This window comes from Nocardiopsis sp. NPDC055824 (genome assembly GCF_053616335.1).
Window position 1 is genome coordinate 1 of record NZ_JBSHDN010000026.1, and the last position, 48626, is coordinate 48626.

Sequence of the window (48626 nt, forward strand, 5' to 3'; positions counted from 1 at the left end):
GGCCCGACGGGCCCTTCGACGAGGAGCCCCCTCTCCCTCCCCGGGGCGGACGCCCCGCGCGCCCCGCTCCCCGGCCGCGCCGCCGCAAGCGGCGTCCCGTCCGCCTGCGCTGGATCGTCACGCTCCTGCTGCTCGTGGCGCTGGCCATCCCGCCGGGCACCTGGGGCTGGGTCTGGTACACGGCCCGCCAGGACGACCGCGTCGCCTCCGACGCCATCGTCGTCCTCGGGGCCAGCCAGTACAACGGCGTCCCCTCGCCCGTGTTCGAGGCCCGGCTGAGGCACGCCCAGGTCCTCTACCTGGAGGGCGTCGCCCCCGTCATCGTCACCGTCGGGGGCAAGCAGCCGGGCGACAACTTCACCGAGGCGGCCGCGGGCAAGAACTGGCTGGTCGAGGTCGGCATCCCCGCCGACCAGATCATCGCCGTGGAGGAGGGCAGGGACACCCTCCAGAGCATCGGCGCCGTCTCCCTGGTGTTCGAGGACCGTGCCTGGGAGACGGCGGTCCTGGTCTCCGACCCCTGGCACAGCCTGCGCTCCAAGCGGATGGCCGCCGACTTCGGGATCGAGGCGGGCACGTCGCCCTCGCGCTCCGGGCCGGCCGTCATCGAGCGGCGCACCCAGCTCTGGTACATCACCAGGGAAACCGCCTCGCTCTGGTACTACTGGATCTTCAACGACAGCAGCGACATCCGCGTCAACGCTGCCTGACCAGCGCGGAAGGCGTGTTTGGTCCCTGCTGGGAAGTAGGGTCGCACACGATGACGAACCACCCCCGAGGCGAGAGCGGAGCCGACGGCTACACGTCGGCGGACACCGAGCGCAAGGCGCGCGAGAACCGGAAGAACCGGGCCCGCGGTCCTTTCGAGCGCGACCGGGCCAGGGTGCTGCACAGCGCCGCCCTGCGGCGCCTGGCCGCCAAGACCCAGGTGGTCCAGCCGGGGGTGAGCGACTTCCCGCGCACCCGCCTCACCCACTCGCTGGAGTGCGCGCAGATCGGCCGCGAACTCGGCCAGGCACTGGGCTGCGACCCGGACCTGGTCGAGGCGGCCTGCCTCTCCCACGACCTCGGGCACCCCCCGTTCGGGCACAACGGCGAACGGGCCCTGGACGAGGCCGCCGCCGCCTGCGGCGGGTTCGAGGGCAACGCCCAGAGCCTGCGCCTGCTCATCCGGCTGGAGGGCAAGATCATCGACCCCGACGGGCTCAGCGCGGGGCTCAACCTCACCCGCGCCACCCTGGACGCCACCGTCAAGTACCCGTGGTTCCGGGGCGAGGGGCCCGACACCCACAAGTTCAACTGCTACCCCGACGACACGGAGACCTTCGCCTGGCTGCGCCGGGGGGCGCCCCCCGGCCGCACCTGCTTCGAGGCGCAGGTCATGGACTGGGCCGACGACGTGGCCTACTCCGTCCACGACGTCGAGGACGCCCTGCACGCCGGACTCGTCGACATGGCCGCCCTGCGCGGCACCGACGAGCGCGCCGAGGTCGTCCGGCTCGCCGCGGCCTACTACTGCGACGCCGACCCCGCCGAGCTGCACCACGTGTTCGCCGAACTCCTCGCGGCGCCCGTGTGGCCGAGCGAGTTCACCGGGGACCTCGCCTCCCTAGCCGCACTCAAGAACCTCACCAGCGAACTCATCGGCCGCTTCTGCCGGGCGGCCGAGCACGCCACCCGCGCCGCCCACGGCCAGGGGCGGCTCACGCGCTACGGCGCCGACCTGGTCGTGCCCCGCCGGGCCCTCCTGGAGTGCGCGCTGCTCAAGGCGGTCGCCGCCCACTTCGTGATGTCCCGCGTCGAGGCCATCGCCTACCAGGCGGAGGAGCGCCGCCTCATCACCGAGCTCGTCGGCGCACTCCGGAAGAGCGCCCCCGACGGCCTCGACCCGCAGTTCCGCGCGGCCTTCACCGAGGCGTCCGGCGACGCGGCCGCGCTGCGCGTGGTCGTCGACCAGGTCGCCTCGCTCACCGACACCTCCGCGACGGCGCTGCACGCCCGTCTGGTGGGCTGAAGGGAGAGGGGTCCCGGAGGGCCGGGGAGCCTCCGGGGCGGAAGGGCCTGCGGGCTCCCGACGGGGGCCTCGCCGACGATTCGGTCGGGCAGGGGGGTTGACGCCTCGTATGTTAACGCTAACAATGTTGTCCGCGTCACATTTCCCCTGAGATTCCCGGAGGTGTCGTTCAGGTGAACCCCCCCGGTGGCCGCACCCCCGTCATGGCGGACGTCGCCAGACTGGCCGGTGTCTCCCACCAGACGGTGTCCCGCGTCATCAACGGCCACCCCAACGTCCGCCAGGAGACCGTCCTGCGGGTGCAGAGGGCGATCGACGAACTCGGCTACCACCGCAACTCCACGGCGCGGGCCCTGGTCACCCGCCGCACCAACGTGCTCGGCGTCCTCGCCTTCGACACCACCCTCTTCGGCCCGGCGCAGACCCTGGCGGGGATCGAGCGGGCCGCGCGCGAGGCCGGCTACTTCCTGAGCATGGTCAGCCTCGACGACGTGTCGCCGGCCGGCGTCGTCGCCGCGGCCGACTTCCTGATCCAGCAGTCCGTCGAGGGCTGCATCGCCATCGCCCCGCAGAGGGGCCTGGTCGACGCCCTCGCCTCGCTGCCCGGGCCCCTGCCGCTGGTCGCCGTCGAGGGCGGCGAGGGCTCCGGCCTCCCGGTCGTCTGCGTCGACCAGGTCCAGGGGGCCGAGGAGGCCGTCCGCCACCTCCTGGCGCTCGGCCACCACACGGTCCACCACATCGAGGGGGACCCGCTCTGGCTGGAGTCCGAGGCCCGCGCGTTCGGATGGCGCCGGGCCCTGGAGGAGGCGGGCGCGCCGGTCCCGGAACCGCTCCAGGGCGACTGGAGCCCCCGGTCCGGCTACGACCTCGGCCGCGCCCTGGTGGGGCGCAGGGCCGCGGGGGAGCGGGTGACCGCGATCTTCGTGGGCAACGACCAGATGGCCATAGGGGTCCTGCGCGCCCTGCACGAGGCGGGACTGGGCGTGCCGGGCGACGTCAGCGTCGTCGGCTTCGACGACATCCCCGAGGCGGAGTACCTCACGCCGTCCCTGTCCACCGTGTACCAGGACTTCGCCCAGGTCGGCCGGGAGAGCCTGGCGCTGCTCCTCGGCGAGATCGGGGCGGGCCGCACCGGCTCGGCCGACCCCGCCGGGGCCGGGAGACGCGTGGTCCCGGCGGAACTGAGGCAGCGGGGCAGCAGCGGGCCGCCTCCCCCCTGACCGCCCGTCCCACGCGCCTCCTCCACGGAAGGAACCCCCTGTGCGCGAGAATGTTAACGCTAACAACAAGCCGTCCCCCGACGCGGTCGTCATCGGCGTCGACTTCGGGACCCTCTCCGGCCGGGCCGTCGTCGTCCGGGTGGCCGACGGGGCCGAACTCGGCTCCGCCGCCCACACCTACCGGCACGGCGTCATCACGGAGCACCTGCCCGCCTCCTCCGGGCCGCTGGCCCCCGAGACCGCGCTCCAGTGCCCCGAGGACTACCGCGAGGTCCTGCGCACGGCCGTGCCGGAGGCGCTGCGGGCCTCCGGCGCCGACCCCGGGCAGGTGGTCGGCATCGGCACCGACTTCACCTCCTGCACGGTCCTGCCCGTGACCGCGGACGGGATCCCGCTGTGCGAGCTCCCCGACCTCGCCGGGCGCCCGCACGCGTGGCCCAAGCTGTGGCGCCACCACGCCGCCCAGCCGGAGGCGGACGAGATCAACGCCCTCGCCGAGAAGCGGGGGGAGACGTGGCTGGCCCGCTACGGCGGCCGGATCTCCTCGGAGTGGCAGTTCGCCAAGGCGCTCCAGGTCCTGCGGGAGGACCCCGAGGCGTACGCGCGCGCCGACCGCTGGATCGAGGCCGCCGACTGGATCGTCTGGGAACTGTGCGGACGCGAGACCCGCAACGTCGCCACCGCCGGGTACAAGGGCATCCACCAGGACGGCGCCTGGCCCTCCGCGGAGTTCCTGGCCGCCCTCGACCCGCGCTTCGCCGGCTTCGTCCGGGACAAGCTCGCCCACCCCCTCTCCCAGCTGGGCGAGCGCGCGGGCGGCCTCACCGCCCGGGCCGCGGCCTGGACGGGCCTGCCCGAGGGGCTGCCCGTCGCGGTCGGCAACATCGACGCGCACGTCACCGCTGCCACGGCCCGGACGACCGGCAACGGCCGGATGCTCGCCATCATGGGCACCAGCACCTGCCACGTCATGAACTCCGACGTCCTCGCCGAGGTCCCCGGCATGTGCGGGCTGGCGCTCGGCGGCATCACCCCCGGCGCCTGGGGCTACGAGGCGGGCCAGAGCGGTGTCGGCGACATCTTCGCCTGGTTCGCCGACTCCCACGTGCCGCCCGCCTACCACGAGGAGGCCCGCGAACGCGGCCTCTCCGTCCACGACCTGCTCTCCGAGCGGGCCTCGGGGGCGCCTGTCGGGGGCCACGGCCTCGTCGCCCTGGACTGGCACAGCGGCAACCGCTCGGTCCTGGTCGACCACGACCTGTCCGGCGTGCTCGTCGGGATGACCCTGGCCACCAGGCCGGAGGAGGTCTACCGGGCCCTGGTCGAGGCCACGGCCTTCGGCACGCGCACGATCATCGGGGCCTTCGAGGCCGCCGGGGTCCCGGTCGAGGACTTCACGGTGGGCGGCGGCATGGTCCGCAACCCGTTCGTGCTCCAGGTCTACGCCGACGTGCTCGACCGCCCGATCAGGCTGGTCGCCTCCGAGTACAGCTGCGCCGTGGGGTCCGCCATCCACGCGGCCGTCGCGGCCGGCGCCCACCCCGACATCCACGCGGCGTCGGCCGCCATGGGCCGGGTCCGGGAGAAGACCGTCGACCCCGATCCCGCCAGGGCGGCGGCCTACGACGACCTCTTCGAGGTCTACACCGAGCTCCACGACCACTTCGGCCGGGGCGGCAGCCAGAGCCTGCGCCGCCTCCGGGCCATCCGCAACGCCACCCTGGCCACCGCGGGGAACGGCACCGAGGAGGGAACACGATGACCGCCGAGACGGCCCGCACCGTCCCCGACGAGCACCGGGCGGAGGTGGAGCGCCTGCGCGAGCACCTGTGCGCGCTGCACGCCGAACTGCCCCGCTGGAAACTGGTCACCTGGACCAGCGGCAACGTCTCCGCCCGCGTCCCCGGCGCCGACCTCATGGTGATCAAGCCCAGCGGGGTCTCCTACGACGACCTGGCCCCCGCCGACATGGTCGTCTGCGACCTGGACGGCCGGGTGGTCGAGGGGGGCCGGTCCCCGTCCAGCGACACCGCCTCCCACGCCCACGTCTACCGCGCGCGCCCCGACGTCGGCGGGGTCGCGCACACCCACAGCGCGTACGCGACGGCCTGGGCCGCACGGGGGGAGCCCATCCCGTGCGTCATCACGGCGATGGCCGACGAGTTCGGCGGCGACATCCCCGTGGGACCGTTCGCCCTCATCGGCGGCGACGAGATCGGCAGGGCGGTGGTCGCCACCCTCCGGGGCCACCGCTCCCCGGCCGTCCTCATGCGCGGCCACGGCGTGTTCACGGTCGGCGCCTCCGCCCGCGCCGCGGTCAAGGCCGCGGTGATGTGCGAGGACGTCGCGCGCACCGTCCACATCGCCCGCCAGGGCGGCCCCCTCGAACGCCTGCCCCAGGAGCACATCGACGCGCTCCACGACCGGTACCAGAACGTCTACGGCCAGTAAGGAACGATCGTGCCCCTTCCCACGCCCCCGGCCGCCGCCCACGCGCCCGTCGGGACCCGTGCGCCCCGTATCGGCCTCCTCGGCATCATGCAGCCCCTCTACGACGACATGATCCCCGGCATCACCGAGCACCAGGCCGCCTACGCGGGCCGGGTCGCCGAGAAGCTCTCCGGCGTCGCCGAGTGGACCGTGGCCCCTCCGGTGCGCGGACGCGCGGACGCGGAGCGCGCGATGCGCGCGTTCGAGGACGCGGACCTCGACGGGGTCCTCGTGGTCATGCTCACCTACGGGCCCTCCCTCCGCGTCACCCGCATGTTCGGCGGGGCCCGGCTGCCGATCGCCCTGGCCAACATCCAGCCCGATCCCGCGGTCTCCCCGTCCTGGGACATGGACGACATGACCTACAACCAGGGCATCCACGGCGCCCAGGACACCGCCAACGCGATGGTGCGCGCGGGGCTCCCCTTCGAGGTCGTCACCGGCGAGTGGCAGAGCCCCGAGTTCGCCGGGAGGATCGACCGCTGGGCCAGGGCGGCCCGCGCGGTCACGGCGCTGCGGGGCCTCCGGGTCGGCGTGTTCGGCTATCCCATGAACGGCATGGGCGACGCCCGGGTGGACGAGAGCTCGCTGCTGCGCAAGCTCGGGCCGGAGGTCGAGGTCATCGCGCCGGGCTCCCTCCACCGGACGATGGCCGAGATTCCGGGGGAGGAGGTCGCGGACCTCATGGCCTGGGAGGACGGGGCCTTCGAGGTGGACGGGCGCCTCTCGAAGGAGGAGCGCGAGGACCACGCCCGCATGCAGCTGGGCATCGAGAGGCTGCTGGAGGAGCGGGGCGCCGGCGCCTACTCCACCCACTTCGACGCCATCGGCGAGGACGGCCGCTTCGCGCGGCTGCCGATGGCCGCGGCCTCCACCCTGATGGCCAAGGGGTACGGGTTCGCCGGCGAGGGCGACGTGCTGGCCGCCTCGATCGTCTACGCCGGGCACCAGCTCGCGGGGGACGGCCACTTCACCGAGATGTACGCCATGGACTTCCCCAGCGACTCCGTCCTCATGAGCCACATGGGCGAGGGGAACTGGCGGATCGCGCGCGAGGACGAGCCCGTCCGACTGATCAAGCGCCCCCTGGGGATCGGCGGCCTCGACGACCCGCCCACCATCGTCTTCCGCTACCGGCCGGGCCCCGCGACCCTCGCCTCCCTGGTCTTCCTCGGAGGCGAGGACTTCCGCCTGGTGGTCGCGGAGGGCGAGGTGATCGACGCGCCCGGGCTGCCGTCGCTGGAGATGCCCTACGGACAGTTCCGCCCGGAGACGGGCGTGCGGTCGTGCATGGACGCCTGGCTCAGGTCCGGCGGCACCCACCACATGGTCATGAACACCGGCGCGAGGGCCGAGGACTGGAAGGTCCTCTGCTCGCTCGCCGGCATCGAGTACGTCCGGGTCTGACCCGGAACCCGCGGCGCCGAGGCGCCCGCTTCCCGGGGAGGGCCCGCCGGGCCCTCCCCACCCCCCGGCGCAAGGAGAACACCATGCGCGTCCGACCCCCCGAATCCCCCGAACCCCCCGTTCCCCCCGAACACCCGGCCCCGCGCGGCCCCGGCCGCCGGGCCTTCGCCGCCGGAGCCCTCGCCGCCGCGGGCCTGGCCGCCGCCGGGTGCGGCCCCTCCCCGGCCCTGCTCTCCGGCAGGACCCGCCTGCGCCAGTGGAACCTGTTCGCGGGCGGGGACGGCATGCGGATGATCGAGATGCACGACGCCTACGTACGCGAGCATCCCGACGTCGACTTCCGGGCCACCACCTTCACGTGGGGCTCCCCCTTCTACACCAAGGTCGCGATGGGCGCCGCGGGCGGGCGCGGCGCGGACATCGCCACCGTGCACGTGTCCCGGCTGGAGAGCCTGGCGCCCGGGCGGCTCCTCGACCCGATCGACCCCGTGATGCTCGCGGAGGCGGGGATCGACGACACGGTGGTGCTCCCGCGGATCTGGGAGAAGTGCTTCTTCGACGGGGAGCTGTACGCGATCCCCATCGACACCCACGTGCTCATCCAGTTCGTCAACCTCGACGTGTGCCGCAGGGCGGGCGTGCTCGACGCCGACGACCGGCTCGTCGAGGTCTCCGGGCTGGACGGCTACCTCGACCTGCTCCGCGAGATCCAGGGCGCGACCGGGGAGTACGGCCTGTCCGTCGACACCTGGGCCCCCTGGCCCAACTTCTGGGCGCTCTACCGCCAGCAGGACGGCGACCTCGTCATCGGCGAGGACGACTTCGAGCTGGACGACGACAAGGCGCTGGCCGCCATGGAGGTCATGTACCGGCTCTCCGAGGAGGGGCTGTCGCCGAGGCACTCCATGCTCGCCGACACGGCGGCCAACCTCGCCAACGGCCAGGCCGGGCTGATGATCCACGGCAACTGGGAGATCCCCACCCTGGAGGCCGCGGGCACGGAGTTCACCGCGACCCAGTTCCCGGCGGTGTTCGGCAACAACCGCACCCGCGGCGACTCGCACTGCTACGTGTTCCCCCACCAGCGCGACAGGGACCCCGAGCGCACCCGCGCCGCCGTCGGGTACGCCGCCTGGATGCTGCGCCACAGCATCACCTGGGCGGCCGGAGGACACATCCCCGCCTACCTGCCGGTGGTGGAGAGCGACGATTACGACGCCCTGCACCCGCAGTCGGAGTACGCCGAGGCCGCCGAGAACGTCCAGTTCGAGCCGCAGGCCTGGTTCAGCGGTTCGGCCGGGCGCCTCCAGGAGGAGGCCACCGGCCCGCTGACCACCCTCCACCAGGGCACCCAGACCCCCGAACAGGCCCTGGACCAGCTCAAGGGGGCCATCCGCACCCTGATCGCCGTCCCCTCACCGGTGTAGGGAGGAACCCCGTGACCACTCGTGCCCCGGCGGCCCCGCCGGACGGCCGGACGGACCTCCCCGACGTGCGGCGCCGACCCGCCGCCCGGACCGGGCTCTGGTTCGTACTGCCCTTCCTCGCCTTCTACCTGGTGTTCCTGCTCTGGCCCGCGATCGTCGGGTTCGGCTACACCTTCACCGACCGCAGCCTGGCCGGCGGGCCGACCTCCTTCGTCGGCCTGGAGAACTGGGCCGAGAGCCTCACCGACCCCGCGATGTGGGAGTCGCTGTGGAACACGCTGGTCTTCACCGTGCTCAGCGTGCCGCTGATGGTGGCTCTCGCCCTCGCCCTGGCCCTGCTGACCGACCACGCCCGCAAACTGGGCTGGTTCCTGAGGTTCGGCTTCTTCGCCCCGTTCGTGCTCCCGGTCGCGGTCATGACGCTCATCTGGGGCTGGATGTACAACCCCAGCCTCGGCCTGTTCAACGGCATGCTGGGCCGGATCGGCGTGGAGGGCCCCGAGTGGCTCTTCGGCGAGGGCACCGCGATGGTCTCCGTGGTCGTCGCCACCGCCTGGTGGCAGGTCGGGTTCAACTACCTGCTCTACCTGGCCGCCATGCAGTCGATCCCCGGTGACGTCTACGAGGCGGCGGCCATCGACGGGGCCGGGGCCTGGCAGCGGATCGGCCGCATCACGCTCCCGCTGCTGGCGCGCACCACCGCACTGATCGCGGTCCTCCAGCTGATCGGGTCGCTCCGCGTGTTCGAGCAGATCTACCTGATGACGTCGGGCGGCCCGAACTTCGCCACCCGCACCGCCATCCAGTACATCTACGACTCCGGGTTCGTCGGGCTCCGCATCGGCCTGGCCTCGTCGATGGCCTACGTCTTCATGGTCATCGTCATCGCGGCCTCCGTCGCCCAGTTCCGCCTCTTCTCCCGGAAGGAGGCCTGACGCCATGGCCGCAGCCCGACCCCCCGCAGTCCCGCCCTCCGCAGCCCGGCCCCTGGCGACCCGGCCCCCCGCCGGACGGCCGAGCACCCGCGGCCCCGCCCCCCGCAGGCGGCTCCCCCGCGTCACCGTGGGCTCCGCCGCCCTGTACACGGTCGCCGCACTGGCGGCGCTCGCCTGGCTCCTCCCGCTGCTGTGGGCGATCGACACCTCGCTCAAGCCCGAGGGGGAGACGACGCTCCTGCCGGTCACCTGGTCGATCGCCGAGCCCACGCTGGAGGCCTACCGGCTGGTGCTGGCCCGGGGCGACCTCGTCCGCTGGGCCGTCAACTCCACCGTGACCACCGTGATCGTCACGGTGCTCACCCTGGTCCTGTGCGTGCTGGCCGCCTACGGGTTCAGCCGGTTCGACTTCCGGGGCCGGGGGTGGCTGTTCGCACTGGTCATCGGGGGCATCCTCATCCCGCCGCAGACCCTGATCGTGCCGCAGTTCGTCCTGATGACCCAGCTCGGCCTGGTGGACACCTACTGGGGCGTCGCCCTGCCGCAGGTGGTCGCGCCGGTGTTCGTGTTCATCCTCAAGCGGTTCTTCGACGCCGTCCCCCGCGAGTACGAGGACGCGGCGCGGATGGACGGGGCCGGTCCGGCGCGCATCCTGTGGAGCGTCGTCCTGCCCCTGTCCCGACCGGTCCTCACCGCGGTCGGCATCTTCACCTTCATCGGCGCCTGGAACAACTTCCTGTGGCCGTTCATCGTGACGACCGACCCGGAGATGATGACGCTCCCCGTGGGGCTCGGCACCGTCGCCGGGCAGTACGGGGTGCAGTACGCCCAGGTCATGGCCTCGGCCGTCCTGGGAGCCGTTCCACTCCTCCTCGTGTTCCTGCTCTTCCAGAAGAACATCGTCACCGGCGTCGCCGGCGCCGGGATCAAGGGATGACCCCCCACTCCGAAGGAAGCCCATGCTCCACGCCTCCCTGACCGCCGACCCCGCCCAGACCGTCGCCCCGGTCCACCGACGGACCTTCGGCTCGTTCGTCGAGCACATGGGCCGCTGCGTCTACACCGGCCTCTACGAACCCGGCCACCCCACGGCCGACGCGGACGGCTTTCGCGGCGACGTCGCCGACCTCGTCCGCGAGCTGGGCGTCACCACCGTGCGCTACCCCGGCGGCAACTTCGTCTCCGGCTACCGGTGGGAGGACGGCGTCGGCCCCAAGGACCGCAGACCCGTCCGCCGCGACCTCGCCTGGCACAGCCTGGAGACCAACCAGTTCGGGCTGAACGAGTTCGCGACGTGGTGCGGACGGCTCGGCATCGAACCCATGATGGCGGTCAACCTCGGCTCCCGGGGGCTCCAGGAGGCCCTGGACCTGCTGGAGTACGCCAACCACCCCGGCGGCACACACCTGTCCGACCTGCGGGCCGAGCACGGACACCCCGACCCCCACGACATCCGCATGTGGTGCCTGGGCAACGAGATGGACGGGCCCTGGCAGATCGGCCACCTGGACGCCCGCTCCTACGGGCGCAAGGCCGCGCAGGTCGCCCGCGCCATGAAAATGGCGGACCGCGACCTCGAACTCGTCGTGTGCGGCAGCTCAGGTTCGGGCATGGCGACCTTCGGGGCGTGGGAGGCCACCGTTCTGGAGGAGGCCTACGACGCCGTCGACCACATCTCCCTGCACGCCTACTACGAGGAGCACGACGGCGACCTGGCCAGCTTCCTGGGCTCGGTCGCCGACATGGACCACTTCATCGACTCGGTCGCCTCCACCGCCGACGCCGTCGGGGCCAGGCTGCGCGACACGAAGCGCATCCAGCTCTCCTTCGACGAGTGGAACGTCTGGTACCTGAGCCGCCACCGGGCGCTGGCCGAGGTCCAGCCCGCCGACGACTGGAGGACCGCCCCCCGCGTCATCGAGGACCGGTACAACGTCGCCGACGCCGTCGTGGTCGGCAACATGCTCATCAGCCTCCTCCGGCACAGCGACCGCGTCACCGCCGCCAGCCAGGCGCAGCTCGCCAACGTCATCGCCCCGATCATGACGGAGCCGGGCGGACCGGCATGGCGGCAGACCATCTTCCACCCGTTCGCGCTCACCGCCGCGTCCGCCTCCGGCCGGGTACTGCGCGCAGAGGTCGCCGCGCCCCTCCAGGACACCGCCAGGTACGGCGGGGTGCCCGTGGTCGACGCCGCCGTCACCCACGACGAGGCGACCGGCGCCGCCGCGCTGTTCGTCGTCAACCGCTCCGTCGACCAGCCGGTCGCCCTCGACGCCGACCTGCGCGGACTCGCCCCGGCCGGCGTCACCTCGGCGCTCACCCTCGCCGACGACGACGCCTACGCGGCCAACAGCATGGCCGACCCCGACCGGGTCACCCCCTCGCCCAACAAGGACGCGCGCCTGGAGGGCGGACGGCTCGGCCTCACGCTGCCCCCCGTCTCCTGGTCCGTCGTCACCCTGTCCACCGGCCGCCGCTGAACGGCGACCACCCCCCACCGGAAGGAAGAGGAACCAGTACATGCGAGACCACCGGAGGGCCCTCCCGGCCCTGGCAGTCGTAGGGGCGTCGCTCCTGCTCACCGCCTGCGGCGGCGTAGGGGACGCCGCCCGCCCAGAGGGGGAGGCCGGAACCATCGGCATCTCCATGCCCACCCAGTCGTCGGAGCGCTGGATCGCCGACGGCGCCAACATGGTCGAGGAGTTCGAGGAGCGCGGCTTCGGCACCGACCTCCAGTTCGCCGAGGACGTGGTGCAGGACCAGATCTCCCAGATCGAGAACATGATCACCCGGGGCGTCGACGTCCTGGTGATCGCCGCGATCGACGGCGCCGCCCTGGGCGACGTCCTCGACATGGCGGCGGACAACGACATCCCCGTGATCGCCTACGACCGCCTCATCCTCGACAGCGAGCACGTCGACTACTACGCCACCTTCGACAACCTCCGGGTCGGCGAGCTCCAGGGCGACTACATCGTCGACGCCCTCGACCTGGAGAACGAGGAGGGGCCCTTCGACATCGAGCTGTTCGGCGGTCCGCTCAACGACAACAACTCCTTCTTCTTCAACGACGGCGCGATGGCCGTGCTCCAGCCCTACATCGACGACGAGACGCTGGTCGTCCGCAGCGGGCAGACCTCCATGAACCAGATCTCCACCGAGCGCTGGGACGGCGCCGTCGCCCAGGCCCGGATGGACAACCTCCTCAGCGCCCACTACTCCGACGAGGAGGTGGACGCCGTCCTGTCGCCCTTCGACGGCATCAGCCTCGGCGTGATCGAGTCCCTGAGGGCGGTCGGCTACGGGAGCGGGGACAGGCCCCTGCCCGTCATCACCGGCCAGGACGCCGAGGTGTCCTCGGTCAAGTCGATCATCGCGGGCGAGCAGACCCAGACCGTCTTCAAGGACACCCGGGCCCTGGCCGCCCAGACGGTCGACATGGTCGAGTCCCTCCTCGCCGAGGAGGACGTCGAGGTCAACGACACCGAGAGCTACGACAACGGGGTCAAGGTGGTCCCCGCCTTCCTGCTCGAGCCGGTGTCGGTGGACATCGACAACTACGAGGAGGAACTGGTCGGCAGCGGCTACTACGAGGAGTCCGACCTCGAATGAGCGAGACGCAGACACGACCGGCCCCCACCGGCAGGCCACTGCTGCTGATGCGCGACATCCGCAAGGAGTTCCCCGGCGTGCGCGCCCTGGACGGTGTGTCGCTGAGCGTCGGACACGGGAGCGTCCACGCCCTCATGGGCGAGAACGGCGCCGGGAAGTCCACGCTGATGAAGGTGCTCAGCGGGGTCCACCCGGCGGGCTCCTACGACGGCGAGATCCTCGTCGACGGCGACCCCTGCGCCTTCGCGGGGGTCGCCGACAGCGAGCGCGCCGGGATCGCCATCATCCACCAGGAGCTGGCGCTCGTCCCCCAGCTGTCGGTCGGAGAGAACATCTTCCTCGGCCACGAGAGGGCCCGGCGCGGCGTCGTCGACTGGGGGGCCACCCACGCCGAGGCGCGCGCACTCCTGCGGCGGGTCGGCCTGGACGAGGCGCCCACCACGCCGGTGTCGGCCCTCAGCGTGGGCGCGCAGCAGCTCGTGGAGATCGCCAAGGCGCTCGCCAAGCGGGTGCGGCTGCTCATCCTCGACGAGCCGACCTCCGCCCTGACCGAGGTGGAGAGCGACCGGCTCCTGGACCTGCTCCTCGGGCTCCGGGACGAGGGGGTGACCTGCATCCTCATCTCGCACAAGCTCGGCGAGGTCGTCCGGGTCAGCGACGAGATCACCATCCTGAGGGACGGCCGCGCCGTGGAGACCCTGGCCGTGGAGCGGGGCGAGGACGGGACGCCCTCCGTCGACGAGGACCGCATCATCCGGGGGATGGTCGGCCGCGACCTGGACCAGCGCTACCCCGAGCGGGTCGGCGAGATCGGAGGGACACGCTTCGAGGTCCGCGACTGGACGGTGGCGCACCCGACCCAGCCGGGGCGGCTCATGGTCGACGGGGTCGGCCTCACCGTGCGGCGCGGGGAGGTCGTCGGGCTCGCCGGGCTCATGGGCGCGGGGCGCACCGAATTCGCCATGAACCTGTTCGGCCGCTCCTACGGGCGCCGTGTCAGGGGCAGCCTGACCAAGGACGGGGAGGAGCTGGACACCGGCACCGTGGCCGCCGCGATCCGCGGCGGCGTCGCCTACGTCCCCGAGGACCGCAAGACGCTCGGGCTCATCCTGGACGACGACATCCGCCACAACACCACCATGGCGGCCCTGGACCGGGTCTCCTCCCGCGGGGTCCTCGACCCCGGGCTGGAGGCGGTGGAGGCGGCGCGCATGAGCGAGCGGATGCGCGTCCGCAGCCACGGCACCACCCAGGCGGTGCGCACCCTCAGCGGCGGCAACCAGCAGAAGGTCGTGCTCGGCAAGTGGCTGTTCACGCGCCCCGAGCTGCTCATCCTCGACGAGCCCACCCGGGGCATCGACGTCGGGGCCAAGTACGAGATCTACCTGATCGTGCGCAGGCTCGCCGCCGAGGGCGCGTGCGTGCTGTTCATCTCCTCGGAGCTCCCCGAGCTCCTCGGCATGTGCGACCGGATCCTCACCCTGTGCGAGGGCCGGATCACCGGCGAGGTCCCGGGCGAGGAGGCCGACCAGGAGACCCTCATGAGACTCATGACACGGACCGGTGACCAGGACCGGACCGACCCGAGGAGCCCGCGATGACCACCCGTCCGTTGACACTCGCCACGACCCTGATACGGGCGAACGCGCGGCAGTACGGCATGGCCGTCGCCCTGGTGGCGATCATCGTGCTGTTCCAGATCCTCACCGGGGGGCTGCTGCTGACCCCGCTCAACGTCACCAACCTGATCATGCAGAACTCCTACATCCTGATCCTGGCGATCGGGATGATGCTGGTCATCGTCACCGGGCACATCGACCTGTCGGTCGGCTCGGTGGTGGCGTTCACGGGCGCGGTCTCGGCCATCATGCTCACGTCGTGGGGGCTGCCCACGGTCGTGGTCGTCCCCGCGGCACTGCTCCTGGGCGCCCTCATCGGCGCCTGGCAGGGGTTCTGGGTCGCGTACGTGCGCGTGCCCGCGTTCATCGTGACCCTCGCCGGGATGCTCGTCTTCCGCGGGGCGACCCTGGCCGTGCTGGGCGGGGAGTCCATCGCCCCGCTGCCCACCTCGCTGCGGAACATGGCGAGCGGCTTCCTGCCCGACGTCGAGGTCCTGGGCCTGCACCTGCCGACCCTCCTGCTGGGCGCGGCCGGCGCCGCGGCCGTGGTGTGGATCCAGTGGCGTTCGCGGGCGCGCGACCTCAGGCACGAGCTGCCCACGGCGCCGACAGCGGTCACGGTGCTGGTCTCGGCGGTGACCGCCGTGGTCATCATGGTGTTCGCCTACGTGCTGGCCCAGTACAACGGGCTCCCCCTCGTGGGGCTGCTGCTGGTCGCCCTCATCGCCGGCTACTCGTTCGTCATGCGGTCCACGACCGCCGGCCGCCGCGTGTACGCCGTCGGGGGCAGCGAACAGGCCGCGGCGCTGTCGGGGATCAGGACGCGCCGCACCACGTTCTGGGTGTTCGTCAACATGGGCGTGCTCTCCGCCCTCGCCGGCCTCGTGTTCACGGGACGGCTCAACGCGGCCACTCCGGGCGCGGGGACCATGTTCGAGCTGGACGCGATCGCCGCGGCCTTCATCGGCGGGGCGTCCGCCGCCGGGGGCGTGGGCACCGTCGTCGGGGCCGTGGTCGGGGCCCTGGTCATGGGCGTGCTCAACAACGGCATGTCGCTGATCGGTCTCGGCGTGGACTGGCAGCAGCTCATCAAGGGCCTGGTGCTGCTGCTCGCGGTGGCGTTCGACATCTACAACAAGCGCCGCGTCACCGTGGGGCGCACCCTCGACGTGAGGCCCCCGGGCGGGACGGCCCGGGGAGCCGGCCCGAAGGCGGACGACCCGTCCCCGTCCGGGGAGGGAGGTGTCCGCGCGGGGCCCTGAGGACCGCCGTGCGGGGGAGCGGACCGCTTCCCCGCACGGCGCACCGCCGGGCCGCCGCCGACAGCGGCCGAGGGCGCCGCCCCGCCAGCCCTACTGGTAGCCGCGGATCTCCCGGAAGATCTGTTCGAGGTCCTGTTCGCGGGCGTCGAAGACCCGGCCGCCCGTCACCTCGGCGACGCTCGACATCTCCGACTCGTCCGAGTCGCCGAACAGCACCGTGAAGACGGGCGCGGCCGCCGCCTCCGGCGACAGCTCCTCCAGGGAGAGCCGGAAGTCCTCCAGGTCCGAACCCAGGTTCACCTCGCCGTCGGTCATCAGCACCACCGACGTCAGGTGGTCGCCGGAACCGCCCTCCAGCAGCGCGTACGCCTCCCGCAGCGCGTCGTAGGTGGCCGTCTCGCCGTCGGCCTCCAGGGACCGGACCTCCTCAGCCACGTCCTCCGCGACCGCGTCCGCGGACCCCGGCTCCATCACGAACGTGCGCGGCTCACCGGGCTCGGTGGCGAACGGCAGCAGCGTGATCTCCTCCCGCTCCTGGAACGCCTGCGTCCGCCGGGCCAGGGACCCGCCGTCCGCCCCCGTCAGGGCCACCAGCGCCGACCGCAGCTCACGGATGCGCTCGCCCTCCATCGACCCCGACACGTCCAGCACGTACACGGTGCGCGCCGGACGGCGCAGGACGCCGACGTAGTCGGCGACCAGGTCGTCCACCACCTGCCTGTGGGCGGGGAACGGCAGCTCCACCAGGGGCGGGACCTGCGCCCGCAGCACCGCGTCCGGGGAGACCGGGCGGCGCCACGTGTCGTCGGCGATCCGCTGCTGGGTCGGGCCCGACAGCAGGTCCTCGACCAGGCGCCCGTACGCGGACACGGCGTCCTCCGAGGGGTCCGCCAGCAGTGTCAGCGGGTAGTCGGCCGTCACCGCGCCGTCCGCGGGGTGCACCAGAGCGAGCGGCTCCTCCAGCGTGCCGGAGGCGTTCAGCGACAGCAGTACCGACTCGTAGTTGATCAGGCCGTCCACCGGCCGCCCCTCGCGGGCGCGCCGCTCGAACGCCTCCGACAGCCATCCGGACGAGCCCGCGGTGACCTCCTGGCCCCCGAAGAACTCCTCCAGCTCCGGGCGGACCCTCTCCACGTCCCGGCTCTCCAGGGCGGTGCCCGTGTCGGCCAGGGCCGAGGCCACGCCGATCAGCGCCGAGAAGCCGGAGTTGGAGGCGCCGGGGTGGGTCATCCCGTAGGTCAGACCCTCCTCCGCGACCGCCCTGCTCACGTCCGCCCAGGTCACCTCCGCGCCGCCGGTCCACCCCAGCTCGTCCGCGCGCGACCCGGTCACGCCCAGGACCACGGGGGAGACCATGACGGGGGTCTCGGTGTGCACGGCCGTCCTGCCGCCCCCGTCCAGGTGCAGGTAGCGGTTCGAGCCGAACCAGACGGCGTCGTACCCGTCGGTGTCGCCCCCGGCCACCCGGGCGAGTCCGTCCAGGGTGCCGGTGTAGTCCAGCTCCACCGTCACGCCGGTCCGCTCGGAGACCTCCTCCAGCAGGGGTTCCAGGTCGGCGATCTCGCTGCCCGCCAGCACCCTCAGGGTGTCCGCGGACCCGCCCGGGACCGTGCAAGCCCCGGCCGCCAGGACCAGGGCCAGGGCCGCGGCGCCCGCCGCGGAAGCCGTCGGGGACCTCATCCCGCCCCTCCCGCCGCCGCGCCTCCGCCGGCGCGGCCCGTGTCCTCCCCGTCGTCCGCGGGCGGACGCATCCCGCTGCTCGTGTAGGCGTCCTCGATACCGGTCAGCAGGGACTCCAGGGCCTCGTAGGCGGGCGGGTGGACCACGTCGGCGACCTGCGTGCGGACGGAGAGGCCGTGCTCGTCCACCAGGTCCTGGAAGTGCCGGGTGTCCTCGGTGCGGAACCCGTGGCCGGCCGCCAGCGCCTGGAGCTCCGCGTCCCCGGTGAGCAGGCGCCCGACCTCGTCGCCCGCCCCGGTGAGGGGGACGACGGTGTGCTCGGCGTACACGGTCGGCCCCGGGTAGAGCACCACCACGCCGTCCGCCGGGGCGGGGCCCTCCACCATGGCGTGGACGTACTGGGACTCGTAGACCCACACCAGCGGCGTGTGGCCCGCGCCCAGGTCCCGGAACTGCTCGAAGGGCTGCTGCGAGGACTCGGGGGGCTGGCCCTGGGCGAGGAAGAGCCGGGAGAGCGTGTCGACGATCTCCCGGTCCACCGGGCCCGGGGACACGGCCTCCTCGCCGTTGAGCAGGTAGGAGAGGACGGCCACGTACATGGCGGCCGAGTTGGAGGTGCGCGGGTCGGTGGTCCGGATCAGGACCTCGTTGCGGTTGCTGGAGCTCACCGAGTCGCCGGGCAGGTCGCGCCAGCGGGTCCGCTCCTCCGTCAGCTCCAGGTAGGCCGCCATGTCGAACTCCCACGCGCCGTCCTCGGCCCGCCGGGCGACCCCGGCCTCCTCCAGGGCCCGGACCATCGGCTCGTAGGCGAGGAGGACCATCGGGGTGCTGAACGGCTGGTACTCGGCGGTGACCCCGTTGAGCTCCCTGGCGCGCTCGGCCAGGTGCCGGGAGCCGGGGGAGACGAAGTCCGCGTCGCCGGGCTCCTCCGCCAGCAGGCGCGATCCGCGCGGGCGCACCCGCACCTCGTACCCCAGCTCGCCGAACCTCTCCACGACGCGCTCGTCCTCGAAGAACGCGACCTTCTCCGACCCGACGATCCCCTCGACCGGCCGGCGGTCCCCGAGGACGCGGTCGACCAGGACCACGCCGATGGCCGCGAGCAGCGCCGCGATGACTGTTCCGGCGGCCACGACGAACAACGTCCTGGTGCGGCCGGGCCGGTGGGGGATGCCAGGCACCGCGTCGTCCCTCCTCGGTTGGACCGGTGGTGGTCGCACCCTCCCAGGGCCGACCGGCGAGGAGCCGACCCCCCGGTGTCAGGGGTGTGGACGGCGGGAGAACCCGCGGTGCCCCGGACGGCGGTCGGAACGGCCCGGGGGAGAACTACCCTGGGGACCGTGGCAGGCCGGATCAGAGACGAAGACATCGCGCTCGTACGCGAACGCGCGCCCATCGCGGACGTGATCGGCGAGTACCTCCAGCTGCGCAACGCGGGAGGCGGCTCGCTGAAGGGGCTGTGCCCCTTCCACGACGAGAAGTCCCCCTCCTTCAACGTCACCCCCTCCAAGAACCTCTGGTACTGCTTCGGCTGCGGGGAGGGCGGGGACACCATCTCCTTCCTGCAGAAGATCGACAGCCTCAGCTTTGCCGAGGCCGTCGAGTCGCTCGCCCGGCAGGTCGGGGTCACCCTGCGCTACGAGGAGGGCGGCCGCAGCACGGCGCGGCACGACTCGGGCAAACGGCAGCGCCTCCTCGACGCGCACCGCGCCGCCGCGGAGTACTTCGCCGAGCAGCTCCTCACCGCCGGGGCCGTCACCGCCCGCCGCTTCCTCGACGAGCGCGGCTTCAACCGCGTCCACGCCGAGCACTTCGGCCTGGGCTACGCGCCCGCCGGATGGGAGAACCTCACCTCGCACCTGCGACGCAAGGGCTTCACCGACCAGGAGCTGATCGAGGGAGGGCTGGCCAGCCAGGGGCGTCGGGGCGCCTACGACCGCTTCCGCAACCGGCTGCTGTGGCCCATCCGCGAGGTCACCGGGGAGGTCGTCGGCTTCGGTGCGCGCAAGCTCGACCCGGCCGAGGACGGGCCCAAGTACCTCAACTCGCCGGAGAGCCCCATCTTCCACAAGGGGCGGCTGCTGTACGGCCTCGACCTTGCCAAACGCGACATCTCCCAGAAGAGCCAGGCGGTCATCGTCGAGGGCTACACCGACGTCATGGCCTGCCACCTGGCCGGGGTGACCACCGCGGTCGCCACGTGCGGCACCTCCTTCGGCGAGGACCACCTCAAGATCCTGCGCCGCATGCTCCTGGGCCGCTCCAACCAGGGCGGCCGGGTGGTGTTCACGTTCGACGGCGACGCGGCCGGCCAGAAGGCCGCGGTGCGCGCCTTCGCCGAGGAGCACGGCTTCGCCTCCGAGACCTTCGTGGCCGTCCAGCCCGACGGGCTCGACCCCTGCGACCTGCGGCTCCGCCACGGGGACCAGGCGGTGGCGGACCTCGTCGACAACCCCGCGCCCCTGTACGAGTTCATGATCCGCAAGGTCATCGAGGACTACGACCTCTCCGCGCCCGAGGGCCGCATCGCCGCGCTGGACGCCGCCGCGCCGGTGGTCGCCAGCATCCGCAACGCGGGGGTGCGCAGGCTCTACGGCACCAACCTGGACCGCTGGCTCGGCATCCTGGACGAGTCCTTCGTGCTGCGCCGCGTCAACCAGCACATCCGCCGGGGAGGCGCGCAGGAGGGGCGGACGGCCGCGCCCGCGGCGCGCCCCGTTCCCACCCCCGACGCGCAGGACGCCCCGTACAACCTGAACGACCAGTCCCTGCTCCGCGAGCGCCAGGCGCTCAAGATCGCCCTCCAGTACCCGTCCCTGGCCGTCGGCTTCGACAAGTTCACCGACGAGGACTTCACCGTCCCCCAGCACAAGGCGGTGCTCCAGCTCATCATCGCCGCGGGGGGAGTGGCCGCCGCGCACGACCCCGCCGCGTGGGTGAGCGCCCTGCGGGAGGCCGCTCCCAACGAGACCCAGCGGGATTTCCTCACCCGGCTGGCGGTCGAGCAGGTGGAGTTCTACGGAGAACTCGACGAGCATTACGCGCGGCAAATGCTGAGCACAATCAGAACTCATTCCATCAACCGGCGCGAGTCAAACCTGAGGTCAGAGCTGTCCCGCCTGGGATCGGGTTCCCAGGTTGAGGAACAACAGCGGGTATTGACCGAACTCATGGCGCTCCAGCAGGAAAAACGTGCCTTCCAGGACGAGTTGGCGGACGGTATGTAGCACCGGGGTGACAATAGTAGTTCTCCCTTTTCCGGTGCCCGAAAGGGCACAATGGGATGGTGTCTCCCACGGTTGCGACCAACGAAATGCCACCCATTCGCCAGGTGGCCGGACTGCTCCCCGACACCGGTGGCGGGGCGGTCAGCCGGAGCGAGGTCGCCTCGGCCCTGGAACGACTGGACGCGCCGCCGGAGTCGCTGGACCGGACGGTCGCCCACCTCGCCCGGATCGGCATCGAGGTCTCCGACCCCGACGAGGCCGCCCAGCCCCCCGACGGCGCCCGCCGCTCCGGATCGGACCTGGTGCGCCTGTACCTGCGCGAGATCGGCCGGGTGCCGCTGCTCACCGCCGAGCAGGAGGTCGAGCTCGCCAGGGCCGTCGAGGTCGGCCTGTACGCGCAGCACCGGTCGTGCGCCGACGGCGCGTGCTCGCCGGAGGAGCTCGCCGTCCTCGTGGAGGAGGGAGGGCGGGCCAAGAGGCGCCTGATCGAATCCAACCTCCGCCTGGTCGTGTCGATCGCCAAGCGGTACATGGGGAGGGGCCTGCTCTTCCTCGACCTCGTCCAGGAGGGCAACCTCGGCCTGATCCGCGCCGTCGAGAAGTTCGACTACGCCAAGGGGTTCAAGTTCTCCACCTACGCGACGTGGTGGATCAGGCAGGCCATCACCCGGGCGATAGCGGACCAGGCGCGCACGATCCGCATCCCCGTCCACATGGTCGAGACGATCAACAAACTCGTCCGGGTGCAGCACCAGCTCCACCAGCAGCTCGGGCGCGAACCGAGTACCGCGGAGGTCTCCTCGGCCGCCGGATGCGTCGGGGACCGGATCCTGGAGATCCAGCGGATCGCCCGGGAGCCCGTGTCGCTCCAGGCGCCGATCGGCGACGAGGAGTCCGACTTCGGTGACTTCATAGAGGACTCCGACGCGGTCGTCCCGGTCGAGGCGGCGGCCTTCACCCTGCTCCAGGAGCAGCTGCACGCCATCCTCGGCGACCTGTCCGACCGGGAGCGGCGCATCATCCGGCTGCGCTTCGGGATGGCCGACGGGCACCCGCACACCCTGGAGGAGGTCGGCCGCGAGTTCGGGGTGACCCGCGAACGCATCCGCCAGATCGAGGCCAAGACCCTGGCCAAGCTCCGGCACCCCTCCCGGGCCGGCACCCTGCGCGACTACATCACGGGCGACTGACCGCGCCGCGCCGCCCGCCCGCGCCACCCCGGACCCGAAAACCAACGCACGGGCCGCCCCCAGGGTTCCCCGCCGCGGCGGGAACGGCCTCATGTGGCCGACATGGGCCGAACCTCCGGTGCCCGCCGCCCCCGGCCCCTAACGTCGAGGGGTGACCGCCACCCCGAACCAGCCGAACACCCCGGACCTCCCCCGGCGGCGCTCCCCGCTCCTCGCGCTGGGGGCCGTCGTCACCGCCGGGGCACTGGTCACGGGGCTCTTCGCCGTCGCGACCGCGAGGAACCCCGAGCGCATCGGGTACTTCGCCGACTGGAACGTGGCCAACCGCGGATACACCCTCAAGGAGTTCGAGGACAGCGGCTCCGCCGACCGCCTGACCCGGCTCATGTGGGCGTTCGGGGCGATCAGCCCGGAGGGGCTCTGCCACATCCCCGACACCCACGACCAGCCGTGGGAGCTGTACCAGCGCAGGTACGAGGGGGACGAGAGCGTCGGCGGCGAGCCCGACGAGTACGAGCAGGAGCTCGCGGGCGGACTCAACCAGCTGCGCCTGCTGCGCGAACGCCACCCGGACCTGGGGGCCAGCCTCTCCCTGGGCGGCTGGAACTGGTCGACCCACTTCTCGGTCGCGGCGCGCACCCAGGAGTCCCGTGAGGCCTTCGCGGCCTCCTGCGTGGACCTGTGGCTGCGGGGCGACCTCCCGGTCCGCGGCGGCGAGCCCCAAGGGGGCGACGGCGCGGCCGCCGGGGTCTTCGACGGCATCGACCTGGACTGGGAGTGGCCCGGGGGAGCCGGGCACCCGGACAACGTCGAGCACCCCGACGACGCCGCCAACTTCACCCTGCTGGTCGCCGAGTTCCGCCGCCGGCTCGACGAGCTGTCCGCGGAGACGGGGGAGGAGTACGTCCTGTCGGTGTCCCTGTCCGGAGCGGCGGAGACCAGCGGGTCCTACGACCCCGCGATCTTCGGGCAGGTGGACTTCGCCACCGTGCAGGGCTACGACTTCGCCGGGCCGTGGAGCGACGGGACCGCCCACCACTCGAACCTGTTCGCGCCCGCCTCCCAGCCGGACGCCAACAGCGTCGACGCCGCGATCCGGCGCTACCTCGACGCGGGGGCGCCCCCGGAGAAGCTGGTGATGGGCGTCCCCGCCTTCGGCCGGGGCTGGCAGGGCGTGCGCTCCGACCGGGACGGAGGGCGCGGCCAGACCGCCGAGGGGCCCGCCGACGACCACTACGACGGCCCCACCATGGCCTTCGGCGACCTGGAGGAGCTGGAGGGGCGCCGCCACCTGGACGAGGAGGCCGGCGCCTACTGGGTCCACGACGGCGACGAGTGGTGGACCTACGACAACCCCGACGTGATCGCCCTCAAGGGCGAGTACGTACTCGACCGGGGCCTGGGCGGGCTCATGGTGTGGAACCTGGACATGGACCCCGACGGCACCCTGGTGCGCGCCATGGACGCGTCGCTCGGGGGCTGACCGCCGGCCCGGCCGAAGGCCCCGCCGCGGCGGACGGGCAGCCCGTCCCGCCCGCCCGGACCCGTGTCCTGCTGCCCGTGTCCCGGAGCCTGCCCTCCGTGGTCCGCCGCCCGTGTGCCGTCCCGGCCCCCTGAGGCCCCGTCCCGCCGCCGTTCCCGGCCCCCCGCGGATTCCGCCCGCAGGCCCGCCCCCGCCGACACGGATCCGCGCGGCACGGTTGCGGGGCCGCCACCGGCCGCGCCACCCTGGGCACCATGGCCGACCCGCACAGCAGTACCAGCGCCCGAACCGACGTCGCCGGACTCCGCCGCGACCTGGAGAGCAGCATCCGGGGCACGGTCTCCTTCGACGCGGGCACCCGCGCCCTCTACACGTCCGACGCCTCCAACTACCGGCGCGTCCCCCTCGCGGTGGTCGTGCCCGAGACCGTCGAGGACTGCGTGGCGGCCGTCCGCGCCTGCGCGGCGCACGGCGTACCCGTCGTCCCCAGGGGCGGCGGCACGTCCATCGCGGGCAACGCCATCGGCACCGGCGTCGTCATCGACACCTCCCGCCACCTGCGCGCCATCGAGCACATCGACCCCGAGGCCCGCACCGCCACCGTGCAGCCCGGCGTCATCCTCGACGACCTGCGCGCCGCCACCGCCGAACACGGGCTGACCTTCGCGCCCGACCCCTCCACCCACAGCCGCTGCACCATCGGCGGCATGGTCGGCAACAACGCCTGCGGCTCCCACTCCGTGGCCTGGGGGACCACCGCCGACAACATCGTCTCCCTCGACCTGCTGCTCAGCGACGGCACCCGCCTCACCGTCGGCTCCTCCGACACCGCGGAGGAGTTCGAGGCCCTCACCCGGCGGCCCGGGCGAGAGGGGGAGATCCACACCGCACTGGCCCGCCTCGTCGACGCGCACCGGGCCGAGCTGCGCACCGCCATGCCCGAGTTCCGGCGCCGCGTCTCCGGCTACGCCCTGGACCGGCTGCTCCCGGAGAAGGGCCGCAACGTCGCCGCCGCGCTCGTCGGCACCGAGGGCACCTGCGCGTTCGTCCTCGGCGCCACGGTCCGCCTCGTCGAGTCGCCGCCCGCCCGGGCCCTGGCGGTCCTCGGCTACCCGGACGCCGCCTCGGCCGCCGACGCGGTCCCCGACCTCCTCGGCCACGCCCCGCTCACCGTCGAGGGCATCAACGACCGCATGGTCGCGGCCCTGGACCTGCACGGCTCCCGCGCCCGGGTTCCCCTCCCCGAGGGCGGCGCCTGGCTCCTGGTGGAGATCGCCGGGCCGGACCCCGGCGGAGCGGCCGAGGCCGCCGACCGCATGCTCGCCGGCCTTCCCCGGGCCTCCCGCCCCCAGGACGCCGGCGTCGTCTCCGACCCGGCCCACCAGAGGGCGCTCTGGCGCATCCGCGAAGAGGGCGCCGGGCTCACCCAGCGCACCCCCGCCGGGGCGGACGCCTGGTCGGGCTGGGAGGACGCGGCGGTCCCGCCGGAGAACCTCGGCGCCTACCTGCGCGACTTCGACGCCCTCATGGAGCGCCACGGCCGGTTCGGGGTGGTCTACGGGCACTTCGGCGACGGCTGCCTCCACGTGCGCATCGACTTCGAGCTCACCCACGAGCGCGGCCGACAGGAGTACCGGGCTTTCATGGAGGAGGCCGCCGACACGGTGGTCCGGCACGGCGGGTCCCTGTCCGGCGAGCACGGCGACGGCCAGGCCCGGTCCGAACTCCTGGCCCGCATGTACCCCGAGGGGCTGATCCGCGCCTTCGGGGAGTTCAAGCGCGTCTGGGACCCCGCCGGCCTCATGAACCCCGGCATCATCGTCGACCCCCTCCCACTCGACGCCGACATCCGGGTGGCCGCCGACACCGTCCCGTCCCGGCAGGCGTCCCCGGGACGGGACGCGACACCGCTGCCGCTCCTGTCGCGGGCGACCCTGGCCTACGGCGACGACGGCGGCGACCCCGCCGGCGCGCTGCGCCGCTGCTCCGGGATCGGCAAGTGCCGCCGCCAGTCCGGACCGGGCGTCATGTGCCCCAGCTACCAGGTCACCCAGGAGGAGAAGCACTCCACACGGGGCCGCGCCCACCTGCTGTTCGAGATGGCCAGGGGCGAGGTCGTCACGGACGGGTGGCGCTCGGAGGAGGTGCGCGAGAGCCTCGACCTGTGCCTGTCCTGCAAGGGGTGCCTGAGCGACTGCCCCGTCAACGTGGACATGGCGAGCTACAAGGCCGAGTTCCTTCACCAGCACTACCGCAACCGGGTGCGCCCGGCCGCCCACTACTCGATGGGCTGGCTGCCGCTCTGGGCGAGGATGGCGGCCCTGGCCCCGGCCGAGGCCGACCGTGCCACCCGGCTGCCGGGGGTCTCCCGCCTGGCGAAGAGGGTCGCCGGCGTGGCGGCCGAGCGCGACCTGCCGTCGTTCGCCCGCACCACCTTCACCCGCGCCTTCCGCCGCCGGGCCGCCCGGGGGGAGGCGCGCCGCGGGGGGCCGAGGGTGGTCCTGTGGCCGGACACCTTCGGCAACCACATGAACCCGGGCGTGCCCGCCGCCGCCGTGCGGGTCCTGGAGGACGCCGGGTTCACCGTCGTCCTGCCCCGGGGACAGGTGTGCTGCGGCCTGACATGGGTGTCCACGGGGCAGCTCGACGTGGCGCGCGCCGTCATGCGCCGCGCGGTGCGCGCCCTGGCCCCGCTGGTCGAGGAGGGGCTGCCGGTGGTGGGGCTGGAGCCCAGCTGCACCGCGGCGCTCCGCCACGACCTGCTGGAGCTGCTGCCGGGCCCGGAGAGCGAGCGGGTGGCCGCGTCCGTGCACACCCTGGCGGGCTTCCTGGAGGAGTACGCGCCGGACTGGCAGCCGCCCCGGGTGCCGGCCTCCGCGCTGGCCCAGGTGCACTGCCACCAGCACGCGGTCATCGGGTTCGACGCCGACCGCGCGCTCATCGCCAGGGCCGGGATCGACGGGGAGGTCCTGGACTCGGGCTGCTGCGGGCTCGCGGGGGACTTCGGGTTCACGGAGGGCCGCTACGAGGTCTCCAGGGCCATCGGGGAGCGCGAGCTGCTGCCCCGGGTGCGGGAGGCCGCCCCGGAGACGCTGGTGCTCGCCGACGGCTACAGCTGCCGCACCCAGATCGCGCAGGGAACGGGGCGCAGGGCCCTGCACCTGGCAGAGGTCCTCGCCCGGGGGATCGACCGGCGCCCGTCCCGCCCCGGGGCCGCCCCGGAGGGCGCTTCCTAGGGTGTGGTCCGTGGGTGCTTTCGGCGGGCTCGGTGCTTGCGCCGATCGCCGCGAGCGGTCGCCGGGCCATCTCTCGCAAGACGAGTGGCGAAGGTCAGCCCGGGTTTGGCTGTCCGAGCGCGGTCGGCGCGGCGAGAGGCAGCCCGGCGGACGCGAGCCCGGAATGACCCGCGGACCACGTCCTAGACGCCCATCTGGTCGTGCAGGGCCGACAGCGCCCGGGAGACGGCGTCGGACAGGCGCGGGTCGTCCGGGTCGACGCCCTCGCCCAGGTGGACGCGCCAGTCCACGTCGGCGCCGCCGGGCGGACGGCGCGCCACCAGCCGGAAACCGGTGGTGGATCCGGCGCCGGGGAACGGCACGAAGCGGTTGACCAGGATGGTCGCGGTGACGCGCTCGGCGACGGTCTCCGCCAGGCGGCGGTAGTCGACGCCGTCGGCGGCCGGGTCGGAGCGCAGGCGGACCGTGTGCTCGCCCGCCCCCTCCTCCGTGAACCTGAAGGTGTCGGGGGTCCAGCTCGCCCGGTCGATGTCCTCCCAGGGCACGGCCCGCCCGCCGGGCAGGTACAGGGCGCGCGTGGTGGTGACGAGCACCTGCTCGCCGGCGTCCCGCCCGGCCGGAACGGCGACGGGCGCGTGCGCCAGCACGCGCTCGCCCCGCTCCAGCCCGGCGCGGACCCCCGCGGGGACGCCGCGGCGGAACAGTGTCACGGGCGGTCCGCCCCGTCGTCGTCGGAGCGCCCGCTCCCGGGCTGGGTGCCGTTGGACACCCTGGTCTCCCACTCGACGAGCTCGATCTCCTCGTCGGTGGGCCGGGCGAGGAAGTCGCGCAGCGACGTGATCGGCATCTTGTTGACGGTCTTGTCGTAGACGGTGCGACCCGCGTTGCCGACCTGGGCGCCGACGAGCCCGGCGACCTCCTGGACGACGGGGCTGTCCGCGACCCTGCGGGCCGTCCGTGCGAGCTGCTCGTAGCGGGCCCTGCCCGCCTTGGCGCCCAGGACGTATCCGATGGCGAGTCCGGCGACGAACGTGATCCGGTAGCGCATGGGTCCCTCTTCAGACCTTGGAGACGATCGGCGTGTTCCGTGCCTGGCACGTTACCCTGTCGCCGCTCCGCCACACGTGCCGACACCGGTCACGAGCACTCTCCGGGGGCGCTACGCTAGTGGTGTCGCCACGGCCCGCGGGTCGCGGGGGCGCACGATCCCGCGTAGCTCAATTGGCAGAGCAGCCGGCTGTTAACCGGCAGGTTATTGGTTCGAGTCCAATCGCGGGAGCGTATCGGAAAGGGCCAGTCGGAGAGATCCGGCGGGCCCTTCCCGCATGTCCGGACCCTGTGGCTGACTCCCGGCGGACGGGGCACGCGACCCGGCGCGGGAGCCCGGAAAACACGTCGCGAGCACCCCGGGGGAGGCGCTAGGCTTGTCCTGTCGCCACGGCCCGCGGGTCGCGGGGGCGCACGATCCCGCGTAGCTCAATTGGCAGAGCAGCCGGCTGTTAACCGGCAGGTCATTGGTTCGAGTCCAATCGCGGGAGCCCACACGAAGAGGGCCCCTCCCACGGGAGGGGCCCTCTTCCGTTCTACGGACCGTTCCGGGGGACCGCCGCGACGCGGTCCCCGCGGACATTCGCCGCGCGGTGTCGGGGTCGACCAAACACACGGGTCCGTCCTGGTGCTCCGCCGCCTCCCGCCCTGCGGGGCGGCCCCCTCCCGCTGCCGGGCCGGCGGCTCCAGCGCGGGACAGGGGGAGCGGAGGCGGTCAGATCCTGCCGATGCCGCCGATGATGAGCCGCCGGTTGCGCTGCGGCATCTGGTAGCAGCCCGGGACCGGCGGGGCCACGGGGAGCGTGCGCCAGCGCTGGACCTCGATCAGACCGGGTTCGGGGACCTCCCAGCCCTCGAAGAACACCTCGATCTCCTTGCGCGTGCGCCAGCGGCCCGAACCGAGCCGGTCCAGGAACACCCTCTCCAGCTGTTCGGCCCGGGAGAAGTCCTTGGGGAAGAACGACTGGTCGGGACGGCAGTAGTGGCTGAGGACCATGTGGCTGCCGGGCGCGAGGGAGTCCCGCAGGGCCGCGATGTGCTCGGCCGGGGCGTCGGCGTCGGACGTGTGCGCGACCACCCCGGTGAGCAGCAGCCCCACGGGGCGCTCCAGGTCGAGGAACGCCCGGGTCTCGGGGTCGTCCAGGAGCCTGCGCGGGGTGGTCAGGCCGGCCCGCACCGCGGTGGTGGTGTGTCCGTCGCGGAGCAGGGCCAGGTGGTGGGTCAGTACCACGGGGTCGTCGGTGGCGTAGAGCACGCGTGCGCCCGGCGCGTGCTCCTGCGCGATCTGGTGGGGGTCGCCGGGAGCGGGCAGGCCCGCGCCGACCTGGATGAACTGCCGGATTCCCTCGCTCTCGGCGAGGTGGCGGACGGCCCGTTGGAGGAAGGCGCGTTCACCCAGGACCAGGTCCTGGAAACCGGGTGCGGTGCGTTCGGCCCTGCTCGCCAGGTCGCGATCGACCTCGAAGTGGTCCTTGCCCTTGAGGTGGAAGGAACGGAGCCGTGCCAGGCTCGGACGAGCCAGGTCGACGGCGGGCGGAGGGTTGGCCCGGACGTTTTTGCCCCCCGCCTGCCTCAGGAAATCGGGGGAAGTGAATCGAGACATCGCCGTCCTCTTGTCTGAGGTGGGGAAGTTTGGTCGACCCCTGGATTCTATTCCTGGTTGACGTGGTTGTTAACCGAGTCACGGACTCGGGTGGTAAAAGACGGCGTCCGTGTGGCCCCGGGTCGACCGGGCGTGTACGTTACGGCACACTTGGGTTGGCTAGGACATATATGCGTAATGTCCTTTATGTGAGGAATCAAGGAGGATGCTCGGTCCCCACAACCCCTGCCCCGGCGGGCCAGCGGGAGGATTCCGATCCTGATGGTGCTCCGGAGGCGTGCGGGAAGGGCCCGGGGGAAGCACTGCCGCAGGCGTCCAGGGCTCCCCGGGGCCTGTCCGGGATAAGGCATTAGTACTACGAATCGACCGCCCATTTATCGTGCGTGCCCACTGCCTGCGGAAATCAACGGAGGCGGAGAAGAATACGGCACACTTCGCAAACGGATTGCGTCGTCGAAAAGAGCGCGGTGCCCGGCGGGGGCCTTCCCCCGGCGCGGGGCCCGAAACCCGATCCGCCGCCGGAACCGCCGGATGGCCTCTTCCGGCCCCGGCGGCGGCGCGGCCGCTCCCGTCGCGGCGGTGCGCCCCGGGCGCCGGCGTCTCGCTAGCCTGGGGGCATGGACCGTCCCCACACCATCCTGAGCTGCGCCATGTCGGTCGACGGGCGCATCGACGACACCACCCCGGAGCGGCTCCGCCTCTCCAACGAGGCCGACTTCGCCGAGGTGGACGAGTTGCGCGCGGGATGCGACGCGATCCTCGTGGGGGCCGGCACCCTGCGTGCGGACGACCCGCGGCTCCTCGTACGCTCCCCTGCCCTGCGCGCGCGCAGACGCGGGGAGGGCCGCACCGAGAACCTGCTCAAGGTCCTGGTCACCCGCAGCGGAGAGTTCGACCCCCGGGCCCGGTTCTTCTCCACCGGTGACGCCGGTGCGGTCGTCTACACCGGCGGGCCCGGGGTGGACGCCGCCAGGGCCGGCCTGTCCGGCAGGCCCGCCTCGGACCCGCCGGCCGAGGTCGTCGACGCCGGAAGCCCGCCCACCGCCGAGGCCGTCCTGGCCGACCTCGCGAACCGCGGGGTGGGCCGGCTGCTCGTGGAGGGCGGCGGCCACATCCACACCATGTTCCTCACGTCGGGCCTGGTGGACGAGATCCGGTTGGCGGTCGCCCCGTTCTTCGTGGGGGAGGAGGACGCGCCGCGCTTCGTCCTGCCCGGCGCCTACCCGTACTCCGCCGCCGCGCCGATGCGCCTCGTGGAGGCCAGGGCCCTGGGGGACGTCGCGGTCCTGCGCTACCGCCCCGACAACCGCGGCCCGCAGGAGAGGGAGGCCGGGGGAGGACGGGCCGGGGCGGACGGGAGCGCCGGGACGGGCGTGCCCCGGACCCGCGGGGAGGACCGGTGACCCCCGGGCCGCCGCCGGCCGCGGGCGGCGCGGACGCGCACTGGCTCCTCCGGACCGTCGAGCTGTCCCGGTCGTGCCCGCCCTCCGCCACCGCCTTCTCGGTCGGTTGCGCCGTGGTCGCCGGGGACGGCACGGTCCTGGGCGAGGGCTACTCACGCAGGGACGACCCGCGCGACCACGCCGAGGAGGCCGCGCTGCGCGGGACCGACCCCGGCGACCCCCGTCTGCGCGGGGCCACCCTCTACTCGTCGCTGGAGCCGTGCAGCTCCCGGGCCTCCCGGCCGACGGCGTGCAGCGCGCTCATCCTCACCACACCGATCCCGCGCGTGGTGTTCGCCTGGCGGGAGCCCGCCCTGTTCGTCGACTGCGACGGCGCCGAGCGGCTCCGGGCGGCGGGCAGGACCGTCGTCGAGCGCCCCGACCTCGCCCAGGGGGTCCGGGAGGTCAACGCCCACCTGCTCGGCTGACCGGGGCCGTCCACAGGCGGGGAAAGGGGCCGGTGCGGCGGTCTGCGGCGCGGTTCCCCTGTCACAAGGGGGCCTCGGCGCCGACCGGCCCCGGCGTGACCGCCGCCCGGGGGGCGACCCCGCCCGGGCCCTCGACGGTCACAGCCGGTTGACGTCCACCACGTGCACGACCGCGTAGCCCTCCGCGTCGGACGCGGCCAGGTCCACCTCCGCGCTGATGCCCCAGTCGTGGTCGCCGGCCGGGTCGGCGAAGATCTGGCGCACGCGCCACAGCCCGGTCTCCTCCTCGATGAGCAGCATCTTCGGTCCGCGCGCGTCGGGTCCGGTCCCGATCTCGTCGTGCTCGGCGAAGTACTCCTCCACGGCCTCGGCCCACTCCTCGCCGCTCCACTCGCCGTCCTGGGACAGCTTGCCCAGGTCCCCGTAGCGGCGGCGGGAGGCCAGCTCGACGCGGCGGAACATCTCGTTGCGCACCAGCACCCGGAAGGCCCGCGCGTTGGCCGTGACCGGCCGCACCTTCTCCTCGGCGGGCTCCTGCCCCTCCGGGGCCTCCTCCTCGGGGTTGGTCAGCCGCTCCCACTCGTCCAGCAGGCTGGAGTCGACCTGGCGGACCAGCTCGCCCAGCCACTCGATGAGGTCGCGCAGCTCCTCCGTCTTGGCGTCGTCGGGCACCGTCTGGTTGAGCGCCTTGTACGCGCTGGCCAGGTAGCGCAGGACCAGGCCCTCCGAGCGCGCCAGCTCGTAGTGGCCGACGTACTCGACGAAGTTCATCGCCCGCTCGTACATGTCGCGTGCCACGGTCTTGGGCCGGAGCGGGTGGTCGCCCACCCAGGGGTGGCCGCGCCGGTAGACGTCGTAGGCGTGGTGGAGGAGTTCCTCCAGCGGCTTGGGGTAGTCGACCTCCTCCAGCAGCTCCATGCGCTCGTCGTACTCGATGCCGTCCATCTTCATCTGCTGGACGGCCTCGCCGCGGGCCTTGTTGAGCTGGGCGCCGAGGATCTGCCTGGGGTCGTCCAGGGTCGACTCCACGACGGTGAGCACGTCGAGCGGGTAGGTCGGCGACTCCTTGTCCAGCAGGTCCAGCGAGGCCAGCGCGAACGTCGACAGAGGCTGGTTGAGCGCGAAGTCCGCCTGGAGGTCCACGGTGAGCCGGGCGGTGCGGCCCTGGTCGTCGGGTTCGGGCAGGGTCTCCACGATGCCGCCGTCGAGCAGCGACCGGTAGATGGCGATCGCCTCGTGGATGTGGCGGCGCTGCGCGGGCCGGTCGTCGTGGTTCTCGGTGAGCAGGTGGCGCATCGCGGTGAAGCAGTTGCCCGGGCGGGCGATCACGCTGAGCAGCATGGCGTTGCTCACCCGGAACCGCGAGGCCAGCGGCTCGGGGTCGGCCTCGATGAGCTTGTTGAAGGTCGCCTCGTCCCAGGAGACGAACCCCTCGGGCGCCTTCTTGCGCACCACCTTGCGGCGCTTCTTGGTGTCGTCGCCCGCCTTGGCCAGGGCCTTCTCGTTCTCGACGACGTGCTCGGGGGCCTGCGCCACCACGTGGCCGACCGTGTCGAACCCGGCGCGTCCCGCCCGCCCGGCGATCTGGTGGAACTCGCGGGCGCGCAGGCGGCGCACGCGCACCCCGTCGTACTTGCTGAGGGCGGTGAACAGCACGGTGCGGATGGGGACGTTCACCCCGACCCCCAGGGTGTCGGTGCCGCAGATGACCTTGAGCAGGCCCGCCTGGGCCAGCCGCTCGACCAGGCGCCGGTACTTGGGCAGCATGCCGGCGTGGTGCACGCCGATGCCGTGCCGCACGTACCGGGAGAGGTTGCGGCCGAACTTGGTCGTGAAGCGGAAGTTGCCGATCTCCGCCGCGATCGCCGCCTTCTCCTCCTTGGTGGACATGTTGATGCTGGTCAGCGACTGGGCGCGTTCGACTGCCTGCGCCTGCGTGAAGTGCACGATGTACACGGGCGCGTTGCCGTCGCGGAGCAGCTCCTCCAGCGTCTCGTGCAGCGGGGTCACCCGGTAGTCGTAGTAGAGGGGGACGGGGCGCTCGGCGGAGGCGACCACGGCCGTGGTGCGCCCGGTGCGCTTCTCCAGGTCCTCCTCGAACCGGCTGACGTCGCCCAGGGTGGCGGACATCAGCAGGAACTGCGCCTGCGGCATCTCCAACAGGGGCACCTGCCACGCCCACCCCCGGTCGGGCTCGGCGTAGAAGTGGAACTCGTCCATGACGACGGTGTCGATGTCCGCGTTCGCGCCCTCGGCGAGCGCGATCTGGGCGAGGACCTCGGCGGTGCAGCACACGATGGGGGCGTCGGCGTTGACGCTGGCGTCGCCGGTCATCATGCCGACGTTCTCGGTGCCGAAGATCTTGCACAGGTCGAAGAACTTCTCCGACACCAGCGCCTTGATGGGCGCGGTGTAGAACGCGCACTCGTCGCGGGCCAGGGCGGCGAAGAGCGCGCCCGTGGCGACCATGCTCTTACCGGAGCCGGTGGGGGTGTTGAGGATGACGTTCGACCCGGAGACGACCTCGATGAGGGCCTCCTCCTGGTGCGGGTAGAGGGTGAGGCCCCGCTCCTCGGCCCACAAAGCGAACGCCTCGAAGAGGGAGTCGGGTTCTGGTTCGGCCGGAAGCACATCGATGAGACTCACAGTCTCTATACTGCCCGCTCCCAAGTCCCCTTCGGGACGTGGCGGGCCCCCGCCGACCCGCAGCGGCGCCCCGCGCGCCCCGGCCGGCCCCTACACGGCGACGGGCACGCCCCCGTGGGAGGCGTGCCCGTCAGCGGCCCTGCGGCCCTACACGAGGCCGAGCTTCCGGACGGTGTCGCGCTCCTCGACGAGCTCGTTGACCGAGGCGTCGATGCGGGCGCGGGAGAACTCGTCGATCTCCAGGCCCTGGACGATCTCCCACTTGCCCTCGCGGGACACGACCGGGAAGGAGGAGATGAGGCCCTCGGGCACGCCGTAGGAGCCGTCGGACGGGATGGCGGCGGAGGTCCAGTCGCCCTCCGGGGTGCCGTTCACCCAGTCGAAGACGTGGTCGATGGCGGCGTTGGCGGCGGAGGCGGCCGAGGACGCGCCACGGGCCTCGATGATCGCGGCGCCGCGCTTGGCGACGGTGGGGATGAAGTCGTTCTCCAGCCAGGCCTGGTCGCCGACGGCCTTGGCGGCGTTGCCGCCGCCGACCTCGGCGTTGAACAGGTCCGGGTACTGGGTGGCGGAGTGGTTGCCCCAGATGGTGAGCTTCTTGATGTCGTTGATCGACACGCCGAGCTTCTTGGCGAGCTGGGTGAGCGCGCGGTTGTGGTCGAGGCGGGTCATCGCGGTGAAGCGCTCGGCCGGGACGTCCGGGGCGTTGCTCTGGGCGATGAGGGCGTTGGTGTTGGCCGGGTTGCCGACCACGAGTACCCGGATGTCGTCGGCGGCGCCGGCGTTGATCGCCTCGCCCTGGGGCTTGAAGATGCCGCCGTTGGCCTGGAGCAGGTCGCCGCGCTCCATGCCCTTGCCGCGCGGCCGGGCGCCGACCAGCAGGCCGACGTTGGCACCCTCGAAGGCCTTGGTGGCGTCGTCGAAGATGTCGATGCCCTGGAGCAGGGGGAAGGCGCAGTCGTCGAGCTCCATCGCGGTGCCCTCGGCGGCCTTGACGGCCTGCGGGATCTCCAGCAGACGCAGCTTCACCGGGGTGTCGGCGCCGAGCAGCTGGCCGGACGCGATCCGGAACAGGAGGGCGTATCCGATCTGGCCGGCGGCGCCGGTGACGGTGACGTTGACGGGTGCTTTGGACATGGCGTGAACTCTCCTGACGACGATGTGCGACCCGCGATGTTACCAACGGGTCATACGCGGCGTCGGTGCCGGGCGCTGGGGTCCGTCCAGTCGCGCGCCGCACTCCACCACCCTAGACCGAGCCCCCTCGGGGCCCGGGACCCAGGTGCGGTGTTCGCGGCGCGCCCGCGCACCCGGTCCCAGCAGGGCCTGTCCTGTAACGGATTTACGGCGCGGAAACGCCGGACACACCCTGTTAGGATGACGTTTGCCGACGACGGCGGGCCGGTAGCTCAGTTGGTTAGAGCAGGGGACTCATAATCCCTGGGTCGCGGGTTCGAGTCCTGCCCGGCCTACCCCCTCCAGGCACACCAAAAGCGCCGCCGACCTGCGGATACAGGCCAGCGGCGCTTTCTTGTGCCCTACGGTCGGCTACGGACTTCCACGGTTCCGTCCGGTGGCCGCGCCGAATACGCGTGGAAGTTTCGGGCCTCGGAAGTCGTCGAACCCGGTCCCGGCCCCGTCCAAGTACCTCGCGTAAATCCGAAGTAGGACATCAAGGCCGCGTCCGTCCTATTCTGCTACTTGTGGGGGATTAGTCCCTGTATTGGCCGTGTGATCCTCCCAGTGCCCCGGAGGGGCGTGCGGCGGGTGCGCCGGTCCCTCCCGTCCCGGCCGCCCCGTGTGCCGGTTCCGGGCTCCCGAGAGCCCCATGGGTCGGGGTGCGTCCGGTGGTGGCGGGTTTCGTGGGGAGGAGTGCCGAAGATCCCGGTATCCTCGGTGGCGGTAATGCCGAGGTGCGGCCATCGGGGCGCTCGTCGGGGTCGGCCGGTCCGTGACCCGCCGGTCCCCGTTCGCGGGTCCGGGCCCCTCCGCCCTCGGCCGGTGGAGAACCCCTTCGTCCGCAGGGGGTGGGGGCGGACCCGTGTCCGCCCTGGTGAACTTCGTGGACTTTCGGCGCGTATGTCTTATTCATACGGATTCCTCTGCGTACCGTTCGGAGAGGGGCCGTCCGGTCCTGTCGTCCGTCCGTCCGGCCGCCGGGCGGGCGTCGTGCGAGACGGGGAACCCCTGTGTTCCCCCGGACTCCGGACCGCCCGGAAGTGCCCACAGACGCGGTCCGGAACATGCTCCGAACGACCGTGTGAGCGGGGACGGCTCGTCTAAACTGGCGGCCGTTCGGGGCGCAGAGGTGTCCCACGTCTCACAACCACCGTGCTCCCGGCGTCGTCCGACACGTCGGTGGAACTTCATCGGGAAGGGCGAGCGTTGGGCGCTGATGGGACCGGGGGGCGCGGCGCGCACCGCCGCAGACGTGACGACCTCGCCCCGCACCTGCTCCGCGGCGCGGCGGCAGCCCTCGTGGCGACGGTCCTCGTGACCGCCTTCTACGTCGTGACCTCGCGTGACGGGGACGCGGGCGTCCAGGACCGGCAGGAGCAGGCGGCGCCCCGGGCCATCGGCACCCCCTTCGCCAGCCTCGTGGACGAGATCGGCATCTCCCGGGACAACTCCGCCGCCAACGTCGACCTCGACGGCGCGGGCCACAGCCTCTCCTCGCAGGCCCTGGCCGCCGCCGGGTGGACTCCCGGCCGCGAGGTGGTCCTCCTGGGCACCGAGCTCGAGCTCCCCGACTACGCCCCCGGGCGCCCCGACCACGTGGTCTCGGACGGCCAGCTGCTCCGGTTGGACGAGGACCGCTACGGATCGCTCACCTTCCTGGCCACCGCCACGCGGATCGGCGGCGCCGGTGGCGGCCCCGCGGTCCACGGAACGGGCCGCGTGGTCTACACGGACGGCACGGAGCAGGAGTTCGTCCTCTCCGTCCCCGACTGGGTCGAGGGACCCGCGGGGGACGCGGCGCTCTCGCTGCCCTACGCCAACTCCGCCGGCGTCGGCGGACCGAGCCCCACCCTCGGCTCCGTGCGCCTGTACGCGCGCAGCGTGCCCGTCGACCCGGCCCGGGAGGTCTCCCACGTGGTCCTGCCGCGGGTGGACGGGGACGGGGGCCGCCTGCACCTGTTCTCCGTGGACGGCCGCCCCTCCTCCGGCTGGACCGGCTCCTGGGCGCGGGCCACCTCCGGGTACCTGGAGGTCGGCCCCTGGCAGGACCAGACCCTGCGCCTGTCGGTCCGCACCACCGCCGGAGGGCACGTCGCCAGGATCCGCCTCGACAACACCTTCGCCGCGGAGCCCGTCACGGTGGGCGCCGCCTCGCTGGCGCTGCAGGGGGACGCCGCCGGCACGCGCGGGGCCGCGGTCCCCCTCACCTTCGACGGACGCGCCGACACCGTCATCCCGGCGGGCGGACAGGTGTTCAGCGACCCGGTGGAGATCCTCCTGCCGCCGCACACCGACGTCCTGGTGAGCTTCCACCTCCCCGAACTGGTGACCGCGGCCCCCGTGCACTACGCCGCGGTGGACACCAACTACAGCAGCGAGCCGGGCAGCGGCGACCAGACGCTCGACACCACCGGGGCGCCGTTCACCGGGCGTGTGGCGCAGTGGCCTTTCCTGACCGGTATCGAGGTCGCCGACGGGCCCGGCGCGATCGTGGCCTTCGGCGACTCCCTCACCGACGGGACGCGGTCCACCCGCGACGCCCACAGCCGCTGGCCGGACGTGCTGAGCACACGCCTCGCGGCACAGCCCGGTGTGCTCAACCCCGGTGTGCTCAACGTCGGCGTGGCCGGGAACCACGTGGTCACCGACGGGTACCCGGGGGAGGGGGTGTCCACCAACCCCAGCGGGGTCGCCATGGTCCACCGGGTCCAGAGGGACGTGTTCGCGCAGAGCGGCGTGGAGACCGTGGTCGTCTTCGCGGGGATCAACGACCTGCGCTGGGGCACCTCCCCGGACGCGGTGATCAGCGGGCTCGGCCAGATCGCCCGGCTGGCCGAGGCGCGCGGCGTCCGGGTGTTCGTGGCCACGCTCGGTCCCTGCGGGGGGGAGCGGCGCTGCACTCCGGAGGTCGAGCAGGCACGGCAGCAGGTCAACGCCTACCTGCGCACGCAGATCGGTGACCCGGCGTCGCCGTTCGACGGGGTGTGGGACTTCGACGCGGTCCTGCGCGACCCGGCCGACCCTGCCCGCCTCCTGCCCGCCTACGACTCCGGTGACCACATCCACCCCGGGGACGCGGGACTGCGGGCGCTGGCCGAGTCGGTGGACCTCCAGCAGCTCGTCGGCGGGTGAGCCCGCCCCTCACCTGGGGGAGCCCAGGTGGTGGTGGACGACCAGGTCCACGTAGACGGCGCCGAGGCCGTCCAGGCTCAGCCCCGCATCCGGGTCGTACCAGTACAGGAGCGAGTCGAGGGTCTCCAGCACCTCGTCGGCGGCCCGGCCGGGGTCGCGTACGGCGAAGGCGCCCGCGGCCGCGCCGTCCTCGATGATCCCGCGCATGTGCTCCCGGTAGAGGCGCAGGAGGGAGCCGACCTCCCTGTGGCGCGCGGGGTGGACGGCCCGCAGCACCGGCAGCAGCTCGTGTGCCAGGGCTGACGCGGCCCGGTGCCGCCAGCCGGTCTCCACATGGCGTCTGACCAGCGAGGCCATGCGTTCGACGGCGGGCAGGTCCGGCCGGTCCGCGGCCAGCTGGCCGTCGACCCGCTCGTGTGCGGACCTGAGCACGACGGCGTAGGCCAGGTCGGTGCGGGTGGGGAACGCCCTGCGGAGGGAGGCCGTGTCCGCCCCGGTCTCCAGGGCGATGCGGCGGATCAGCTCGGACACGCCCGGTCCGCGCGAGCCGTGCCGGGCGAAGAGGCGCGCGGCACAGTCCAGGACCGGGGCGGCGGCTCGGAGCGCGCGGGGCGAGGTGTGGGCCGTCATAGGGGTTCTCGTCGTCGGGAGGGCGCAGGGAAGGAGAGGGGTGCGCGGTCTTCACCCGAGGGGCCATCGCTTTCCAGGGTATCCGCGGGGTGGCCGGAAGCGGCGTGGAACGGCGGAACCCGACGGGGCGGGGAACGGCCGCGGGCGCCGAGCCCCCGCGGGCACGGCGGCCACGCGCCGGAACGGCCCCCGGCGGGCTCCGGGAACGTGCCCTCCCGCCCGCGCCCGCGACCGGGGCCCGGGGCTCAGACGGCCCCGACCGCCGTCGCCCCTCCCCGGCCCCGACCGCTCGTCAGCGACACGAGGTCGGCGATCCGCTCCGTGGCGAGCGCGTCGACGCCCATGCCGATCAGACGCGCCATCTCCGGGAACTCGTTCACGGCCCAGGCCGTGACGCGATACCCGAAGCGGTGCATCTCGTCGACCGCTTCCCGGGTCACGAGCGTGTGGTGCGCGCCCAGGAACTCCGGTCCCAGGGCGCGGACGGCCTCGTCCGGAGGCATGTCCGGCTGCTCCCAGACCGCCAGGAGCCGGGCGCCGGGGCTCTTGGCCCGGAGCGCGCCGAGGGTCTCGGCCGAACCGGTGAAGAGCACCTGGTCGCCGAACCCGCGTTCGCGCAGGAGCGTGTCCGCGGCCAGCGCGGCCCTCGGCGTGTCCGCGCCGACGAGCAGGGGCGGGGGCCCGTGGGCGCCGAACTCGGCCAGGACCTCCATCAGGGTGGGTATGCGCCGTTCCACGTCGTCGCGCACCCCGGCGAGTTCTGCCAGGGTGAGTCCGTCCACGGGGCGGGGCGGGGAACCGGGAAGGGCCACGAGTCGTTCGTCGACCAGGACGGAGTAGCCGTCCGAGGTCAGGTGGACGTCGATCTTGACCAGATCGGCCCCGGCGCGCCAGGCTGAACGCAGGGCCGGGAGCGTGTTGCCCGGGAAGCGGGCGGTGTCTCCGCGCAGTGCGATGGACAGCGTCATGCGGTCAAGGGTGGCAAATTCCGCCGTCCCACGTGGCGCAAACAGGAAAAACATCCACCAAGAAGGTCCGCGGCGGCGGTGGCCCGGGCCCGCCCCGGCCGGAGCGGCCGGGCCCCTTCGCCGCGATTGCGAGAGGACTCACGTCCGGAGAGCACCGTTCCGGGCGCGATGAGCTGGGAAACTTTGTTACATGGCGTCGTGATCGCACGGTGTCCCCATGGCCGGCCCCCGAGTGTGAGGCGAACGATGATCCCGGACCAGCGACGAGAGCACATCCTGAAGCTCCTCCAGGAGCGTCACGTGCTGAGTATCAACGAGCTCACGTCGATGCTGTCCGTGTCCCACATGACGGTCCGGCGCGACATCCAGGCGCTGGAGAACGACGGCAAGGTCCTGTCCGTCACCGGTGGGGTACGGCTCGCGGCGCGGCTCAAGAGCGAACCCTCCTACCTGGCCAAGGCCCAGCTGGAGGTCCCCGCCAAGCGCGCCATCGCGCGCGCCGCCGCGGAGCTGGTCAGAGAGAACTTCACCATCTACCTGGACGCGGGGACGACCACGCTCCAGATGGTGCCGCTGCTCACCGACAAGGTCGGCCTGACGGTCATCACCAGCGACTTCAACGTGGTCGGGCACCTGATGGAGTACCCGGGGATCGAACTGATCCACACCGGCGGCGTCGTCTCGCACTCCGACCACTCCTCGGTCGGCCGGTTCACCGCCGACTTCCTGCGGCAGGTGAACGTGGACCTGGCCTTCATCGCCAGCAGCTCGTGGGACGTCGACCGCGGCTCGACCACGCCCTCCGAGGCCAAGGTGGTCGCCAAGCAGGCGCTGCTGCGGATCGCCTCCAAGAGCGTGCTCACCGTCGACAGCACCAAGTACGGCAAGTTCGGCACCTTCAGGGTGGCCAGCCTGGAGGAGTTCGACCTGATCATCACGGACGACCGGCTCCCGCGCTCGGCCGTGGACGAGCTGGGCGAGCGCGACGTGCGCCTCAAGCTGGTCGAGACCGACTGACAGGGCCTTCCCGTGTGCCGGGAGGGACGGAGCCGGCGGGGGCGGATCAGTCCTCGTCGGCGTCCAGCTCCGCGGGGCAGAACAGCCCGAGCTCGGTGCCGTCCGGGTCGTAGAACAGCAGGGTGGAGCCCTCCTCGCGGTGCATGACGGGGGAGTGCTCCACGTCCATGTCCGCGAACCGCTCCTCCCACGCCTCCAGCTCACCGAGGTTGTCGACGCCCAGGGTGAGCCGGTCCAGGCCGCAGTGCCTGCGGTCGAACCGGTTCTTGAAGTTGTCGCGGTGTTGGATGAGGGCGACCATCAGGCCCGACGCGGGGTGACGGCACTCGCTGCGCAGTGTGCCGTCGTGGTCGCGTCGTCCGAGCACCTTGAAACCCAGGACGGAGCGGTAGAAGCGCACGCTCTCGTCGCGGTCCCGCACGGAGAGGGTGACGCGGGCGAGCCCGTTGAGCTGTGGCACGGGCACCTCTTTGCGCCGGGGATTGATGCTGGTCAGTAGTTCGAGCACGGTCCACAAGCCTAGGTGGGTGTGTAGGGGGACGGACCCCTCTTTAACGCGGGCTTAACGCCCGATGTTCCCAGGATCACCCGGCTCCGCGAGCGGCGCCGCACGGGTCCCCGCCGAGGGGGCGGCGGAGGGTTTCGCTCCGGCCCCCGGCTCGTCCCGTGCCTCGCCGGTCCGCGCGTACCAGCGGGCCCGCATCACCAGGACGGCGACGGCGAAGGAGACCAGTCCGCCGAGCGTGGCCAGGGCGAACGCCCCCTGGTGGCCGTACGCGTCGGCGACGGCGCCCGAGACCACGGACCCCAGGGCCTGGCCGAGGATCAGGCTGCTCAGGACGACGGCCATCGACTGGGAGAGGCGGCTGGGCGGGGCGGCCCGCTCGATGAGCCCGAAGAGGCTCACGATGTGCGGGCCGATCGCCGCGCCCAGCACGAAGACGGCCACCGCGAGCGTGGCCGGCCCGTGGTCCAGGTACAGGGGCAGGCTGAGCACGAACAGGCCCCCGGCCGCGACCCGCGTCCGGGCGGTCAGGGAGAACCCGGCGGGCAGGGAGGCCATCAGCAGCCCGGCCGCCGCGCTGCTGGCGCCCATCACCGCGTACATCAGGCCGGACAGGTCCCCGTACCCCGAGGCCGCCGCGAACGCGGTCACGCCGGTGGACATGCCGCCGAAGAACAGCCCCTGGCAGAACATGGGGGCGGTGAGCACGAGCAGGGCGGGGGTGGCGATCCGGCCCTCCGAGCCGCGCACCGGCGGCGTCCCTGCCGGGGCGGTCCGGTGGAGGGCGAACACGGCCCCGAACACGCCGATGAGAGCGGCGGCGCCCAGCACGCCGGCCGACGGGGAGAGGGTCACGGTGAGCACGCCCACGAGGGCGGGGCCGAGGACGAACGCGGCCTCGTCGAGTACGCCCTCGACCGACATGGCGGCCGACACCGAGCGCTCCCGTTCCGCGCCCCGGTCGGGTCCCCGGCGGATCAGCACCACCCACCGGGTCCTGGCCATGGGCCCCATCTGGGGCAGGCACATGCCCGTGACCGCGGCCAGCGCCGCGAGGGCGGGGGTCGGGGTCCCGGACCGGACCGCGAGGACCAGCAGGACGATCAGGACGGCGTCGACCAGCGCCATGACGAGCACGGGGGTCCGCTGCCCGTGCCGGTCGGCGAAGCGGGCGATGACCGGGCCGCCGACGGCCTCGCCGAGGGCGAAGGCGCCGGCCACCGCTCCGGCGGCCGCCACACTGCCGGTGGTGGCGGTGACGAGGGTGAGCATGCCGATCAGGGCCATGGAGATGGGCAGGCGGGCCAGGAAACTGGCGAGGAGCAGCGGCCACCCGGCGATCCGGTGCATCCGCCGCAGTGTCTCGATGGGTGACATCCCGACCCCGTCCCGCTCGTGGTTCCCGCTCCCCGGATTCCAGCACGGCGGTCCTGCGCGGGCCATCAGTGGAGACGACAAAATTCATCCCATGATATGGCCGAGAATCGTCGTGATGCCCGGTTGCGCACCGGGTGTCCGCGGGTTCCGGCCGGTGGCGGGGCCGCCCCGGCACGGACGCCGGGGAGCCCCGCTGCGAGGCCGTGGACCCGGTGCTCGTGCACCGGTCCGCCGTCCCCGCCCCCGGGGCACGGACGGCGGACGCGTCCGACATCTGATCCGGCCGGGTGGCGACGCGCCCGGGTGGGAAGGACCGGGAGTGTCCGAGGTACCCGCGTGAACGGTGAGAGACCTTGCCACTGAACGAGGAGGAGGCGGTCCTGCTGGCCGCCGCCTGGCGGAGGCTGGCCGGGGGCGGTCCCGAGGCGGCCGCGGTCGGGGCGGAGCTCCTGGACCGCTGGAACGAGCCGCACCGCCGCTACCACACGCTCCTGCACCTGTGGGAGACGCTCCGCGCCGTCGACGTCCTCCAGGAGGAGGCGCGCGACGCCGACTGCGTCCGCTACGCGGTCTGGTTCCACGACGCGGTGTACGAGGGGCGCCCCGGCCGGGACGAGGAGGAGAGCGCCGAGCTCGCCGGGCGCCTGCTGTCCCTGATCGGCGTGGAGCCCGGGCGGGTCCGCGAGGCGGTGCGCCTGGTGGGTGTGACCGCGGCGCACCGCCCCGAGGAGGGGGACGCGGACGGCGCGGTCGTCTGCGACGCCGACCTGTCGGTCCTGGGCGCGCCGGCCGACGAGTACCTCGCCTACACGGCGGCGGTCAGGGCCGAGTACCGCCATGTCCCCGACCGGGTGTTCCGCGAGGGCCGCACCGCGGTCCTGCGGTCCCTGCTGAACGGGCCCCACCTGTTCCACACGTCGTTCGGCCGCGAGCACTGGGAGGCCGGGGCCCGGGCCAACATGCTCGCCGAACTCGACCGGCTGGCGTCGCCGGCGCCCCTGGACGCCCCGCCGCCCTGACCCTCCCGCACCCGGGGAGGGGGAGCCGTGCGCCTCCCCGGGCGGGCCCTCACGGCCGCCCGCCCACCCTGGGGGCCTTGCGCCGCCGGAGCCCCGCCGCGCGCAGACGGGTGACCAGCTCGCGCCCGGTCACGTGCGCGGCGCCCAGCTCCAGCGCACGGGCGTGCAGGTGGCCCGGGATGTCGTAGTGGTCGCGGTCGAACGCCCGCGGGTCCACCCCCATGGCGCGGGCGAAGGCGTGCAGTTCGTCGAAGGAGCTGTCGCTCACCAGGTGCGCGAAGAGCAGGCCGCGCGGCCCGGGCCAGACCGCGGAGTCGATGAGGACGCTCATGGCGTACGGGGCGCGCTGACGGCCCGCCACGGGACCGGGCTGGACATGACCATGGTGCTGGAGGGGCGACCGTGCTCGGCGAGCTTGTCGATGACCTCCTCGAAGTGCTCCATCGAGCGGACCGCGATGAGCAGGACGCAGCAGTCGTCGCCGGTCACCCGGTGCACCTGCAGGATCTCGGGCAGCTCCAGCGAGGAGCCCTCCCGCAGCAGGCAGTGCGCGCCGAAGCACTCCATCCGGACCAGGGCGGTCACCGGGAGCCCGGCGGCGGCCGGGTCGACGTGCGCGTGGTAGCCGGTGATCACCCCGCGGTCGGTGAGGCGGCGGACGCGGTCGGCGACGGCGGGCGCCGACAGGTTGACCCTGCGGGACAGCTCGTTGAAGGACAGCCGCCCGTCCTGCTGGAGTTCGGAGAGGATGCGCTGGTCGACGCCGTCCAGCGGGGTTGCCAGTCGTGAGGCCATGCTTTGCGTTCCCAAGGTCGAAGCTCGTTAACCATGACGAATGCTAGGCCAATGCCCGACTTGCGTGTTCGTCGGCCATTCCTTTCGCGGTTGTGTCTGCCCGATGATGTGACCTCACGTACACGGTGCCGTGTGCCGGGGCGGTTCCCCGCGCCGCGCGGTGCCCGCACAGCCGCTCAAGCAGTACCGACAAGGGGTCGTCATGCTCTCCACCGCCGCCCAGCAGTGTCCGTTCGCCCCCGGCGAGGACGCGGAAGGGGCCGAGGCGGCCCGGGCGCGCCGGGCCGCGACCGACGGGGGGCGGCCGACGCTCTCCTTCGAGAAGAACACCCCTTACGTCGACTACGTCGGGATCGACACCCTGCTCGGCCTCCGGAGACCGCGCACCGCCGAGCCGGCCGAGTCCGCGTTCATCATCGCCACCCAGGTGATGGAGCTGCTCTTCGCGCTGGTCCAGGAGCGCTGGGAGGCGGCCCGCGACGCGCTGGAGGCGGACGACGTGCCCGGCGCGCTGGCGTGGCTGCGCCGGGCGTGCAACGCTCAGGACGTGCTCAACGACTCCTGGGGCCTGCTCGGGGACATGACCCCCACCGAGTTCAACCGCTTCCGCGACTCCTTCGGCGAGGCCTCCGGGTTCCAGTCCTACGGCTACCGCAAGCTGGAGTTCCTGCTCGGCAACAAGTCGGCCGCCATGATCCGGCCGCACAAGGCCATGGCCGGAGTGGCGGACCAGCTCAGGGCCGTACTGGAGAGTCCCGGCCTCTACGACGCCGCGCTGCGCCTGCTCCACCGCCGCGGCCTCCCGGTGCCCGCCGACCGCGTCGAGCGGGACTGGACACAGGACTACGAGCCCAGCGACGGGGTCGAGGCGGCGTGGACGGCCGTCTACGCCGACGACGCGCCCGGGAACGACCTGTTCCTGCTGGCCGAGGCGCTGCTCGACGTCGCCGAGAGGGTGACGCGGTGGCGCCACCGCCACCTCGTGGCCGTCAAGCGGACGATGGGCGGCAAGCCCGGCAGCGGGGGTTCCAGCGGCCTCACCTGGCTGGCGCGCAACGCCGAGCAGGACGTCTTCCCCGAGCTGTGGTCCCTCCGCAGCTCCGTCTGACCAGTACGCCGCGCCCCGCGCACGAGCAGGAAGCAGGAACCGATGACGCCCACCACCCGTGAGGACTGCGTCGCGCTCGACGCCGCCGACCCCCTCGCCGCGTTCCGTGAGGAGTTCGTCCTCCCCGAGGGCGTGATCTACCTGGACGGCAACTCCCTGGGCGCGCTGCCGCGCTCCACCCCGGGCCGGGTGGCCGACATGATCGAGCGCGAGTGGGGCCGGGACCTCATCCGAAGCTGGAACGACGCGGGCTGGTGGGACAAGCCGCGCACCCTGGGCGCCAAGGTCGCGCCGCTGGTCGGCGCCGCCGCGGACGAGGTCGTCGTCGGCGACGGCACCTCCGCCAACCTCTTCAAGGTCCTGGTCGCGGCGCTGCGGATGTCCGACCGCTCCGTCGTGCTGGGCGAGGCCGGCAACTTCCCCACCGACCTGTACGTGGCCGAGGGCGCGGTCGCGCTGGCCGGGGCCGTCCAGCGCAGGGTGGACCCCGACGGTCCCGGGCTGGAGGCCGCACTGGCCGGGGGCGACGTCGCCGTCCTGCTGCTCAGCCACGTGGACTACCGCAGCGGGACCCTGCGCGACATGCCCGGCATCACCCGCCTGGCCCACGAGAACGGGGCCCTGGTGGTGTGGGACCTGTGCCACAGCGTCGGCGCGGTCCCGGTGGACCTGTCGGGCAGCGGGGCCGACTTCGCGGTCGGGTGCACCTACAAGTACCTCAACGCCGGTCCGGGCGCCCCCGCGTTCCTGTACGCGGCCCGGCGCCACCACGCGGTGGCCGAGCAGCCCGTCAGCGGATGGCACGGGCACGCCCGCCCGTTCGACTTCTCGGGCGACTACGAGCCCGCGCCGGGGGTCTCGCGCTTCCTCAGCGGGTCGCAGCCGCTGGTCGCGGACGCGGCGCTGGAGGCCTCCCTGGACGTGTGGGCCGAGGCCGACCTGGCCCAGGTGCGAGCCAAGAGCCTGGCGATGACCGACCTGTTCCTCTCCCGGGCGGCGCAGGCGGGGATCTCCTCCATCACCCCGTCCGAGCACGCCCGGCGCGGGAGCCAGGTGGCGCTGGTGGAGCCCGAGGAGGGCGCGGGGTACGCGATCGTGCAGGCGCTCATCGCGCGCGGGGTGATCGGTGACTTCCGGGCCCCCGACGTCATGCGGTTCGGGTTCACGCCCCTGTACCTGCGCCACGTCGACGTGTGGGACGCCGCGACAGCCCTGGTCGAGGTCGTCGGGACGGGCGAGTGGCGCCAGGAGCGCTTCGCCAGGCGCGGCCAGGTCACGTGACCCCTTCTTGACACTCCGGACGGGCAACCGTCCGGAGTTCTCTTTGCCCGGAGGGGAGAGGCCCCCGTCGCCGCTGACCCCCGCCCGGGACGGGCATTGCTCGGCCTTGACCGCGCCGCCCCCGACCGCACCGCGGGACCTCGGCGCGTGGACCGTGACCTTTTCGGCCCGTACACGGCCTCCCGTCCCACCTCTCACGCTTCGTGTCAACTCGGGCGAGTGTATGACGCGGGCCACGGAACGGTCCCTCCGCCTTCTCCGCATACGTCCGAGAACCCCTGTCCGGCAGGGGTTCTCGCGTTCCAGGGGTCCTTTCCCAGGGCACTGCGATACGTATACGGGTAAACACGTGCTGTCATTTTACCTGGAAGGCTTGCACACTTTGCTTAAACCTGGGTTAGTGTCCTCGTGATCGCTTCGTTATGAGTCTTTAGCGAGTCGATGCCGAGCCCTTGACCGGCCGAGTGCCGCAAGGGAGTCGAGACCCTCACCGGGAATCGGGCGGCGCGTATCCACGCGCTCACGCCGGAGGACCACCGAATTCCATCGGTGCTCCCGTTCCCGCCCGCCACTCGCCGCCAGCGACGCGGGAGATCCCTGACATGACGCCCTCGCGGGGCGCACCGAGCGTGCCCGCGTGTTCTGGAGCGTCGTGCCCACGGTCTTCTCGGCCCTGTCGTCAACCTGGCCATTAATTTATGAGCAACGAAACTCCCATTCAGCACGGCGAAGTCACCGCGACCTACTTCTGGGACGACGGTTCCGGCATCAACGGGGACACCGGTGCACCCGCGGGCGGAGAGCCCATGCAGAAGGGGCTGTTCTCCAGCCCCAGCTGGCCGCTCGGCACCGAGGGCTACATCGTCTACGAGGGCGAGGAGTACGAGTTCTTCATCGGTGACCGCGGTCCCGGGGAGCCCTCTGCGGACTGCGACGTTCTGCTCGACATCGACGGCAAGACCTTCGCCGACATGATGGGCACGAGCTTCGACGAGAACTCCCTGACCGTCGGCGGCGGCAACGGCCACGCCGAGGTCGAGTACTACATCACCGAGTGGGGCGACGGGAACGGCACCGAGGGCGCCCCGCACCCCTTCCAGGAGCCCGGCAACAAGTGTGAGGACGCCGTCTCCCCCCTCCCCGAGGAGAAGACCGAGGAGGAGCCGAAGGAGGAGACCGCGAAGGAGACCTCCGAGGACGGCGCCGACCAGGCCGCCAAGGAGGAGGAGCAGGCGAAGGAGCAGGAGCAGTCCGAGGACGCGGCCGCGGCCGAGGGCCAGGACGGGAACGGCGACGGCGGCGTGACCGCCGAGACCGCCGCGAACGACCTCTCCGGAGCCGAGCTCACCGGTGCGGACGGCGTGATGAGCGGCACGGGTCTGCTGACCCTGGCCATCATCCCGGCGATCCTGATCGCGCTGTTCTTCGCCTGGACCCGCCGTCCGGCCGGCCAGCACGCCGGTGCGGCCGACAGCGAGGGCAAGGGTCTGATGGCCGAGAGCGACGGGCGCCACAGCCTGGGCTCCACGCTCAGCACCCTGTTCGACAAGCTGCGCGGCAACAAGTAGCGCGCAGGGCGTCCTCCGGGACCTCCCGGTCCCCCGACCGGTACCGGCCCGAGGCCGGACGCCTTCGCAGGAGCGG

38 protein-coding genes and 3 tRNA genes are annotated in these 48626 nt (G+C 72.7%); 28 read left to right on the forward strand and 13 right to left on the reverse strand.

From position 1 onward, the window contains the following. The 13 genes from ACWGL3_RS08625 to mmsB all read left to right on the forward strand — a co-directional run. On the forward strand, positions 1-710 hold a 710-nt coding region (locus ACWGL3_RS08625), incomplete at its 5' end, for a YdcF family protein (protein WP_452461105.1). A 50-nt stretch (positions 711-760) separates the two neighbouring features. After that, a complete protein-coding gene (locus tag ACWGL3_RS08630) occupies positions 761-2014 on the forward strand; it encodes a deoxyguanosinetriphosphate triphosphohydrolase (protein ID WP_267945947.1) in 1254 nt (417 codons plus the stop codon). Positions 2015-2217: 203 nt separating this feature from the next. Beyond that, positions 2218-3234: a LacI family DNA-binding transcriptional regulator gene (locus tag ACWGL3_RS08635; RefSeq protein ID WP_267950471.1), complete on the forward strand. Its 1017-nt coding sequence runs from the start codon at positions 2218-2220 to the stop codon at positions 3232-3234. Positions 3235-3274: 40 nt separating this feature from the next. Next, complete coding sequence (gene araB, locus ACWGL3_RS08640; protein ID WP_452461106.1) at positions 3275-4996, forward strand: ribulokinase; 1722 nt, start codon at positions 3275-3277, stop codon at positions 4994-4996. Next, positions 4993-5685, forward strand: coding sequence for an L-ribulose-5-phosphate 4-epimerase (locus ACWGL3_RS08645; RefSeq protein ID WP_452461107.1), 693 nt, complete (start codon positions 4993-4995; stop codon positions 5683-5685). Before araB ends, ACWGL3_RS08645 begins: the two co-directional genes overlap by 4 nt. 9 nt (positions 5686-5694) lie before the next feature. Then, positions 5695-7131 (forward strand): L-fucose/L-arabinose isomerase family protein, encoded by a 1437-nt coding sequence (locus ACWGL3_RS08650; protein WP_267945944.1) that lies wholly within the window; start codon positions 5695-5697, stop codon positions 7129-7131. Positions 7132-7214: 83 nt separating this feature from the next. Then, complete coding sequence (locus tag ACWGL3_RS08655; protein WP_267945943.1) at positions 7215-8558, forward strand: extracellular solute-binding protein; 1344 nt, start codon at positions 7215-7217, stop codon at positions 8556-8558. An 11-nt stretch (positions 8559-8569) separates the two neighbouring features. Beyond that, positions 8570-9493 carry a carbohydrate ABC transporter permease gene (locus ACWGL3_RS08660; protein WP_267945942.1) on the forward strand — a complete coding sequence of 308 codons (924 nt, stop codon included), beginning with the start codon at positions 8570-8572 and terminating at the stop codon, positions 9491-9493. Between the two features lie 4 nt (positions 9494-9497). Further along, a complete protein-coding gene (locus ACWGL3_RS08665; protein WP_267945941.1) occupies positions 9498-10430 on the forward strand; it encodes a carbohydrate ABC transporter permease in 933 nt (310 codons plus the stop codon). Positions 10431-10452: 22 nt separating this feature from the next. Continuing rightward, on the forward strand, positions 10453-11976 hold the full coding sequence (arfA, locus tag ACWGL3_RS08670; protein WP_267945940.1) for an arabinosylfuranosidase ArfA: 1524 nt from the start codon (positions 10453-10455) through the stop codon (positions 11974-11976). A 40-nt stretch (positions 11977-12016) separates the two neighbouring features. Continuing rightward, the gene (gene chvE, locus ACWGL3_RS08675; RefSeq protein WP_452461108.1) at positions 12017-13108 is read left to right on the forward strand and encodes a multiple monosaccharide ABC transporter substrate-binding protein; all 1092 of its coding nucleotides are present in this window, start codon (positions 12017-12019) and stop codon (positions 13106-13108) included. Then, complete coding sequence (locus ACWGL3_RS08680; RefSeq protein WP_267945938.1) at positions 13105-14709, forward strand: sugar ABC transporter ATP-binding protein; 1605 nt, start codon at positions 13105-13107, stop codon at positions 14707-14709. The genes chvE and ACWGL3_RS08680 overlap by 4 nt, the downstream gene beginning before the upstream one ends. Beyond that, on the forward strand, positions 14706-15989 hold the full coding sequence (gene mmsB, locus ACWGL3_RS08685; protein ID WP_267945937.1) for a multiple monosaccharide ABC transporter permease: 1284 nt from the start codon (positions 14706-14708) through the stop codon (positions 15987-15989). The genes ACWGL3_RS08680 and mmsB overlap by 4 nt, the downstream gene beginning before the upstream one ends. 90 nt (positions 15990-16079) lie before the next feature. Here mmsB and ACWGL3_RS08690 read toward each other — a convergent pair whose 3' ends face one another. Together ACWGL3_RS08690 and ACWGL3_RS08695 are read right to left on the reverse strand one after the other, a co-directional pair. Beyond that, positions 16080-17669, reverse strand: coding sequence for a VWA domain-containing protein (locus ACWGL3_RS08690; protein ID WP_452461109.1), 1590 nt, complete (start codon positions 17667-17669; stop codon positions 16080-16082). Further along, positions 17666-18850: a substrate-binding domain-containing protein gene (locus tag ACWGL3_RS08695; RefSeq protein ID WP_267945935.1), complete on the reverse strand. Its 1185-nt coding sequence runs from the start codon at positions 18848-18850 to the stop codon at positions 17666-17668. Before ACWGL3_RS08695 ends, ACWGL3_RS08690 begins: the two co-directional genes overlap by 4 nt. Positions 18851-19009: 159 nt before the next feature. Between ACWGL3_RS08695 and dnaG the strand changes: the two genes are divergently transcribed. The 4 genes from dnaG (at position 19010) to ACWGL3_RS08715 (ending at position 26805) form a co-directional block, all read left to right on the forward strand. Further along, positions 19010-20896, forward strand: a complete 1887-nt coding sequence (gene dnaG / locus ACWGL3_RS08700; RefSeq protein ID WP_267945934.1) for a DNA primase — start codon at positions 19010-19012, stop codon at positions 20894-20896. A gap of 86 nt (positions 20897-20982) precedes the next feature. Then, a complete protein-coding gene (rpoD, locus tag ACWGL3_RS08705) occupies positions 20983-22086 on the forward strand; it encodes an RNA polymerase sigma factor RpoD (protein WP_267945933.1) in 1104 nt (367 codons plus the stop codon). A 151-nt stretch (positions 22087-22237) separates the two neighbouring features. Next, on the forward strand, positions 22238-23569 hold the full coding sequence (locus ACWGL3_RS08710; RefSeq protein WP_267945932.1) for a glycoside hydrolase family 18 protein: 1332 nt from the start codon (positions 22238-22240) through the stop codon (positions 23567-23569). A gap of 254 nt (positions 23570-23823) precedes the next feature. Next, positions 23824-26805 carry an FAD-binding and (Fe-S)-binding domain-containing protein gene (locus tag ACWGL3_RS08715; RefSeq protein ID WP_267945931.1) on the forward strand — a complete coding sequence of 994 codons (2982 nt, stop codon included), beginning with the start codon at positions 23824-23826 and terminating at the stop codon, positions 26803-26805. A gap of 182 nt (positions 26806-26987) precedes the next feature. On the opposite strand, the gene ACWGL3_RS08720 is transcribed toward ACWGL3_RS08715, so the two are convergent. Together ACWGL3_RS08720 and ACWGL3_RS08725 are read right to left on the reverse strand one after the other, a co-directional pair. Beyond that, positions 26988-27515 (reverse strand): hypothetical protein, encoded by a 528-nt coding sequence (locus tag ACWGL3_RS08720; protein WP_267945930.1) that lies wholly within the window; start codon positions 27513-27515, stop codon positions 26988-26990. After that, positions 27512-27853 carry a hypothetical protein gene (locus ACWGL3_RS08725; RefSeq protein ID WP_267945929.1) on the reverse strand — a complete coding sequence of 114 codons (342 nt, stop codon included), beginning with the start codon at positions 27851-27853 and terminating at the stop codon, positions 27512-27514. The genes ACWGL3_RS08720 and ACWGL3_RS08725 overlap by 4 nt, the downstream gene beginning before the upstream one ends. A gap of 158 nt (positions 27854-28011) precedes the next feature. On the opposite strand from ACWGL3_RS08725, the gene ACWGL3_RS08730 reads away from it, so the two are divergent. After that, a tRNA-Asn gene (locus tag ACWGL3_RS08730) sits at positions 28012-28084 on the forward strand. Between the two features lie 186 nt (positions 28085-28270). Next, positions 28271-28343, forward strand: a tRNA-Asn gene (locus tag ACWGL3_RS08735). A gap of 224 nt (positions 28344-28567) precedes the next feature. Here ACWGL3_RS08735 and ACWGL3_RS08740 read toward each other — a convergent pair. Next, entirely contained in the window at positions 28568-29455 is an 888-nt protein-coding gene (locus tag ACWGL3_RS08740) for an SAM-dependent methyltransferase (RefSeq protein ID WP_267945928.1), read from the reverse strand. Between the two features lie 617 nt (positions 29456-30072). Here ACWGL3_RS08740 and ACWGL3_RS08745 point away from each other — a divergent pair. Together ACWGL3_RS08745 and ACWGL3_RS08750 are read left to right on the forward strand one after the other, a co-directional pair. Then, positions 30073-30858, forward strand: a complete 786-nt coding sequence (locus tag ACWGL3_RS08745; RefSeq protein WP_267945927.1) for a RibD family protein — start codon at positions 30073-30075, stop codon at positions 30856-30858. Beyond that, positions 30855-31325, forward strand: a complete 471-nt coding sequence (locus ACWGL3_RS08750) for a cytidine/deoxycytidylate deaminase family protein (RefSeq protein WP_267945926.1) — start codon at positions 30855-30857, stop codon at positions 31323-31325. Before ACWGL3_RS08745 ends, ACWGL3_RS08750 begins: the two co-directional genes overlap by 4 nt. A gap of 138 nt (positions 31326-31463) precedes the next feature. On the opposite strand, the gene ACWGL3_RS08755 is transcribed toward ACWGL3_RS08750, so the two are convergent. Then, a complete protein-coding gene (locus ACWGL3_RS08755; RefSeq protein ID WP_267950470.1) occupies positions 31464-33956 on the reverse strand; it encodes a DEAD/DEAH box helicase in 2493 nt (830 codons plus the stop codon). A gap of 162 nt (positions 33957-34118) precedes the next feature. After that, positions 34119-35108, reverse strand: coding sequence for a malate dehydrogenase (locus ACWGL3_RS08760; RefSeq protein WP_267945925.1), 990 nt, complete (start codon positions 35106-35108; stop codon positions 34119-34121). Between the two features lie 261 nt (positions 35109-35369). Here ACWGL3_RS08760 and ACWGL3_RS08765 point away from each other — a divergent pair. Together ACWGL3_RS08765 and ACWGL3_RS08770 are read left to right on the forward strand one after the other, a co-directional pair. Continuing rightward, positions 35370-35443: transfer RNA gene (locus ACWGL3_RS08765), tRNA-Ile, on the forward strand. 913 nt (positions 35444-36356) lie between these two features. Then, positions 36357-38282, forward strand: coding sequence for an SGNH/GDSL hydrolase family protein (locus tag ACWGL3_RS08770; protein ID WP_267945924.1), 1926 nt, complete (start codon positions 36357-36359; stop codon positions 38280-38282). Between the two features lie 9 nt (positions 38283-38291). On the opposite strand, the gene ACWGL3_RS08775 is transcribed toward ACWGL3_RS08770, so the two are convergent. Both ACWGL3_RS08775 and ACWGL3_RS08780 read right to left on the reverse strand, forming a co-directional pair. Further along, positions 38292-38912: a TetR/AcrR family transcriptional regulator gene (locus tag ACWGL3_RS08775; protein WP_267945923.1), complete on the reverse strand. Its 621-nt coding sequence runs from the start codon at positions 38910-38912 to the stop codon at positions 38292-38294. Positions 38913-39157: 245 nt separating this feature from the next. Then, positions 39158-39880, reverse strand: coding sequence for a glycerophosphodiester phosphodiesterase (locus ACWGL3_RS08780; RefSeq protein ID WP_267945922.1), 723 nt, complete (start codon positions 39878-39880; stop codon positions 39158-39160). Positions 39881-40126: 246 nt separating this feature from the next. Here ACWGL3_RS08780 and ACWGL3_RS08785 point away from each other — a divergent pair, with 246 nt between their 5' ends. Next, a complete protein-coding gene (locus tag ACWGL3_RS08785; protein ID WP_267945921.1) occupies positions 40127-40897 on the forward strand; it encodes a DeoR/GlpR family DNA-binding transcription regulator in 771 nt (256 codons plus the stop codon). Between the two features lie 46 nt (positions 40898-40943). Here the strand turns inward: ACWGL3_RS08785 and ACWGL3_RS08790 are convergent, their stop codons facing one another. Further along, the gene (locus ACWGL3_RS08790) at positions 40944-41405 is read right to left on the reverse strand and encodes a VOC family protein (RefSeq protein ID WP_378551779.1); all 462 of its coding nucleotides are present in this window, start codon (positions 41403-41405) and stop codon (positions 40944-40946) included. A gap of 54 nt (positions 41406-41459) precedes the next feature. Beyond that, the gene (locus ACWGL3_RS08795; RefSeq protein WP_267945919.1) at positions 41460-42779 is read right to left on the reverse strand and encodes an MFS transporter; all 1320 of its coding nucleotides are present in this window, start codon (positions 42777-42779) and stop codon (positions 41460-41462) included. 353 nt (positions 42780-43132) lie between these two features. On the opposite strand from ACWGL3_RS08795, the gene ACWGL3_RS08800 reads away from it, so the two are divergent. Continuing rightward, the gene (locus ACWGL3_RS08800) at positions 43133-43798 is read left to right on the forward strand and encodes an HD domain-containing protein (RefSeq protein ID WP_267945918.1); all 666 of its coding nucleotides are present in this window, start codon (positions 43133-43135) and stop codon (positions 43796-43798) included. 49 nt (positions 43799-43847) lie between these two features. Here the strand turns inward: ACWGL3_RS08800 and ACWGL3_RS08805 are convergent, their stop codons facing one another. Together ACWGL3_RS08805 and ACWGL3_RS08810 are read right to left on the reverse strand one after the other, a co-directional pair. Then, positions 43848-44129, reverse strand: coding sequence for a DUF4031 domain-containing protein (locus ACWGL3_RS08805; protein ID WP_267950469.1), 282 nt, complete (start codon positions 44127-44129; stop codon positions 43848-43850). Continuing rightward, positions 44126-44593, reverse strand: a complete 468-nt coding sequence (locus ACWGL3_RS08810) for an Lrp/AsnC family transcriptional regulator (RefSeq protein ID WP_267945917.1) — start codon at positions 44591-44593, stop codon at positions 44126-44128. The genes ACWGL3_RS08805 and ACWGL3_RS08810 overlap by 4 nt, the downstream gene beginning before the upstream one ends. Before the next feature lie 202 nt (positions 44594-44795). Between ACWGL3_RS08810 and ACWGL3_RS08815 the strand changes: the two genes are divergently transcribed. The 3 genes from ACWGL3_RS08815 to ACWGL3_RS08825 all read left to right on the forward strand — a co-directional run bounded on the left by ACWGL3_RS08815 (position 44796) and on the right by ACWGL3_RS08825 (position 48550). Next, complete coding sequence (locus ACWGL3_RS08815) at positions 44796-45701, forward strand: tryptophan 2,3-dioxygenase (protein ID WP_267945916.1); 906 nt, start codon at positions 44796-44798, stop codon at positions 45699-45701. Between the two features lie 42 nt (positions 45702-45743). Then, entirely contained in the window at positions 45744-46982 is a 1239-nt protein-coding gene (kynU, locus tag ACWGL3_RS08820; RefSeq protein WP_267945915.1) for a kynureninase, read from the forward strand. 698 nt (positions 46983-47680) lie between these two features. Continuing rightward, entirely contained in the window at positions 47681-48550 is an 870-nt protein-coding gene (locus ACWGL3_RS08825) for a hypothetical protein (RefSeq protein ID WP_267945914.1), read from the forward strand. The last annotated feature ends 76 nt before the right edge of the window (positions 48551-48626 follow it).

Bases quoted from the DNA above. Each gene is read 5' to 3' on its own strand.
- ACWGL3_RS08630 (WP_267945947.1), top strand. From the start codon at position 761: ATGACGAACCACCCCCGAGGCGAGAGCGGAGCCGACGGCTACACGTCG.
- ACWGL3_RS08635 (WP_267950471.1), top strand. From the start codon at position 2,218: ATGGCGGACGTCGCCAGACTGGCCGGTGTCTCCCACCAGACGGTGTCC.
- ACWGL3_RS08645 (WP_452461107.1), top strand. From the start codon at position 4,993: ATGACCGCCGAGACGGCCCGCACCGTCCCCGACGAGCACCGGGCGGAG.
- ACWGL3_RS08655 (WP_267945943.1), top strand. From the start codon at position 7,215: ATGCGCGTCCGACCCCCCGAATCCCCCGAACCCCCCGTTCCCCCCGAA.
- ACWGL3_RS08665 (WP_267945941.1), top strand. From the start codon at position 9,498: ATGGCCGCAGCCCGACCCCCCGCAGTCCCGCCCTCCGCAGCCCGGCCC.
- arfA (WP_267945940.1), top strand. From the start codon at position 10,453: ATGCTCCACGCCTCCCTGACCGCCGACCCCGCCCAGACCGTCGCCCCG.
- chvE (WP_452461108.1), top strand. From the start codon at position 12,017: ATGCGAGACCACCGGAGGGCCCTCCCGGCCCTGGCAGTCGTAGGGGCG.
- ACWGL3_RS08680 (WP_267945938.1), top strand. From the start codon at position 13,105: ATGAGCGAGACGCAGACACGACCGGCCCCCACCGGCAGGCCACTGCTG.
- mmsB (WP_267945937.1), top strand. From the start codon at position 14,706: ATGACCACCCGTCCGTTGACACTCGCCACGACCCTGATACGGGCGAAC.
- ACWGL3_RS08690 (WP_452461109.1), bottom strand. From the start codon at position 17,669: ATGAGGTCCCCGACGGCTTCCGCGGCGGGCGCCGCGGCCCTGGCCCTG.
- rpoD (WP_267945933.1), top strand. From the start codon at position 20,983: ATGCCACCCATTCGCCAGGTGGCCGGACTGCTCCCCGACACCGGTGGC.
- ACWGL3_RS08715 (WP_267945931.1), top strand. From the start codon at position 23,824: ATGGCCGACCCGCACAGCAGTACCAGCGCCCGAACCGACGTCGCCGGA.
- ACWGL3_RS08725 (WP_267945929.1), bottom strand. From the start codon at position 27,853: ATGCGCTACCGGATCACGTTCGTCGCCGGACTCGCCATCGGATACGTC.
- ACWGL3_RS08740 (WP_267945928.1), bottom strand. From the start codon at position 29,455: ATGTCTCGATTCACTTCCCCCGATTTCCTGAGGCAGGCGGGGGGCAAA.
- ACWGL3_RS08745 (WP_267945927.1), top strand. From the start codon at position 30,073: ATGGACCGTCCCCACACCATCCTGAGCTGCGCCATGTCGGTCGACGGG.
- ACWGL3_RS08760 (WP_267945925.1), bottom strand. From the start codon at position 35,108: ATGTCCAAAGCACCCGTCAACGTCACCGTCACCGGCGCCGCCGGCCAG.
- ACWGL3_RS08775 (WP_267945923.1), bottom strand. From the start codon at position 38,912: ATGACGGCCCACACCTCGCCCCGCGCGCTCCGAGCCGCCGCCCCGGTC.
- ACWGL3_RS08780 (WP_267945922.1), bottom strand. From the start codon at position 39,880: ATGACGCTGTCCATCGCACTGCGCGGAGACACCGCCCGCTTCCCGGGC.
- ACWGL3_RS08785 (WP_267945921.1), top strand. From the start codon at position 40,127: ATGATCCCGGACCAGCGACGAGAGCACATCCTGAAGCTCCTCCAGGAG.
- ACWGL3_RS08795 (WP_267945919.1), bottom strand. From the start codon at position 42,779: ATGTCACCCATCGAGACACTGCGGCGGATGCACCGGATCGCCGGGTGG.
- ACWGL3_RS08805 (WP_267950469.1), bottom strand. From the start codon at position 44,129: ATGAGCGTCCTCATCGACTCCGCGGTCTGGCCCGGGCCGCGCGGCCTG.
- ACWGL3_RS08810 (WP_267945917.1), bottom strand. From the start codon at position 44,593: ATGGCCTCACGACTGGCAACCCCGCTGGACGGCGTCGACCAGCGCATC.
- ACWGL3_RS08815 (WP_267945916.1), top strand. From the start codon at position 44,796: ATGCTCTCCACCGCCGCCCAGCAGTGTCCGTTCGCCCCCGGCGAGGAC.
- kynU (WP_267945915.1), top strand. From the start codon at position 45,744: ATGACGCCCACCACCCGTGAGGACTGCGTCGCGCTCGACGCCGCCGAC.
- ACWGL3_RS08825 (WP_267945914.1), top strand. From the start codon at position 47,681: ATGAGCAACGAAACTCCCATTCAGCACGGCGAAGTCACCGCGACCTAC.